The organism is Candidatus Melainabacteria bacterium, assembly GCA_003963305.1.
Classification (GTDB): Bacteria; Cyanobacteriota; Vampirovibrionia; order Obscuribacterales; family Obscuribacteraceae; genus PALSA-1081.
The window spans coordinates 230,686-287,503 of record RXJR01000015.1; the positions used below are offsets into that span (position 1 = coordinate 230,686).

45 protein-coding genes (1 of these 45 cut by a window edge) are annotated in these 56,818 nt (G+C 50.1%); 19 read left to right on the top strand and 26 right to left on the bottom strand.

Going from position 1 to position 56,818, the window contains the following annotated elements; all coding sequences use genetic code 11:
- The 10 genes from EKK48_16075 to EKK48_16120 form a co-directional block, all read right to left on the bottom strand.
- On the bottom strand, window positions 1-729 hold the 5' portion of the coding sequence (locus EKK48_16075; GenBank protein ID RTL40774.1) for a hypothetical protein. Its footprint begins 264 nt before the window's first position; only the first 729 of its 993 coding nucleotides appear in the window; its start codon is at window positions 727-729; its stop codon lies beyond the left edge, outside the window.
- A gap of 138 nt (window positions 730-867) precedes the next feature.
- Complete coding sequence (locus EKK48_16080; protein RTL40775.1) at window positions 868-1,485, bottom strand: Uma2 family endonuclease; 618 nt, start codon at window positions 1,483-1,485, stop codon at window positions 868-870.
- 124 nt (window positions 1,486-1,609) lie between these two features.
- On the bottom strand, window positions 1,610-6,967 hold the full coding sequence (locus EKK48_16085) for a hypothetical protein (GenBank protein RTL40776.1): 5,358 nt from the start codon (window positions 6,965-6,967) through the stop codon (window positions 1,610-1,612).
- Window positions 6,968-7,223: 256 nt separating this feature from the next.
- Window positions 7,224-7,655 (bottom strand): hypothetical protein, encoded by a 432-nt coding sequence (locus EKK48_16090; protein RTL40777.1) that lies wholly within the window; start codon window positions 7,653-7,655, stop codon window positions 7,224-7,226.
- Window positions 7,656-7,754: 99 nt separating this feature from the next.
- Entirely contained in the window at window positions 7,755-8,414 is a 660-nt protein-coding gene (locus tag EKK48_16095; protein RTL40778.1) for a hypothetical protein, read from the bottom strand.
- A 15-nt stretch (window positions 8,415-8,429) separates the two neighbouring features.
- The gene (locus EKK48_16100) at window positions 8,430-9,179 is read right to left on the bottom strand and encodes a hypothetical protein (protein ID RTL40779.1); all 750 of its coding nucleotides are present in this window, start codon (window positions 9,177-9,179) and stop codon (window positions 8,430-8,432) included.
- Window positions 9,180-9,308: 129 nt separating this feature from the next.
- A complete protein-coding gene (locus tag EKK48_16105; GenBank protein RTL40780.1) occupies window positions 9,309-10,298 on the bottom strand; it encodes a hypothetical protein in 990 nt (329 codons plus the stop codon).
- Window positions 10,299-10,365: 67 nt separating this feature from the next.
- Window positions 10,366-11,094 (bottom strand): hypothetical protein, encoded by a 729-nt coding sequence (locus EKK48_16110; protein RTL40781.1) that lies wholly within the window; start codon window positions 11,092-11,094, stop codon window positions 10,366-10,368.
- A 209-nt stretch (window positions 11,095-11,303) separates the two neighbouring features.
- Window positions 11,304-13,238, bottom strand: coding sequence for a tetratricopeptide repeat protein (locus EKK48_16115; GenBank protein RTL40782.1), 1,935 nt, complete (start codon window positions 13,236-13,238; stop codon window positions 11,304-11,306).
- A 307-nt stretch (window positions 13,239-13,545) separates the two neighbouring features.
- On the bottom strand, window positions 13,546-14,199 hold the full coding sequence (locus EKK48_16120) for a tetratricopeptide repeat protein (GenBank protein RTL40783.1): 654 nt from the start codon (window positions 14,197-14,199) through the stop codon (window positions 13,546-13,548).
- A gap of 296 nt (window positions 14,200-14,495) precedes the next feature.
- On the opposite strand from EKK48_16120, the gene EKK48_16125 reads away from it, so the two are divergent.
- Window positions 14,496-16,127 (top strand): hypothetical protein, encoded by a 1,632-nt coding sequence (locus EKK48_16125; protein ID RTL40784.1) that lies wholly within the window; start codon window positions 14,496-14,498, stop codon window positions 16,125-16,127.
- Window positions 16,128-16,163: 36 nt separating this feature from the next.
- On the opposite strand, the gene EKK48_16130 is transcribed toward EKK48_16125, so the two are convergent.
- On the bottom strand, window positions 16,164-17,483 hold the full coding sequence (locus EKK48_16130; protein ID RTL40785.1) for a divalent metal cation transporter: 1,320 nt from the start codon (window positions 17,481-17,483) through the stop codon (window positions 16,164-16,166).
- An 876-nt stretch (window positions 17,484-18,359) separates the two neighbouring features.
- Between EKK48_16130 and EKK48_16135 the strand changes: the two genes are divergently transcribed.
- Complete coding sequence (locus tag EKK48_16135; protein ID RTL40786.1) at window positions 18,360-18,962, top strand: hypothetical protein; 603 nt, start codon at window positions 18,360-18,362, stop codon at window positions 18,960-18,962.
- A gap of 114 nt (window positions 18,963-19,076) precedes the next feature.
- Here the strand turns inward: EKK48_16135 and EKK48_16140 are convergent, their stop codons facing one another.
- Complete coding sequence (locus EKK48_16140) at window positions 19,077-20,351, bottom strand: replication-associated recombination protein A (GenBank protein ID RTL40787.1); 1,275 nt, start codon at window positions 20,349-20,351, stop codon at window positions 19,077-19,079.
- Window positions 20,348-20,701 carry a hypothetical protein gene (locus tag EKK48_16145; GenBank protein ID RTL40788.1) on the bottom strand — a complete coding sequence of 118 codons (354 nt, stop codon included), beginning with the start codon at window positions 20,699-20,701 and terminating at the stop codon, window positions 20,348-20,350. The genes EKK48_16140 and EKK48_16145 overlap by 4 nt, the downstream gene beginning before the upstream one ends.
- A gap of 114 nt (window positions 20,702-20,815) precedes the next feature.
- Between EKK48_16145 and EKK48_16150 the strand changes: the two genes are divergently transcribed.
- From EKK48_16150 to EKK48_16175, 6 genes are all read left to right on the top strand, one after another.
- Complete coding sequence (locus EKK48_16150; protein ID RTL40789.1) at window positions 20,816-22,105, top strand: hypothetical protein; 1,290 nt, start codon at window positions 20,816-20,818, stop codon at window positions 22,103-22,105.
- Between the two features lie 18 nt (window positions 22,106-22,123).
- A complete protein-coding gene (locus EKK48_16155) occupies window positions 22,124-23,362 on the top strand; it encodes a hypothetical protein (GenBank protein ID RTL40790.1) in 1,239 nt (412 codons plus the stop codon).
- Window positions 23,363-23,471: 109 nt separating this feature from the next.
- Window positions 23,472-23,942, top strand: a complete 471-nt coding sequence (locus EKK48_16160; protein RTL40791.1) for a hypothetical protein — start codon at window positions 23,472-23,474, stop codon at window positions 23,940-23,942.
- A gap of 53 nt (window positions 23,943-23,995) precedes the next feature.
- The gene (locus EKK48_16165; GenBank protein RTL40792.1) at window positions 23,996-24,922 is read left to right on the top strand and encodes a D-hexose-6-phosphate mutarotase; all 927 of its coding nucleotides are present in this window, start codon (window positions 23,996-23,998) and stop codon (window positions 24,920-24,922) included.
- 60 nt (window positions 24,923-24,982) lie between these two features.
- Window positions 24,983-27,412, top strand: coding sequence for a serine/threonine protein kinase (locus tag EKK48_16170; GenBank protein ID RTL40793.1), 2,430 nt, complete (start codon window positions 24,983-24,985; stop codon window positions 27,410-27,412).
- Window positions 27,409-29,970 (top strand): serine/threonine protein kinase, encoded by a 2,562-nt coding sequence (locus EKK48_16175; protein ID RTL40794.1) that lies wholly within the window; start codon window positions 27,409-27,411, stop codon window positions 29,968-29,970. The genes EKK48_16170 and EKK48_16175 overlap by 4 nt, the downstream gene beginning before the upstream one ends.
- Before the next feature lie 79 nt (window positions 29,971-30,049).
- Here EKK48_16175 and EKK48_16180 read toward each other — a convergent pair whose 3' ends face one another.
- The 3 genes from EKK48_16180 to radA form a co-directional block, all read right to left on the bottom strand.
- Entirely contained in the window at window positions 30,050-32,431 is a 2,382-nt protein-coding gene (locus EKK48_16180; GenBank protein ID RTL40795.1) for a hypothetical protein, read from the bottom strand.
- A gap of 211 nt (window positions 32,432-32,642) precedes the next feature.
- On the bottom strand, window positions 32,643-34,547 hold the full coding sequence (uvrC, locus tag EKK48_16185; protein ID RTL40796.1) for an excinuclease ABC subunit UvrC: 1,905 nt from the start codon (window positions 34,545-34,547) through the stop codon (window positions 32,643-32,645).
- Between the two features lie 64 nt (window positions 34,548-34,611).
- Window positions 34,612-36,117: a DNA repair protein RadA gene (gene radA / locus EKK48_16190; GenBank protein RTL40797.1), complete on the bottom strand. Its 1,506-nt coding sequence runs from the start codon at window positions 36,115-36,117 to the stop codon at window positions 34,612-34,614.
- A 111-nt stretch (window positions 36,118-36,228) separates the two neighbouring features.
- Here radA and EKK48_16195 point away from each other — a divergent pair, with 111 nt between their 5' ends.
- The 3 genes from EKK48_16195 (at window position 36,229) to EKK48_16205 (ending at window position 38,091) form a co-directional block, all read left to right on the top strand.
- Entirely contained in the window at window positions 36,229-36,522 is a 294-nt protein-coding gene (locus tag EKK48_16195) for a hypothetical protein (GenBank protein RTL40798.1), read from the top strand.
- Between the two features lie 77 nt (window positions 36,523-36,599).
- Window positions 36,600-37,418: a prolipoprotein diacylglyceryl transferase gene (locus EKK48_16200; protein RTL40799.1), complete on the top strand. Its 819-nt coding sequence runs from the start codon at window positions 36,600-36,602 to the stop codon at window positions 37,416-37,418.
- 58 nt (window positions 37,419-37,476) lie between these two features.
- Window positions 37,477-38,091 carry a bifunctional nuclease family protein gene (locus EKK48_16205; protein ID RTL40800.1) on the top strand — a complete coding sequence of 205 codons (615 nt, stop codon included), beginning with the start codon at window positions 37,477-37,479 and terminating at the stop codon, window positions 38,089-38,091.
- Here EKK48_16205 and EKK48_16210 read toward each other — a convergent pair.
- From EKK48_16210 to EKK48_16225, 4 genes are read right to left on the bottom strand one after another with little or no spacing between them, the layout of a single operon-like run.
- Window positions 38,088-39,161 carry an aromatic ring-hydroxylating dioxygenase subunit alpha gene (locus tag EKK48_16210; protein ID RTL40801.1) on the bottom strand — a complete coding sequence of 358 codons (1,074 nt, stop codon included), beginning with the start codon at window positions 39,159-39,161 and terminating at the stop codon, window positions 38,088-38,090. The two genes, EKK48_16205 and EKK48_16210, sit on opposite strands and share 4 nt — an antisense overlap.
- 3 nt (window positions 39,162-39,164) lie before the next feature.
- Entirely contained in the window at window positions 39,165-39,947 is a 783-nt protein-coding gene (locus EKK48_16215) for a hypothetical protein (protein ID RTL40802.1), read from the bottom strand.
- A gap of 36 nt (window positions 39,948-39,983) precedes the next feature.
- Window positions 39,984-42,281, bottom strand: coding sequence for a D-aminoacylase (locus EKK48_16220; protein ID RTL40803.1), 2,298 nt, complete (start codon window positions 42,279-42,281; stop codon window positions 39,984-39,986).
- Window positions 42,282-42,286: 5 nt separating this feature from the next.
- Window positions 42,287-42,865, bottom strand: coding sequence for a hypothetical protein (locus tag EKK48_16225; protein ID RTL40804.1), 579 nt, complete (start codon window positions 42,863-42,865; stop codon window positions 42,287-42,289).
- Window positions 42,866-43,050: 185 nt separating this feature from the next.
- Between EKK48_16225 and EKK48_16230 the strand changes: the two genes are divergently transcribed.
- The 7 genes from EKK48_16230 to EKK48_16260 are packed head-to-tail and all read left to right on the top strand — an operon-like array spanning window position 43,051 to window position 49,905.
- Window positions 43,051-44,439 (top strand): glycosyltransferase family 2 protein, encoded by a 1,389-nt coding sequence (locus EKK48_16230; protein ID RTL40805.1) that lies wholly within the window; start codon window positions 43,051-43,053, stop codon window positions 44,437-44,439.
- Window positions 44,400-45,179 carry a sterol desaturase family protein gene (locus tag EKK48_16235; protein RTL40806.1) on the top strand — a complete coding sequence of 260 codons (780 nt, stop codon included), beginning with the start codon at window positions 44,400-44,402 and terminating at the stop codon, window positions 45,177-45,179. Before EKK48_16230 ends, EKK48_16235 begins: the two co-directional genes overlap by 40 nt.
- Before the next feature lie 36 nt (window positions 45,180-45,215).
- A complete protein-coding gene (locus EKK48_16240) occupies window positions 45,216-46,364 on the top strand; it encodes a P-aminobenzoate N-oxygenase AurF (protein RTL40823.1) in 1,149 nt (382 codons plus the stop codon).
- Between the two features lie 2 nt (window positions 46,365-46,366).
- Complete coding sequence (locus tag EKK48_16245) at window positions 46,367-46,663, top strand: (2Fe-2S)-binding protein (GenBank protein ID RTL40807.1); 297 nt, start codon at window positions 46,367-46,369, stop codon at window positions 46,661-46,663.
- Complete coding sequence (locus EKK48_16250; GenBank protein RTL40808.1) at window positions 46,660-47,697, top strand: aromatic ring-hydroxylating dioxygenase subunit alpha; 1,038 nt, start codon at window positions 46,660-46,662, stop codon at window positions 47,695-47,697. Before EKK48_16245 ends, EKK48_16250 begins: the two co-directional genes overlap by 4 nt.
- A complete protein-coding gene (locus tag EKK48_16255) occupies window positions 47,694-48,302 on the top strand; it encodes an acyl transferase (GenBank protein RTL40809.1) in 609 nt (202 codons plus the stop codon). Before EKK48_16250 ends, EKK48_16255 begins: the two co-directional genes overlap by 4 nt.
- Window positions 48,292-49,905: a hypothetical protein gene (locus EKK48_16260; protein ID RTL40810.1), complete on the top strand. Its 1,614-nt coding sequence runs from the start codon at window positions 48,292-48,294 to the stop codon at window positions 49,903-49,905. The genes EKK48_16255 and EKK48_16260 overlap by 11 nt, the downstream gene beginning before the upstream one ends.
- Here EKK48_16260 and EKK48_16265 read toward each other — a convergent pair.
- From EKK48_16265 to EKK48_16275, 3 genes are read right to left on the bottom strand one after another with little or no spacing between them, the layout of a single operon-like run.
- Window positions 49,796-50,860, bottom strand: a complete 1,065-nt coding sequence (locus tag EKK48_16265) for a ferritin-like domain-containing protein (GenBank protein ID RTL40811.1) — start codon at window positions 50,858-50,860, stop codon at window positions 49,796-49,798. The two genes, EKK48_16260 and EKK48_16265, sit on opposite strands and share 110 nt — an antisense overlap.
- Window positions 50,861-50,864: 4 nt before the next feature.
- Window positions 50,865-51,707 (bottom strand): SDR family oxidoreductase, encoded by an 843-nt coding sequence (locus EKK48_16270; protein ID RTL40812.1) that lies wholly within the window; start codon window positions 51,705-51,707, stop codon window positions 50,865-50,867.
- A 42-nt stretch (window positions 51,708-51,749) separates the two neighbouring features.
- A complete protein-coding gene (locus EKK48_16275; GenBank protein ID RTL40813.1) occupies window positions 51,750-52,175 on the bottom strand; it encodes an aminoacyl-tRNA hydrolase in 426 nt (141 codons plus the stop codon).
- A 443-nt stretch (window positions 52,176-52,618) separates the two neighbouring features.
- Here EKK48_16275 and EKK48_16280 point away from each other — a divergent pair, with 443 nt between their 5' ends.
- Complete coding sequence (locus EKK48_16280) at window positions 52,619-52,804, top strand: hypothetical protein (GenBank protein ID RTL40814.1); 186 nt, start codon at window positions 52,619-52,621, stop codon at window positions 52,802-52,804.
- Window positions 52,805-52,827: 23 nt separating this feature from the next.
- Here EKK48_16280 and EKK48_16285 read toward each other — a convergent pair whose 3' ends face one another.
- From EKK48_16285 to EKK48_16295, 3 genes are all read right to left on the bottom strand, one after another.
- Window positions 52,828-54,405 (bottom strand): serine/threonine protein kinase, encoded by a 1,578-nt coding sequence (locus EKK48_16285; protein RTL40815.1) that lies wholly within the window; start codon window positions 54,403-54,405, stop codon window positions 52,828-52,830.
- Window positions 54,402-55,790, bottom strand: a complete 1,389-nt coding sequence (locus EKK48_16290; protein RTL40816.1) for a serine/threonine protein kinase — start codon at window positions 55,788-55,790, stop codon at window positions 54,402-54,404. Before EKK48_16290 ends, EKK48_16285 begins: the two co-directional genes overlap by 4 nt.
- A gap of 174 nt (window positions 55,791-55,964) precedes the next feature.
- Window positions 55,965-56,579, bottom strand: coding sequence for a hypothetical protein (locus EKK48_16295; protein ID RTL40817.1), 615 nt, complete (start codon window positions 56,577-56,579; stop codon window positions 55,965-55,967).
- Window positions 56,580-56,818 lie beyond the last annotated feature (239 nt).

Below are 56,818 nucleotides of genomic sequence, written 5' to 3' on the forward strand. Positions count from 1 at the left end.
ATACAGAATTAAACGCGCCTCGGGTGCAGAAGCCGCCATCAACTTAGCAAATGTAGGTCCGCCTACCGGGTCGAAAGCTACAGTTGCGCCTTTACCGCCGGTTATCTTCATCACTTCTGCAACGAGGTCCTGCTCTTCCGTCGCAATCACGTGAGCAGCTCCTGCCCGCTTGAGCTGCTCAGCTTTGGCACTGGTTCTTGTCAATGCAACAGACTTCGCACCGACCATATTTGTTATTTGTATTGCGGCAATTCCAACACTACTCGAAGCAGCTGGAATCAACACCGTATCACTCGCTTGCAGCTTCGCCGTGGAGAGCAAGCCATCATATGCGGTGAGATACATCATCCAGATCGAAGTAGCTTGTTCAAATGACAAATTGGAAGGATGCTTAGTAACCGCATAAGTTGGTGCAACAACAAGGTCGCCGTACATTCCATATTCATTCATGGAAAAATTTGGAATTGTGCTGACTGCATCTCCAACCTTGAAATCAGTGACACCATCACCGACTGACTCAACAGTTCCTGAAGCTTCATAGCCCAGAATAGCTGGAAGTTTCGCACGCTCCAGATACTGCCCCATTCGGAACATTGCTTCAGCGCGATTCAATCCGATAGCCTTAACAGCAATGCGAACCTCATTTGCCTTTGGTGCCCGCACCTCGGTGTTGACAATCTTGAGCACCTCAGGACCACCAAATTCGGCAAACTGAACAATTCTCGACATAGTAACCTCTTCACTGCATCAGACGTTGAGCGAAGAAGCCTACAGCAATCGACTGGTTTGATCAACTGCACTGATATCCGCCGAGTCGGTACGCACTCAGACGATACCAATCTACTTATTAGTTACTGGAATTGCCGCCTAATTGACCTGGTAGTTTTCCAAATCGTCGTCGCTTTCTTCGACAAAGCTATCGATCACAACTCCCTCGTATACTGCATCCAAAGACAACTCCAGGGCTGCGGAAAACGAGTCGAAAACAATGCTGTCGCCTCTTCCGAGTGTGGAAATCTCCCAATTGCCGTCTTTGCACTTTCGGTAAGAATCAACTCGATACCTGTTCTGGTGCACAAGCAGATATTGTCGCAAACTTTCCAGTTGCCGATACGCCATCATCTTCTCACGTCGATCGATGTGTCTGGTCGATGGAGACAAAACTTCCATCAGAACGAGCGGAGCTTGTTTAAAGACGCTCTCGCCGTCATAAGGCTCGCAAGTGACCATAATGTCCGGATAGTAGAAACTATTCGCGGCCTCGACTTTTACCTTCATGTCGTTCATAAAAGCGCGGCAGCCTGAACCTCTTAAATGCCCATGCAGCGCCGCAAATACATTGCCGCAAATAATGTTATGAGCCTCGCTTGCACCGGTCATGGCAAAAAGCTGACCGTCAATATATTCGTGCCGCACAGTGGCACGTTGCTCTCGATCGAGGTACTCCTCGACACTCAATCTTGGCATTTTCGAAAAATGTGCCATCTGATGCCCGCAAAAAATATCCTCTTCAAATTATATGAGAAGCCGTTCTGCAGAATAAGCAATCCTCAAATTAAAAGCGCCCGACTTGTCGGACGCTTTTGGTGTTTTGGAGTTTTGCAACGGTCTAGAAGTTACGACCACCCAACAAGCTGCGCACCCAATCATCCATTCCACCAGTAGCGCGCTGGCGCTGCATTTCTGCGGCAAGGTCCGGAGGCAACATGGCTTGTGGTCTCGGATTGTAGTCCTTATTGGTTCGTACAATCTGAACGACTGACGGAGATGGTGTGCCACCATTGGCGACGATCGATTGAGCAGTGTAGACGTCCGGCCTGGAGATGCGGTTGGAGCTCCAACCAGCGTCAATCATCTGTTGAACAACTTGCGTGGTGCCACTGCTGAACTCAGTTGGTCCCATAATGCGAGCGGTAACCGATGCGGTGCCGAGCATGGAAGCATCTTTCTGATAGACGTCGAGAGCAGCTTGAGCAATGCGTGGATCTTGAATCTGATCATCGGTGAAGCCTGCTGCGTGCATGTCCATAATGATTTGCTGAGCGGTGTGGATGTTGTTTCTCATGCCGGCAGCGGTTTGCTGAGCGATTGAGTTGACATCAGCGGCACCATCAGAGTATCCGCCGTTCGACGACTGACCGTAAGCTTCGACGAACTGGTGAGCGGTTACGCTGCCGTCGCTGCCGCCGTTTCCGACAACGCGAACTTCAGGATTGCCCGATGACAGAGTCGAATCGACATTGACGCCAATCGACTGACTGCTGGTTGTAACGCTGTTTGGCGCCTGATCTGCTCTGACATTGACGTCAATGACCTGACGAACTTGCTGATTGCTTGGAGGAAGTGCATTGACTGGCACATTGCCCATCGGAACATTGTTGCCACCAACCAATCGAGCATTGACATCGAGTTCAGTGCGCTGAACTTGTGCAGGACCAGCGCCGTTTCCGACCATGCGAACATCTTGCTGACCGCTTGGAACTCCGGAGACCGGCATATCCATTTGCACACGATTCGTGCCGAAACCGCCACCGTTTGAACGGAAATTGACGTCTGTCTGTTGACGAACTGGAGGATTCATCGAAGGCAGATTGATATTGCCGAGCGATCCCATGCCGCCCATTGCTGAATTGCCGCTGTCGACTGCGTTGATATCGAGCGTGTTCTGCTGAGTCATCGGAGCTGCACCGCCGCCGACCTGGTTGAATGCACCGATGCTGACTGGACCTGCTCCGCCGACATTGTTGCCGCCAGGAGCTTGCATGGTCAGCGTCTGTGCCGAGCCACGGCTTGCACCGCCACCACTGCTACCACCGAGATGACGAACCATTCCACTCAAGCTGCGATAGGCAGAACCGTAATCTTTAGCATGACCACCGGCCACGAGTTGAGCAACTGTCTGAACCATATTGGTATCAGCACAAGCAGCTTCACCCGCTTCAACTGTCGGTGATTCGAGCATGATCGCAAGGCAAGCGCCGACTTCAGCAGCACCGACGTTTGGCGCGACCTTACCGATGAGAGCATCCTTGACCATGGCGTGTGTGTCTGGTCCGACCTGACGACCAACGATCGAGTTGACGTAAGAAGCGACACCGCGGATAGCAGGACCTCTGCCCCATGCTGGTTGCTTCAATACGGCAGTGTTGGAAGCAGCGGCTCTGTATCCGGCAGTGATAGGCATACCGGCTGAGAGCAAGGTGTCTGTAGCTGGACCGACGCGTGGGTTCCATCCTGATTCTGGCGACGTATCGTCGGTCATGATGTGAATACCCCAGGCTTGCTGATCCGGAGTCATTTCGCCGTATCTGCCTTTCAGGTATTCAGTGAAAGCGTTGCCTTCCTGACCATTGACGTATGCTTCTGAACCGAGCACTGCGTGCTTGAGGAGAGATTTCTGGAAGCGCTGCTTAGCGACTGCGGTCTGCTTGAATGAGCCACCGTTGTATGCCATGAATCCGGCTGCGGCGCGCTCGAACATGCCGCGTGGTCCGTCTTCGTTGGCTTGAATTGCGGCTTCTCTGGCTGCATCAAATGCTTCTGAGTCGGTAGCGAATGTTTGAGCATAACCTGCTGCCATGATCTGCATAGCTTTCTGTTCAGGTGTAGCGTTGGCGGCGAAACGAACGTGGTTAACATGTCCCTTGCCGTTACCTACGATGTTTGCCTTACCGTCAGTGGAAGGACCCATTGTTGGACCAGCAGCGGTTCTGATGTCTACTGCCAGACCTCTAGGTGGAACCCAACGGTAGTTCGATTGTCTGAACTTGTCGAATGGGCTGTCGCCTCGAGGAGCAGGATTGACACCGTTTGGAGGAGGTGGTGCGTCGCTGGCTCCTTCTTGCAGTTCAGCAGGAATGTGCGATGTCGATGGATCGATGTGACGTCCCTGATTAACAGCGCTCTGGCTCAGCGACTGGCTGAGGATGTGAGCAGCAGTGCCGGCAACAGCAGCACCGACAGCTGGCACTACGCCGGCTGGACGTACGGTCACTTGTGGTGCTTGACCCTGTTGCAGAGTCGCTTGTGGCTGTTGGGAAACAATGCCCTGTACGGTCTGGTTGCTGCCGGGGCGATTAGCACCTGGCTTGTTGGTGACACGAATCATCACCGGTTTGCCGTTGGCATCGAAGCCCTGAACCATCGTGCCTTCTTGTGGAAGCTCGATTTCACTGACAGGCAAGCTGCCAGGCGCACCAGATCCGGTGCCATGAGCAACGACACCTTTACCATCAGGAGCTACAACCGGAGCTGTAGGATTAGGCTTCTCACCAGGCAATACAGGCTTGCCGCTAACGGCAGTGCCGGTCTTCAAATCATGAGCGACAGTGCTCTTGTCTGTAGATGACGTGGAGCCGGTTGCTGAGCCACTCTTGGTTGTGCCGGTAGCGCCTGTGCCGGTGGCATCTTTCTTCGGTCCAGGTGTAAGACCAGGCAATACAGGTCTGACTGTAACTGGCTGTTTGAGAGTAGGAGAAGCTGTAGTGCCATCACCTTTCTGCTCTTGCTCGTGCTCGTGGTCGGCTCCGCCCATGTTGAGGGTTTGACCGGTTTGAGCACCGCTGGCAGCACCTTTGTTGGCGGCATCTTTCTTAGCTTGATCTTCAGCAGCTTTGCTCTGATCAACAGGTCTGATAGGAGGAATTACCGGCGTTGCGTCACCAGAGCCTGGCTTTTTAGGTCCAGCTTTCGGAGTTTCAGTCTTGAGCGAGGTTTCTGTCTTAGGAGTGCCTGTCGCTGATGATTTGTCACCAGTGGTGCCGGCATTGCCAGCTCCTTTCATTGTGGAAGCGGCTACGGCTCCGCCCATAAGAGCAGCCTGAGCTTGAGCCAGAGCTTTCTTCTTCTTCTCTTCTTCGCTCAAATCTTTGTCAGATGAAGGTGGTTTCGGCTGATTCTGTGTCTGAGCTGTGCGCTGCGCATTGAGCATAGCTTCAGCTTGCTTGCGAGCTTCTTCTTTCTTGCTTGCTTCATCAGACTGGTCGTGGCTGTCGCGTTGCTGAGCAGCAGCGCCGAGGGCAGACATCGCTGCGGCAGTACCAGCGACAGCAGCAGTGGCTTTAGCAGCGGTAGCGAGACGATCTTTCGCGGTAGCACCACCGGTGCCTGCATTCAAACTCTTATCAGCGGCAGTGGCTGTGGCACCATCCATTGCAGGAGTAGCTTTACCACTGCCAGGCTTTTTAGGACCAGGCTTGGCGCCATTTTGAGCAGCGGCAGCAGCAGCGGCTGCGTCTTTCTTCTGCTGATCTGTTGTCAGCTTCTTGCCGTCGGCACCAATCGGGTTGCCGTCGTTGTCTTTCAGTTGCTCACCAGGTTTGCCTGGAGGTTTCGGACCAGTTCTTGGTCCACCTGGAGGCACAATCGGCTGACCGTTAGGACCCAGTGGAGGTCCATTCTTGCCGCCATTGGCTGGGTCTTGCAAGTTCTTCGACAACTGTGGGTTGCTCGATTGACTTGGCAGTCTGTCCAGACCGACTTTCTGTGATTGTTCAAGACCGCGAGCAGCAAATTTGTCTGAAGTCGCATATTTGAAAAGTTGAGCAGTTCTTGTCTGCGCCATGTTGCCCAGGGCGCCAAAGCCTTTCATCAAACCACCAGTGATCAATCCGGCAGAGATGAAGTCTGACATCGGGCTGATTTGAGCGCGAGCCATGAACGATGGGGTTTGAATCATCAATTGCAGTACACCCACTGCAAGAACGATTTTGCCCCAGGGGTTGAAATCGGAGAACAAGATGATAACCATGATCTTGAGCAATCCGACCCAGACGAATGTCCACAAGCTGACTTCGACGAATGATCTGACGAAACCGGCGCAAACACTTTCTGTATCGGGAGTAGCGAAGAAGACGATGAAGATTGGAGCGAACATGTACTGCGCGGTCAAAAGAGCAGTTTGAATCGCTTTCAAGACGAGAATGTAGACGAGCTCGGCGATAAGGATGCCACCGAGAACGAGATAGATGATCAAACCGGCGAATGCGACGATGCCGCCAACCGTTCCCAGAACGAAGCCGCCAGCACCACCTCCGACGATACCACCGGCAACCGAGCCGAGCACTGGAGCGAATGTGTTGGCGAGAAGACCGACACCAGCTACCAAACCGCCTTTGACTGCTGCAGCCATAGCAGCGTCGAGCATGATTACCTGGTCGGCGGAGTTGAAATAGATAGCTTTGATCATTTCATTCGAGATTTGGATTTCGAATGCGTAGATTGTCGGCCAGGCAAGGAGCAAACCAGCGGTGAAGATAAGTCTGCCGACTGCGCCCATCAGACCTGTGCCGCCGCGCCATGCAGCTTCAGCCCAGTACTTCCAGATGCAGAGAATGAAGAGGAGGAGAAGCAGGTCAACTGCGATTCCGTACATCGTGTCAGCACCCTGACGAATGTAGGGAGAGATATCGTCGTTACGTCCGCTGCCGTTAGCGCCGTTAGGGTTTTGATTCAAACCGTTGACTGCGATGTTCGGGTTAAGAACGAAAGTACGGAGGAAAGCTGTGAGGAATTGAACTGTGTCGGACACCCATCCGTTAATCAATTCAGTGATCCATCGACCAATTACTTGACCGATGTTGGCGAAGAAATTGCTGATCATGTCATCGCCCCAGAAGGCTTTCATACCAGCATATGTGTCGTTGTACTGAGCCAGCTCGCTGCCTTGCAGCAACTGGTTGTTTGTGTTGGTGATTGCGCTTTGAGTATTCTGTTCGGCAGCTTGCTGAACGAGAGTTGTCTGCCCCCTGGCGTCAACGTAAGGATTGTTCGGTACCGTGCTCTGTGTCTGTGCTGCGCCCGTGGACAATTGCTGACCACCGCCGTTATCGATGCCGAGGTCGGCTCCGGGAGGTGGAGGTTGCGTTTGCGCCAGAACAGCGACATTAAACAAAAATGGCGCGAGCAGCATAACGAGTGCTACGAGCGCCTTGTTTATTCTTTTTGATTTAGAGCTGGACTTTATCACAGCGGTTACCGATTGATTCAGGGGGGTGTCTTGAATAACAAGATATTAGACTCTACTCATGGGGCTGTCAGTGGTGGAATTCCCATTTTCGTCGACGAGCCGGCATCTTTTTATAAAGACGCCGGCCCGCTTCGAGTTTTTGTTATTGCCGGACCTGGGTTCGAGTGTCTTGGGGTCTAGCCCCTGGTCAGCCTATGCAGCAGCAGTTAGCTGCTCGGCATAGCCGCGACTCTCGACAGTTCGGGAGTTGGTCTTTTTAGAGACCGCCGCCCAGTCCACCGAAGTTGTTGATTGCGAATGTACCGATAAGGTGAACAGCGGTTGGAGCGCCGAATCCGATACCGAGACCTTTGGCTACGTTCATGGCGGATTCACCACCATCACGCTGACCGAATGCAATCTTCATTCCTGCCATTGAGGATGGAACTGTAGATAGTGCTGTTACAACACGGGAGATGTCTCTTGCGGTGTCGTAACCGAAGTCAGCCATCTGACCTACTTCGTTCGACTGACCGTATCTTGGGTCAACCGGTGCTCCAACTAGACCCTGGGCATGTACGGCTTGGTCATATACGCCGAATGCCATCAGAACCAGCTGTGGAGCAAGGAGGAAGCTCAAGCGGGAAGCGACTTTGAATGAACGTGATGCAACAATCTTTTTACCGAAAGATTTGATTGTGGAAACCATGAGGAACCTCCTAGGGTTTGGGTGAGAATCGATAAACTTTTGTCAACGATTATGAGAGTGAGACGCGGACTGTGATTGGGTTTGGGTGGGTGGGATAACTTAGCGGTGATTCCAGAGTGTTGCCCTTACGCTGGTCGTTGCGCCGTTTCCAGATGAACCGGAGGATGGCACCATTGGACCGGGTGTGAAGCCGAGGCTTCCGTAGTTGGCCACTGCTGGAACAGGAGCCGGGCGGTGTTGAGCAGTTAAGAGTTTTGCTGTGCCGTTTGTAGAGCGGCTAAGTGTCCGGTGAATCGGACGGGCTGAAACATGTTGTCCTGCCGATGGCGCTGCTGCTACTGGAATTGGAGGCAACGATTGCGGAGCAGAGGCAATCATCGGAGTTGGAGCAGCTGAAATTGGTTTGCCGAAAGCTTTCTGGAAAGCTTCAAGTGGGCTCGATGGTTTGATTGGCACTGCTGCAACAGATGTGGTGTTGCGTACCAGTGGAGCCGGCATTGGAGCTGGAGCTTTAGCGAGATAAGTAGGGTCGAGTCCAAGTACGTTTCTGCTAGGCACAGCACCGGCGCGTACGGCGGCTGGAGCTGGAGCATTGTAACCGCGAGGCATCGGGATGGTTTCTTTCTTCCATACGTTTGGAGCGAAATCCCAGCGAGCAGATGGACGGCGTTGTTCCGCTTCTTGAGCTTGTGCTGGAGCAGAAGCTGCGACGGCTGCGGCGACCGAGATGATTGAGAGAGTTAGTGCCTTGATGTTCATTTGCTGCAATCCTGATTAGAACCTGGAGAGACCGTTTCTGAGTGCGTAGTTAGCCATTCCGAGACCGAAGAGACCAGTTGAGTACATTGCGGCAGGGTTTCTGCTCATTGCGGCACCGACGAGTACACCGGAACCGAGCATTGTTGCCAGTCCTACTCCGTGGCTCAACTTAGCGAGTTTGGAGGGTCTGCCGATTTCGGGATTTTTGACACCACCCGAGAGTGTTTGTGACTGCGTACCGCCTGTTGATTGTCCCGACATTCCGGATGGTGTGAGCCCCGGTGTAACCCAGGCTGATTGTCCGGTTTGCCCTGACAGCGGTTGTGTCATTCCTGGAGCCTGACCCATTTGAGCTTGCATCATTTGCAAGTTAGGGTTGACTGGAGGAGCGGCTGGTGTGACAGGTTGACCCATCAACGAGTTGAATGCCGCCTGGCGGAAGTCCTGAGCTGATTGACCGGTTGAGAGTGGCAATCCTGCTGGGACGTTGTTGCTGCCACCGTTCGATACGAGTCCTGGTGCGGATTGTGTATCGATGCTGTCACCCATGGCGCGGGTTGCGGCTTGGGATTGAGTCATCTTGGTTGCTACTTGCGGATCAAGTGGCACCACTTCTGGTGGCAACAGGGATTCCTGGTCTGGTCCCATTCCCTGCGCTCCGGCGGCTGGCATATTGGCTGCGAACATTCCGAGAACAAGGGTCAGGGACAAGGCTGCATTTGCCATTGCTCTCTGGTTGTTCTTGGTGGTGTCCTTGGCGTTCATGTCGTTTAGCTTTCTTTGCGGAAGGAGTGGTTCGTTCGATGTAGAGAATATTACGTTTACGGTTTGCGATTTGAAAGCGGGGGGATTACGAACCGCATGGGATTTTCCCCCCTCTTTATTCTTATATGGCTAGAAGTTTGTCTCGACAGCCTTTGGAAGCAGCAACTGGCCGGTCTTCTGCTGGGTTACGTTAGCTGGATTGAACTGGGTGTAGTTGAAACCGAAGTCAGTTGTGCGGCTGCTGTACTGCGGGATGCGTCTCCAGCCCTGACCGAACTCTGTAGCCTGCTGGGCTGTCAAGGCAGCGATGCCGTTGTTACGTGTGTCGCTGAGACCGAAGTCCTGGATTGACGAGCCAGTCGAGATACGTTGTCCGCCTATCTTCAAGCGCTGTCCACCGCCCAGGTCAATCGAGCTGTTGCGGAGCTCAGTGCCTGCCGATGTGCCTTTGTCGAAACCGTTACCGGTCGGTACGCCAAATGGGAGACCGAAGCCAGCCAGTGGGCCTACACGGGTTACTTCGTCCTGGATGCCGCCGGCAGCTCCGCTACCAGCGCCGAATGCCATGTGCCGACCACGCAGTTCGTACTGGTGGGTGGTCTGACCGCTGCGGCGGGTCTGTGGGATGGAGGTGCCGTAGCCGCCTGTGCCTGGCAGTCCGCCGCCGCCCATGATGTTGGTCTCAAGGGCTGGATTGAAGGTGTTGGCGTAAGGCGCGATGTTCAACATGCCCGGGTCTGCGCCGGGTGTCGATGGAGGTGCAGGAATCAGACCTGTCAACGCTGGTCCAAGTACTCCGGGAGGAGAGACGATAGCCGGTGCAACGGGCAAGCTGATACCCGAGCTGCCCTGGTCAATCTGGTTAGCTGGAACGGCTGGAATCCACGGCAGGAGGGTCGATGGTCCGGTCATACCGGGGTTGACGCCCGCAGGTGTTGCGCCGTCACCAATTGCCGGCGGCGCGCCTTCAGCGGCCGGCATGCCCACGCCCGTACTCTGCGCCCCAGGAATCAACGGCGTTCGCAGGGTGGTCGTACCCTGAGCGAACGACGGAGTGCTCAGAACTGCGCCCAGCGCCAGTGACGCGAGGGTTGCCTTTAAAATCTTAACGTTCAACATGGGTGTGGCCTCCTGAGCCTTTTTTGATTGGAGTCGCAGTGAGCTGCGGACGAGGGTGGGCGAAAACTTAGTGGTCTGCGATCGTGGCGCGTGCGCGTAATTGAGAACCTTTAAAGAGAGTGCGATTACCGTAAAGACTTTGTGTGGTCTGAGCATTGGGTAGATTGGCGCTGCGTGAGCCGCCGGCCATGCCCTGATTACTCTGTACAGAGCGGGGTCCATCTTCGGAACATTGAGGAGCCATCTTCAGCCCTGGCTTTTGTAGCAATGGCTCACCGAAGTCAGTGAGACTGGAGCCGTATTTTTTCAAGCCGAAATCGCGGCTTGTCTGGCGTCCACTTCTGGTTTGTGGTGCGAAGTCTCCAGGCATACCACCGCCGGGGTTGATGTTGACCTCCACTCCAGCTTGAGAATTGCCGTTCATAGAATAAGGCAGCATGCCGGGATCGGCACCAGGCGTGGAAGGTGGTGGCGTCAGATATGGTGCCACCATAGAGTTGACTCCGCCGCCTGAGCCCCGATCGAGCGGACTCATTGGCGGAAGCGGAACATCAGAAGGTGGCGGCAGGTTCGGCATTCCCATCATTCCAGGCGTGACGCCCATCGGCGCATATCCGCTTCCCACAGGCGGCGGTGCACCTTCAGGCGCAGATTCGCCGGCTGCGGCGCTCGGAGCGCCAGGAATCAGCGGGGTACGCAAACTCTGGGCTTGAACAGCAATCGCAAAGCCGTTGAAAAACACTGCTGCAACGAGTGCAAACAGCGCTGATTTGAGGCTAAAGGAAATACTGGACATATTCACTCTTTATTGTCGGGACCGAAACAGCTCAGATCTGCTGTAGCGTGACAATAAAGTAGCTTTTGCGCGGTCGAATGTCTTGGGTGAGACTACGCACACCCATGGGATTTCTCCCACTTTGATCCAACTACCATATGGAGAGCCCGCGTCCCGGGCACCAATCGTCAATTACAAACATGGAGCGCCCGCGTCCCGCGGGCACCAATCTAATCGTCGCTAAGTCGCTCGTTGTAACGGTAAAGCTCGTGACCCTCAGGCACGCTGACGGCCTTCCAACTTCCTGTAACTGTGCCTGTCGCCATGACGTCCATACGTTTAAGTTCCTGATAACGTCTCAAACTTTGCAGCAAGCGAGCATAGTTCTGTTGCATACGCACCGTGGTTGGGTGCTGCTCTCCCAGTTGACGCTTGCAGATGTTCAGCGCTTCTACATAATAAGGTTCGGCCTGCTCGAACTTATTCTGCATGTGATACAGCGTTGCCATATTTTGAAGCGCGCAGGCGACATCGGGATGATCGGGCGGGAAATTTGCCTTATATAAGGATAGATATCGACTGGCAAAATTTTCGGCTTCATCATATTTGCCCTGGAAATAATTGACCTTGGCGAGATTATTGACAGTAGATGCGATATGCAAACTAGTCGGAGGCAACACACGGGTTTTGATGATCAAAGCATCGCTATAGAGAGATTCAGCGCGATCGATATGACCCAGACGGCAATAGACATCAGCAAGACGTTCGATTGAGCCGACGAAACGCTGACTTTCACGACCGAATTTTTCAGCTTTTCGAATCACGTCAATCCACTGTCGTTCAGCATCTGAAAAACGTCCATCTTGAAAGGATTGCTCAGCCAGAACCCGTGCCGCTTCCCAATCTGCATCGGCACTGGCGATAGCTGGAGGTTTGGCGGGTTCAGCCATCAGGTCACGCTGCGTCCAGTTCAGCTCTTTCATTGCTTGCGTGACGTTGATCTGTTTCTTCCGCGCATAGTCAAACAGGATGAAGGCATGCTCGGCGGTCATGCGCCCTGCTTCCATCATGGCATTGCAGCCTGCCGCAAGATGCAAGAAGTTGGCGTCGCATACATCAGTCATGAGAAGCATCTGCAGCATCATCTGGGAATTCTCGCGCCCCAGCTGCAAAGCTTTTTCAATGTCGTTATCGGTGATCAGACCAAGCAACTTCAAAAACTCAGTGAATGAAACACGCTTCGTGTTGCCGAGTTCGTTCATTCGAACTTTTTGAATTGCTTGTTCGATCCTCAAACCTTCTCTGTCCATCAGGAACATTACTCGAATCGCGTCCTGTTGCGAGCACTGATTAGAGATGATCATCTCCTGCAACTGCAACGCATTTTCAAGAAGGCTCTGCGTACAGTAATGCGAATCGACAAGAACCTGTCCAAGCAACTTCCCAGTGCTGACGCTGACTTCAATGGCATTACTGAGCTGCGGTTTCGTTATCGTACCGGCGGCAATCAGCAGTTCTCCCAGAAGCACCGTGCGTCGGTCGGGCAAACCATAGAAATCCCGCTCAACAGGCGTCTGAGCACCACTTGAAATATTGCGGCGGGAGCTTGACCGAAGAGATTTGATCGCTTGTTCACGAGTGACGCGCCCATTTCGCAACAACGACTGAGCATTTAAAGTGGCGGTCAGACCGGCTTCTGAAATCATTCCAGACAACACCAGCGAACGGCCAAAAGGAAGTCCGGTCTCTTCGCTCTGCCTCAAGGCAGTATCCAACTGAGCTTGCGAGATCAATCCTGATTCGATAAGCAATTCGCCCAGCTTGTTTGCCGAGGAATCATCAGGCTTTTCATAGCCAATTGTGGAAAGAGCACTCTCGAGAGTCGGGTGCTCTCCTGCGGCGACAGCCTGCAAAGCCCGCCGCGCCGTTGCCGGATCGACACTGTTGGTTTTCAACATCGTCTGACAATGAATAGCCGCATCGAGCAAAGGTTCTTTGATATATTGCGACAGCACCAGCACTCGACCAAGAGCCAGGCCAGTCTGGTCGACAATCTGCAACGCCGCTTCCAGCTTCTTCCGCTCAACCAGTCCAAATTCGACTAACAGCTCGCCAAGCCGTAAATCCTCGCTAATAGCTGGTGCGTCAGGATTGCCTTCTGGCATTTTTCCTCTAATTGCGGGCAGCGGGCATGGACTGGATAACGTCAGTCAAATTGACGTAACCAATTCAAACATATCATTCCCGTTTATGTGCCGCCTATTCGCCGCTCAGACGGTTCAGCTTTGTTCGATAATCCACAATTCAAGCGGTAAATCTGGACTTTAATGTCTTTGAGGGCTCTATCTGTGGACTTTTGGCTGTTTGTGCCACTCGCGGAAGTCTTCGTAAGGATTTCCTCGTTGAAGGAATCTTTATCCTCAAACTTCAGACGCTGTTTCTCCAAAGACACCATCAATCGGCCTAATCCGCTTAGCGTCTATTAGCAGGGTTGGATTCAAGTGTCCGCAATGCAGACATGCCTCTTTGTGTACAACGCAAACACTGAAGCCCTTTATACGGTCGATGGCAAACCTCACAGAGTGCGGCCGGCAGCCGTGCTCCGGTAGTCGTTTGATCAAGCGTGGTGTTGATCGTGGCACTGTCCATCACTTTGCTCATTTCCACAGCTTCAGGCGTGCGGCCCTGCTCACGCAGCAACTTGACCAGATGCCTTGCGCTCCATTGCGCTTCCGGAACACCGAGCCCAAGCGTGTCTTGAAAAATCATCAAAGCCTGTCGCAAAGAGTGCTCAGCTTCTTCGACTTTTCCATATTTGTACAGAGCGAACGCTAAGTTATTGTACGCCCGCCCCACAACGGGATGATTCTCTCCGAGAGCGCCCACTTTCTTATGCAGAGATTCGCGGTAAAGCGGCTCAGCATCTTGATGACGCCCCTGCTTGGCAAACAAGTCGCCAAGTCCATCGAGGCACATGCACACCATTTGGGCAGACTGTGCATCTTCGGCCTGACGGATTGCCAGCCACCAGTTTTCCTCAGACTCTTCGAAAAGTCTTTTCTCAGCGGCTTGTTCCGCTAAGAGCTTATAGTGAGCCCACTTTTCCCTGCAAACTTGAGCATCCATGATCGTTACGGGCACCAAATATGGTGAACAGGCGGACAAAGTCCTCAATTATGGCGTCTTTTGTATGTTTCCGACAATCGCCAAATCATCCTGAATCCAGTCCTCCTTCATACATTATAGAGATTCCGATTGACATCCGGTAGGGTTACGCCAGAGTGTCAGCAGCCGATTCTGCATTCGGTCGGCAGCATTTTTACTGGACTGTATAGGGGCTTATTGGGTATATTGCAGTCGGGTGAGCCTCCGGCAAACCTCATTCGGAAGATCTGAGAGTTTCTGGGACTATCAGTCGAAAAATGCAAGATCGCGAAAACTCTACACCTGAAGGTGCGGACGAGTCTGGTTTAATCAAGCCAGAGCATGAATCCGAGCATGGGGACACGCCGTCTTCCGACTCTGAGCAACCCGAAAAAGTCTACGACTTCTACCATCAGCATTTCGGCGTCGCCCTGGCAGCAGGAAGTCAGGAAATACGTAACGCCGAAGCCAATGGTCGAGCCGCGTATGCAGCTCGAACCGAAGTTGCTGATAAAGTTAGCGCCCCCAAGAGTGAGTCTTGGAATGCCCTGAAGAGTCTAATCCGCTACCAGACTTCCTCAACGCCGGCGCCCGCCAGCCAAACCGCTAGTGATACCACTTCTGGAGACAGCTTCGAAGCTCAATGGTTTGGTAAGAACTCAGAAGACTCACCTGATGGAGTTGAGCCCCAAGAACAAGAAGGAGTTCGCCTCAAATGGACCCCGATTGTCGACAATGTGCCAGACGCTGAAATCGAAACGGAGCTTGTAGACAATGTCCCAACTTCAGAAATAGAAGCTATCGCAGCAATCGACGATGTGGTAGCTGCAGAAATAGAGACTTTGCCGGCCGACGATGTGTCAGATGCAGAAGCACAGACTTTTGCAGCCAACAGTGTCTCAGATGCACCGCCGATCCAACAAGAGATGACAGCAGAAAATCATCGGACAATTGCTGATTCATCGAATCAGTCATCGACTGCAGAGTCAATCCTCCCGCCGCCGAAAAAATTTGTCGGAATGCCATCGAGAATGGTTCGTCGCCCACAGTTGAAACAACCATCCACTGCCTATAAAAATGAGCAAGACGCTCCGGCATCGACAGATCGATCAAAAAACCAAAATGAAACTGCAGACGAATCTACGTTGCGTCTCTCCACAGACGAGTCCACGTTGCGTCTCTCCACAGACGAGTCCACGTTACGCCTCCCCAACATAGACGAGTCCACCCTGCATCTCCCCGTTACAGACGCGCCTAATTCAGACTTTGACCAATCGAGTCAGGAGCAGGGTACGAGAACTGAACCAATTGCTGAAGAAGATGATGCCAGCGAAATTAAAGCGGCCGAAGTGCGCAACAAATTTGGCAGTATGAACGCATTTGCCAAGTTACAACAACGCACGAAAGAAATAGTCGAAACAAAAGAAGAACAATCAATCACGGGCGACATCCCCGAAGAAGTGCGGGAAGAAGTGCGGGCAGAAGTACAGTCGGGCGAATGGGAAACTATTTCTCTTCCGGAGGACGCGAAGTCTGAAGGCGCGACCGTCATGAACCAGTGGTGTTCAACGAGCACCGGAGATTCGCACCCGAAAATTTCGCTAGCTGAACTGGACAGCATTCCGACACCGAGTGTGATGAAGGACATGCCGCAGAATAAGCCTTTCTCGCTCTCGACCCCTAAACCAGCAACGCCGATGGAGACAAGTCAGCCGACACCAGATTCGGTGCATCAAACGGCGCGTGCCTCATGGCTAAAAGCGGCTTCTGAATACTCGACATCAGTGATTAAGGCTGTAACTGAGCAAATGAAGATGCTCAGTGCCAAACCGAAAAAAGTGACACCCGAAAGTCCCGAATTCAGAACTGCTGAGCCACCCGAGTCAGAAGCAGACGATTCATCAACGTAGTACAAAAGTCTGCCACCGGCAAAATAGCACCAGCTGTCATTTTCCCCAGGTAAAGAACAGAGCAACAGCGGCCGCGGTCATCGCAGCTGTAGATGCCCATCCCATAACGTTCGTCATGACGCTGTTGGTCTTATCGCCCATGATCTCTTTGTTGTTAACAACCATCATGATCAAAAATAGCAGTGGCGGCGCAACCAGCCCGTTAATAACTGCCGACCAGAACAAGGCGGCAATGGCGTTCATCCCAAAGAAGTTCATCGCCATACCAACCACTGTCGAAACGGCAATCACTGCATAGAACTGTTTTGCACGGTAGGGCTTCTCATCCAACCCATAGCGCCACCCAAACGCTTCCGAAAGAGCATAAGCTGCTGACCCGGTCAGAATTGGGATGGCCAGTAAACCAGTACCAATCAGTCCAATAGCAAGCAGCAACTCGGAGAATTTCCCGGCCACAGGTGCAAGAGCTTTGGCAGCGTCAGTGGCAGTTGCGATATGAGTCTGCCCGTGCGCATGAAGTGTGGCCGCACAAGTAAAGATAATGAAATACATGACTGAGTTGGAGAGCACCATGCCGGCGTTAACATCCATTGCCGCCACTTTCAACTCTTCGTCGGAAGCACCTCGCCGCTGCCACAGCGCTCGCTTACCCTCGCTGCGATCTTCTTCGACTTGCTGACTTGCCTGCCAGAAGAACAGATAAGGAGAGATGGTCGTACCAAGAATAGCAACGAGGGTAGACACGAATTCCGCTGTTGGCTGAAACGTAGGAATGAACGTAGCCTTCAAAACTTCAACCACATTTACATGCACAAAGAAGGCAGTAGCGATGTAGGCGAACAAAACCACGGTAAGCCATTTGAAAACATTGGCAATAAGCTTGTACGAGCCCAAAAATTGAACAACCAGGATTGAAACCGAAACCAGTAGGATAGTCGGCATAATCGGCACCGGATGCAGAAGCTGAATCGCAGCAGCGATAGCTCCTATATCGGCACCAACATTTAGCGTATTCGCGACGAAAAGAGCAGCTACAGCAAGATATAGAAGTGGCTTCGGATAATTCTTTTTCAAAACACCGGCCAATCCCTGACCGGTCACCATGCCAATCTTGGCACAACTGTATTGCACTGCCGCCATCATAGGTAGTGTCACCAGAGCCAGCCAGAGCGTTGAAAAGCCGAGCGAGGCACCGGCTACCGAGTAAGTACCAATACCAGAGGGGTCGTCGTCGGACGCCCCTGTGATCAGCCCTGGACCAAGGACCAGAAAAAAGCGCTTGATCGGATTTTTCTCGTCTATTGCCTTCTGGCGAGGGGTCAGGTCATCGCTGTTCGGACTGGCGGTGGCGTTCATGGTTTTTCCTTCGGTATCCGGGTATTCGGGTATGCCTGAAGGGCCCCGGCAGTTGCGGAGTTCGCTTCAGGCTAAGCTTGCGAGTATTGACAGAATCTTGATGAAACCAGACTGAAAGAAAACCGGAAAGGTTCCCCGGCAGTGCAATCTAGCGAATTCTACGTCCACGCGCCCCCCGGTAGCCCCTAACAGAGTGCTTGCGCCCCGGCTCCATATATAGGAATGCCTAACATCGGATCCGCAAAACACTTACACCATTTCGTTAACGCGCAAAGGTCATTACCCGGTCAGACCGAAACCGATAGTATTTAAATACAGCCAACGGGTTGGGCGAAATGAGCGAGATAAACAAGGCAGCGGTTCGGCAGGAAGCCGAGCGCGCCTGACTGCGTGCTCCGGTTGACCACTTCAAGTTTAAAAGGAAGAACAGAACATGAGAAACCGTAATCAAAAGGGCGAAATGAGCGATATCGGACTGGCGGTCTTATCAATGGTCGCAACGTTCGGATTTTTCACGGTAGCCCTTTTGGGCGGTTCCTCAGCCTTACTGAGATGCATGGTCGGATATTAGAGCTGCGCCGGCACCTATATGTTTTCGTGGCACCAGATGGAGTGCCGAAAGTGCAAGTGAGAAACTTATAACTTCATCACTTGGCGTCAGTCGGCTCACCATAACTGGTGCCCTATAATTTTAATGAAAACGATCGTATGCCGCACTGAATATGGTGCGGCACCAGTTTACAAGAAGAAATTACCGGTGTCATTTCAGGGCAAAAAAGTTCCAAACTGAATCGCCCTTACAGGTGGTGGCACAAAATTAGATTGCAAAAACCCCAAATTTCTCGCTATCATGTTTTCGAGAAAGGGGGGGACACCGTGGGCAATTCAGAAGCTATAAACAACGACTTACTAATTTCGGCGTCTCAACATAACGATGCTCTTGATACAGAAGGGCTCGAACATATATTCCGCTGGGCATCAGACATGGTGGCGGACGGTGAAGATGCTCGCGTAAAACTTGCCAGAGAAAGAAGAGTTCGCAGGCAGGTTCTTGAAGTTGTCCAGAAAGCCCGCGAACAAAAAGTTCTCAAAGAGGCTAATGACGAGCTGGCCTATTTGCAACGCCGAGTAATCGCCCTTTTGCAAAAAATGCAGGAAGTGACAGAGGAAAACTCTTTGCTTCGCCAGATAACGATTAGCCAGTACTATGCGCTCGATCGTATTCCGGTGCTGGAAGGAGAAATCAAAAAACTTCGCGGCATGGACTACGAACGCGAAGCCGCCGTAGCCGAACGCAGATATCTCATGGATGCATTGGCAAAGTTAAAAGCAGATCGAGATTTCCTCGACGAGTTATTAACCGCCGCCGAAGAAGAGAACGCTCGGGTGGCTCGACTTCTTTCTGAAGCTCGTGCAGAAATTGCCGAACTGAAAGAGCGCAAATGGTGGCACGGCTTCTACAGAATTTTTAGACCTTAACTGACGAGCACTTGCTAGTTCAGAAACCTAACCGATAGAAGGACGCTTGTGAAAGCGTCCTTCTATTTTGCTGAGCGCAGACGTCGCACAGTAGCGGAGATCTCGATTACCCGACTACTCGCGGTCGCGAATTTTGCCTTCGAAACCACGACCGGTCGGCTCGTAGTAGGTGGTGCCTTCCAACTCAGACGGAAGACACTTCATATCGGCCTTACCCTCATCATAATCGTGAGCATACTTGTAGCCCTTCGAATATCCCAGCTCCTTCATCAGCTTTGTGGGAGCGTTCCTCAGATGCATAGGAACAGGATGCTGACTCATATTCAAAGCATCGCGGGCAGCCAGGTTGTAAGCCTTGTAAACCGCATTGGATTTGGGAGCACTAGCCATGTATACAACGACCTGTGCAAGAGCAATTTTGCACTCAGGCATGCCCACCAGTTCAACTGCTTGCATGGCCGCTACCGCTTGAGTCAAGGCAGCGGGAGCGGAAAGCCCGATATCTTCAGAGGCAAATCTGACCAGCCGCCGCGCCACATAAAGAGGCTCTTCTCCAGCCTCAAGCATGCGAGCCAACCAGTACAAACTGGCATCGACATCTGAATTACGCATCGATTTATGCAAGGCAGAGATGAGATTGTAGTGGTGCTCACCATTCTTATCGTATTTAAGTACCGCCTGTTGAATCGCTGTTCTTATCATCGATTCGGTCAAAGACTTTGCTCCTTTTCGCTTTGACAGAAGCACGGCTAATTCAAGTGTATTGAGAGCGGTTCTGGCATCACCAGAGGAGTAAACAGAAATCATATTCAATTGGTCGTCGGTTACTTCTATCTGCTCATTGCCTAACCCGCGCTCGCGGTCGGAGAGAGCATTGCGCATAATTTTTTGCAGATCACCGGCACCGAGCTCTTCTAACACGAAGACCTTCAAACGAGAGAGCAAGGCGCTGTTGATCTCGAAAGATGGATTCTCTGTGGTAGCACCCACCAGCGTTATAGTGCCATTCTCGACATAAGGCAGAAAAGCATCCTGCTGCGCCTTATTGAACCGATGTATTTCATCGACAAAGAGCACGGTGCGACGATGTTCGAGGTTCATAAATGCCTCTGCCTCAGCCATCACACTTTTGATCTCTTTTATGCCTGACGTGACAGCTGAGAAAGATGTCCACCGACTGTCTGTTTGATTGGCGATTATGCGCGCGAGTGTAGTTTTTCCGACTCCCGGAGGTCCCCATAGAATGAATGACGTAATCTGGTCGAGCTCGACCATCTGCTTCAAAACACCGTCTTCAGCAATCAGTTTCTCCTGACCAACAAATTCGTCCAAACTGCGTGGACGCATACGATCAGCCAGCGGTATCTTCTGATTTAACGAAACGCTCATTCAGCCTCGTTGAGCTTGTCAAGATCTTGCGGCTTTACAGTAAATCTTGAGTTGAAGGCTTTCAGCTTTTTGCGATATTCCTGACCCAGTTTATCCATTACCTCTTGATTTTTGATGGCATCAGCTTTCCGCTTTTCACGCAATGCCTCTCTAAAGTCTGTCCGGGAGCTAATTTCAGCGCGAAACGCCTCTGCCTCTTCGATCGCTTTTTCAGCGCGCACAACTTCGGCCTGCTTAGACTGCTCTTTCGACCTGGCGCGTTCGAGTTCACGCGCCCTTAAAGTTGCGAGATATCTCTCTTTCTCGGCTTCCCGCATAGCTGCCTGGTTTTCCGTGTCACTATTCTTCATCGCCCGTCCGCCAAAGTTACTCTCGACACTTACATTATGACAATTATGAAAGCTACCCGTATGATAATTCAAAGGAAAGGCCGAGCTTCTTAGTGCGGGACGTCAAGTGCGGAATTGACAGAAAATAAAACAGATCTTCGCATCGGACAACTATTGATCGAAGCTCAGATTTTGCGAGCTCGTGATCTCAACGATGCAATCAAGATAGCCAAAATTACGTCTTTGCCAATCGGACGAATTTTAATCATGTCAAGCTACGTTGGCGAGCGCGAATTTAAAGCTGCCGTGCAAGCTCAGTCGTTGATTCGTGATTCTGTTCTGCCGTTTTCTGCGGCCATTGAAGCACTGTGTTTGATGGCCCGCAATGAGATGACATTTGAAGAGTGCTTGAACGAAATCGGCTGGGCTCGCGCCAAAGATGCCACCACAAATAAACTCGGCGAGATGCTCCTCGATGCTCAAATCATCACTAAAGAGCAGATGGAAAGCGCCATCAGAACAAGTGAATCGACCGGTTTGCCCCTTGGTCGGGTGCTGGTTTCTCTTGGTGCATTAACTGACGAAACGTTGGCCACAGCGTTGAATGCGCAGGTTATGGTGCGCGACGGAAAAATAGACAGAGACCAGGCCATTCGCGGTCTCAATGCCGCTTACTCGCGACGGCAAGACCTTGAGGTTGCGCTTGCAGAAAGCGGTTTTTATCGAGGTCCGCTTAAAACATCTGTGCGACTTGGCGAAATGCTCGTCATGGCAAAGTTAGTTTCTGCCGTAGACATTATGAATGCGCTGGAAGTCGGGTTGATGGAGTTGAAACCACTGGGTAAAACCCTCGTCGATCTGAAGCTGATTTCAGAAGCCACGCTAGATGCGGCTCTGGAATTGCAAGAGATGGTTTCGAACAAAACACTCGACGAGTTGAACGCAATAGCAACCCTCAGGCAGTGCGTTGACACAGGCACACCAATCATAGAACTCCTCTCTCAACTTGACGTACCGCAGGATAATTTCAGAACCAACGTACGCCTGCACGATTTACTGCGAGTGGCAGGTCTTCTGCAGCATAGCGATATCGAACTTTCCGACATTCCTAATACCGCCGAAGCAAGCTCAGCAGATGCAAAGGCATCAGCAGGAAGGCTCCTGAAAAACGGATTCATCGACCAGCGTACTTATTTCGGCGGTCTGCGCTGCTACTTTCTGGTAGCCACCGGCTGGATGAACATTCAACAGGCAATCATCGCCCTCAATTACTTATCCAATCAGAAGGAATCATCGTTTGACGACGTCCTGTTTGAATTAAACTGGACGATCAAGAGCCGTCCGCGCTTTGCAAGCGACAAAAGGCGAAAGGGAATAGTAACTAGTGAAGGCAGCCTTAGTCGGCTAAAATTGGATGATATTTAATTCGAAAAGAAGGATCGAATGAGTCTCGACAAAAACGAACTGCGCATCGGCGAATTACTGACTCAAGCCGAAATTCTCACCCAGAAAGATCTGGACGAGGCTATGAAAACTGCGCGGTCAACTGGTCTGCCGATTGGACGAGTCTTAATTATGGCTGGATTCCTGACGGAGACGGAGTTTCAAGCCGCAGTGCAGGCCCAGTCACTGGTGCGCGACAACATCTTGCCGCTTGAAACGGCGATCAAAGCTCTTTCCTATCTAGCAGACAACGAAGTCTCATTTGACGAAAGCCTTTCAGCAATAGGATGGAGCAGCACACTCGACAAAGAATCGAACAAACTTGGAGAACTTTTGCTCGATTCACATATCGTGCCAAGAGAGCAGCTGGAAACGGCAATGAAGACAAGCCAGGCGACAGGCTTGCCGCTCGGTCGTTTACTGATTTCACTGGGTACTCTCTCAGATGAATTATTGGCAACGGCCTTGAACGCCCAATCATTGATTCGCGCCGGCGCGATCACCAGAGCAGAGGCGACCAACGGTTTAGTGGCAGCCCACCGCAGGCAAGCGCCACTTGATCAGCAAAATAATGAACCATTGAGAATACGAGGTCCACACCGTAAGTCTGTACGGTTAGGAGAATTGCTTGTAGGTGCGGGCATATTGACACATCTGGAAGTCGGACAGGCACTAAAAGCTGGTCTGATTGAACAAAAGTGGATCGGCGAAGCGCTGATTGAAGCGGGTCGCCTCAGCGAGAAATTATTGTCTGATGCGCTTTCTATTCAAGAAATGGTGGCCAACGAAACGCTAACCACGCAGCAAGCGCAGAATTGCTTGCGCGAGTTGCAGCAGTCCGGACAAAAGTTGGAACAAGTTATCGCCCGACTAGAAATTGCGGAAACTGAATTCAAATCGCAGGTGCGCTATCACGAACTGATGCGGGTTGCCGGCATTATAGGTCAACCAGAAATTGACCTGGTGCAACTAGAAATTGATAAAGAAAACGCACCAAGCTTTCGCGATGCATTCAACATCGCGCAGGTGCTGCTCGACAAAGGAATAATAGACGAGCGCACCTATTATGGCTCGTTGCGGTGTTTCTTTTTGCTTGCCATTGGCTGGCTGAACATGCAACAAGGTATTATCGCACTGAACTTGTTTCACCACCGGCAGTGCACTTTCGATGAAGTGCTGCAGGAATTGAACTGGACCGTACGCACACATGTGCGAGTCGCCGGACAACTGGCGAGCTAATAATTAAGTTTGCGTCGCCAATTGAGCTGGCAACAAATTAGCGTGTTTTTTCGGTACCCGAGTTCTGTTCATGGGTAAAGATTCAATAGAGCACACGCTGGAGGCAGTCATGGCAAACTCCAACAAAACAACGAAGCGAGCTTTGAGGTTCCAGCATGACGCAGACTGGCGCACAGCCTTACTTGAATTAAACGCCGCCATCGAAGAAGACCCACAATATTGGCATGGATATTGGGTCAGAGGTATGGTGCACGCGTCCATGGAGAATTACCTGGAGGCAATCTCAGACTTCACGAAGGTTTTGCAACAACCAAACCGCCTCAACAGCCGCAATAAAATCGAATTGCTCAAGCGCATCGCGGCGTTTGCCACCAAGTTGGCGGATCAGCAGAAGGCAGAGCGCGACCGCACACAGCCAGGCAAATGTGTGGTCACACTGATTCCTTCTAAAGCCGGCAGAATTTCACAAATCGGTCGATTCTTGTTCGACTCACAAGATATCGCCAAACTTAATCAACTGGTTGCAAAAGGAGCAGTCAGCGGCTCCACCGTGAGAGAATTGAGCACCCGCAAAGAGTGACCTGGAACTCAATTACAACGGCTGAGACCTGCTTCAGAGCTCTATTTAAGCTAATGCATAAACAAACCTTGCAACATCTCACCGAGCACTTCGGCATAGAAAGAATGCTGGAGTTCAGTGAAAACGAACACGGGGCAATCAAAGCAACCGTTACCACTGCCACTTGCACCGCAGAAATATACATGCAGGGAGCGCATGTGGCGCAGTGGCAGCCGGTGAAGGCAGAACACCCCGGTCTGTTTTTAAGCGAACGATCGGCCTTCGAGCCCGGCAAGGCAATCCGTGGGGGCGTTCCGCTGATTTTTCCATGGTTTGGTACACACAAGGACGCAGGCAAGTCATCCATTAAATTTCCCGCGCATGGATTCGCCAGAACTTCCAACGATTGGCTTCTTGTTGCAGCAGGTCGCAGCAAAGATGACTTCATGCTGACGTTCGAACTTACGGGCAACGAACAATCGCGCCAGGTCGGTTATGACAATTTCAAACTGATATATAAGGTTGCAGTCGGAGATGAATTAGATTTGGAACTCTGCTTTCAAAATCACTCCACGAACACAGTTGAAATCGAAGAAGCTTTCCACACTTATCTTGCTGTGAGTGATGCCGAACAAATTGCGCTGAGTGGATTGCAAGACACCGAATATCTCGATAAGACGGACGGATTCAAGCGAAAAACGCAAACTGAAAAGACTTTGCAGTTGACGGGCGAAACAGATCGACCTTACCTGAACACAGAAACACATGTAGAAATTGAAGATCCAATTTGGAAGCGCAAGATCGAAATATACAAAATGAACTCGAGGTCGACGGTGATCTGGAATCCATGGTCTGAACAAACATCCAAGTTGACCGATATGACGCCGGACGGGTGGAAAAATATGATCTGCGTCGAAACAGCAAATTTGGGCGAAAACGCAATTGCGGTGCCGCCGGGGACCCATCACACGATGCACGCATGCGTACGGATGCACACTTGACATCCATCCAGCGAAGTCTATACTGATCTCGTCGATTTCATAGAGATCTGACTTACTAACATGAAACAATTCAACCGGTCGTGTCGCAAATTCATCAAGCGACACGGCGAAGCGATCTTCATCGTCGCGTTTCTTCTAGCCGACTGTTTTCTATCGGGTTGGGTGCTTACTGCTGGAACAGTAGCGGCAATCTTATATGTCATCGCACCTGCCATCCGCTCTCTGGTGTCTCTCGATCCCAAAGCGCAAACAACCTACATCAAGGCTTTTGTAAAAACGCAAAAATTCCAACGACTGATTGTCTTACTCTTCTGGATTTACTCGATCAGGTATCTTATCTCCGCTGCGATGACGGCTGCGCTGTTCAGACTGAGCCCTGACCAAGCGCCGTCATTGACAAATGCTTTCATAATGGGCGCTCGAAACTTTGAGCAAATTTCGTTCTTAGCCAGCCCAATTCCGATTTTTGTGGGAGCCTGTGCGGCAGTAATCTTCTACCGGTCGCGTCTCAAAACTACCAAAGACGATCCTGACTTGATCAAACAGCGTCAGCGATGGTCTGGCTTTGCACAAGGCACCTTTTTCCTTAGCTATCTCGCCAGCATTTTATCCATTAGCATGAACCCGCAAGGACCAGCGCTGATGATCTCAAACTGGCTGCTCGCATCTGCGAAAGACGCGAATTTCTTCAGCTCGCCTGGTGAGGCCCTTAGTCACTATGCATTTTTCCCGCAAAGCAGGATGCTGATAGTTGATACGACAAACCAATTTTCCAATTTGAACTTCATCCCATTCTTTGACGGCTTCGTGATTACAACATTCACCGCCGCTGTTTTCCTGCTTCTATATCAGCCAATGCTGCGACTTAGCTCGTTGCTGACTTCATTCTGCTGGCGAGTCATTTCTCCGGGCTCACTGCAAAACATAATTGAAGCCTTTCTCGAAGCACTGCGACTAAAAGAACGAGTACTATCGTTCAATGAAAAACGTAAATTCTGGGGAAACGCATTGCGATCGACGGCATGGTTAGCAATTTGCTACGCTGTACTGTTCTGGTTATTTGGATTCTGCGAGGGTCCCGTGGGATTCGCGATTCAAAGCTGGATGATCGCCTCTGGTGCCGATGCAGGGTTTACAGGACAGGGCGGCGCCGACAAATTTCTTTTCACTCAGAACTACCGAGTATTCCTGGGAGCAGTCATTGCATTGTACGGAACTGTTCCGCTCGCAGTTTCGGCTTCTGTATTTCTGCCCTACGCTAGAGCCCGAAAAATAAATCTGAATGCCGATGGCATCTCCTTTTACCAGGGTCCATATCTCAGTTTGCTGGGTCGTCAAACCAGACTATGGAGCGACCTGCAAGCATTGGACAATATCAAATCAGACATATCCAAGCCGGATCAGCCAACTTCCTTTGAACTGAAATTTAAATCAGGCGGGAAAGTCAAATTCTCCACCGCTCAAATTCCAGCGCAAGATTTGCGAGTGCTTCTAGATGCGATCGACGAGCACGCCGTAAATTGCACAGTCGATCCAGAAATTTTTGTTGTCTGCCAGGCAATGGAAGATCGCGCCAAAGAAGAAGCGACATCAGATGGAATTGATGATGCTGCAATCAAATCAATTTCAAAACAAGAATTCAAATCAACTGTTTTTGTGCCATTGAGTCCGGGCGAATTTATACCAGGCACGAAAACCAGAATCATCAAGCAACTGGCAAGCAAACCATTATGCGCAGTCTATATGGCAAGGGACGCGCAGGGCAACATGCAGACTGTCAAGCAATTCTATCTTGCTGACGAGACGGAAGAGACCAGAGCATTCGCCAAAATACTTCATCGAGAGTATGAGTTGCTGTCAAAACTAGATCATCCCGGAATTGCCAAAGTAGCAACTGCATTTTCTGTCGAAAAATCAACGTTTCTCATTGTCGAACATAGACCCGGGTCTGATTTACGAGCCGTCGTAGCTGAGCACGGACCGCGTTCTGAAGGTTTGACCATAAGTTGGGCTCAGCAAATCTGCGAGATAATGAACTATCTGCACAGCCGCGAGCCGGTTATTCTTCATCGAGATTTAGCTCCAGACAATATTATTGTCGGAGACGACGGGCAACTAAGGTTGATCGATTTCGGCGCCGCCCGTGAATTTCTGGAAGGCATTACCGGCACGATGATTGGAAAGCAATGCTTCGTGGCGCCAGAGCAATTACGAGGCGAAGCGATCGTGCAGAGCGACATATTCAGCTTTGGCTGCACGCTGTACTTTCTTCTCACTGGTAAAGAGCCGAGAGCATTGTCGCAATCGTCTCCGGCGAAAGATATCGATTGTTCAGACGAACTGGATCAGCTGATTCGAGACTGCACCAACTTCGATGCCTCTGAACGTCCTGCATCCTTTGACGAAGTGTTGCAGCGCCTGAAGAAACTCGACAAAGGGTTCCACCTTAAGCTATCGACGCCCGCGGCCAAAATCAAGGTGCCGGCATGAGCAAAGAACGTGCACTCAAGAAACGCACACGGACGCAAACGAAGGCGTCTGAACCGGCTTCGATTAAACTGGTTCGAAGCGCTGTCATTTCAGACACGGAAGTTAGAACCGCTTGCGCTGCTGACGCACGTCCTGATGTCCCTGACACTGCAGGCTCTACTAAGGAATCTGCTGTTACTGAACTGGTCGCCGAGACGAACAAGAGTGTCACGGATTCAGCGGACACGTCTTCTGCCGCTAACACGACGGAGCCAGCGGACACGTCTTCTGCCGTCAACACGACGGATTCAGCGGACAATTATTTTGCCGCCAACACGACGGATCTAGCGGACTCGCCTTCAGCCGCCAACCCGACGGAAACAGCTATGGCTAAACCAACCGCACTGGCCGGAAGTGCATATTTCACAAACTACTTATACAAAGATGCTCTCAGCCTGGCGAAATACGCCTGGTCTTTGCGGGCACCACTTTTTCTGCTTGCAGCAGTCGCGGTGGCGCCAAAAACCATTCTTTTATGGATTGCAGTCGTTCTGCTTAAGCCGCTGTGCATGTTAGTTTACTCAAGGCTGCCGAAAGACACTCAACTAAAGATCACGCAGAGTATTCCAGCTTATCTAAGAAACTCAGCCCTACTGAGAGATTACGGCGAAGGAGCAAACCAGTGTCTGCCCTTCATATTGTTTTGGATTTATCTGAGCTGCGCACCGATTGCAGTGCTATGGATCGCAGGTCACTATATTCGTGGCTTATTCCCGCAAAGGATTCCGCATCTCGAGAACGGATTAGTATTCGCGCAAAACAAGAAAAGTGAACTCTCTCAGCCAGAGAATAACTTCTATTATTCGCGAGCTTTTGCAGTTACCACAGTTGCAATTTTTGCTCTCGGAATTCCAGCCATTTTCAGTTATTCAATTTACAAAAATCTGGGCGTAGGCAATGAAGCCCAGAAAAGTTCAACAATTCCGCCTTTCGTTGTTACTCCCAGTTATTTTCCGGCCGCCAAAAAAACTACATTTGTCGGACAGTATCCACGTAAACCGCGCATACATAACGATCCCTACATGGCCCCGAGATACGTAGCGGGCTACAATGGCTACTGGCCAATGCTCGACGGATTTTCAGCGAAGAATAGCGAATTCAATTTCTTCTTTGTCCACTTCTACCTGGTCAGCCTTGCATGTGCGATGTCAGTACTATTCTTTAGAGCCTGGTTCTTCTTTCCGCTCAACTTTCTTTCTGACCAGCACGAGCTATATCTGAACTCTACAGGGATCAGGAGAAGCACACTGAAAAACTGGTTTTTGAATGTATTAACCGTCAATCGATGGGCTATTGGCGGCGGACCGGATTCGCTTAGCTGGACTGAAATCAAATCACTGCGACACCTTGAAGAAGGGTTCACTAAACTCTCGCCGCTGCCGGAAACGGCATTCAAAAAAGAATCATTGACTTACAAGCTGCTCAACAAACTTGCAGCATTTATAGACGGGCTCTCCAATCGAGTCAATACCGGAAACTATCTTATATTCAGTACCAGCGAGAAAGACGGTGATTTCGGGCGAAACATCAAAATCAATATCAATGAGTTAAACCGCGAGCAACGCGCCAAACTGTTCTACTCGGTAAAAAACTGGGCACCACATGTAGTGATACGTCAGGATGCGCAAGAGTCTCTGACCGGTTCGGTCGTCTTACAGGACGTAAAATACACACAACTATGGTTCGACTTGCTCACATCAAAAACCAGAGTAAAGAGACAATCAGTTTTAGAACCAGGAGAAACGCTGCACGAGAGCAAGTATACGATTGAGGAACGGCTCTCGGCAGGTGGTCAAGCAACGGCTTACCTGGCCAGAACAGCAGAGAATAGACAAGTAGTTCTTAAAGAATTCATTCTTGCAATCGCTTCAACCCCTGGTGCGTTACTTGAATCAGCGAGAGAATTCGAAACTGAAGTCTCCTTGCTATCTCAGCTCAACCACCCAGGGATTGTCAAACTCGAAGATTTCTTTAGTGAAGACGGGCGAGTTTACGTGGTTCTAGAATACATACAGGGACAAACTGTGCGACAAAAGGTGCAACAGGACGGTCCACTCAGCGAAACCGAAGCTATAAAAATTACAGGCGCAGTTTGTGATGTACTTGAATATATGCACAAGTTGGATCCCCCAATCGTACATCGCGACATCACGCCAGAAAATATTCTCGTTCTTCCTGATGGTTCAATCAAACTGATCGACTTCAGTCTCGCCGTCAAATCGAACGGCACCAGAACAACGGATTCTTGCGGCAAGCAAGCCTTTACTCCTCCCGAGCAATTTCGCGATGAAGTCTGTCCGGCAAGCGATATTTACGGGCTTGGAGCAACTATCTATTTCATGTTGACCGGATTGCCACCAAAACCGATAACAGTCTCCTCACCAAAACAAAGAGCGTCAAATGTTTCCGACGAAATGAACCAGATCGTCGAGAGAGCAACACAACTCGACCTCAATCAACGTTACGACTCCATCCACTGGTTAAAACTGGATCTGGCTCGATGTAAATCAGTTCCTTGAGAGCTCTGAATAAGAGCTGCATGCGAACTGTCTGGAGTCATTCAAATATTGTTTCTCCATATAATGACAGGAATGGTCTTCACCAGCTCGGATTTGTCTTGACAAAACGGCTCAGCAACATAAATGCGGCAGTCGTCACCGCGACAAAAAACAAAATCAATCCAACGAACCAGGAAATAGGACGATAACGAAACACGATTCGATGCTCACCAGGCGTTAGCATTACAGCCCTTAGCACCCCGTCAGCCAGAAAAATATTGGTCGGCTTGCCATTATCAAAAGCTTCCCAGCCCGGATAGAATCCATCAGTCAAAACCAACGCCGCAGATGTCGCAGTATTGGCATTGATCTTGATGTACTCATTCTGATCGACTTCGACTTCTGCATAGCTGCTCAAATTCTTTGCCGGTGCATTCTCAGTTGCCTCTGGTGCGGTACCAACCAGAAGCACTTCACGAGTCGGATCATACTCGTTGCTATCGGAGCGATTGATGTATTTTAACGCGGCATCACGTGTGGGCAAAAATTTCAAATCTCGTATTATCGATACTCGCGGACGAATGTGGACAATGGAGTACAGCCTGATGTTAAGCGAAGGATCTTCCTTGAGAATTTCGAAGAAGCGATTATCCAGGAGCGGCACTGGAGACCAGGTACCATCTTCGTTTTGAGTTTCACGCATAGTCTCGACATAGGCGGTGCTGGTTGCCTGACAGTAGCGATACAACGGCAGATCAGATTTACCAAGCGGATGTTCGACTTTCGTCAGGTTCGAACGAGGCAATAAACCAGTATCTATGAACAGTGAATTCCAGGTCGGTACGACACTGATACCATTGGCGGTTTGGATATGCGCATCAATTGCCGTATTCGGTCTGAGAATCTGTCTGCAATAAGCGGAAAACTTTTCTTCTATATTGTCGGAACTATTTGCAAGCGTTCGCGGAATCGCCAGGGAATTATCAATAAGCGAGAGCAAGCGAAAGTTCTGAGATCCCAACTGGCAATGACTGGTAATCAAATCGGCGATACTAGACTTCTGCTCGAAGTACTGTCGCGATGCAAGCGGCGCTAACGCAACCCGATCATTTAGAACGAATGTAGACGTTATGATAGCTAACAAGATAACTTCTGTACTTCGATTTCTCAGAAGCAACAAAAGAGTAGTTATTACGCCGCCTACCGCTGCCAGCATGAAACCATGTACTAACGTGTGTTGACTTTCGGTGAGCAACTGCACATTGGCATTCACAAGTGCTGTAGCGACTAAAATCATGAGCCAGAAAACTGTCACGCGGAACACATTCGATCGAGTACATTGACCAACAAAAATGGCTCTCCACCCATTCGTTGCCATGACCAGCAAGCCTAACAATGCAAATACAGCAAGCTTGATCGGATAGCGCAAGATGTTCTGCTTATCTATCAACTCTCCAACCGGACCGAATTGACCGAGAGCGACAAGCACTGATACAGCGACCAGTATCAACCATGGTAAATTTTGGCGCCAATTTCTAGGCAGTGACAGCACTGAGAGAGTCAGTACAGGTGCACCAAGAAAGAGTGAGGTGACATAGGGCAAGGCGCCTGGATAGGTGACAATATCACCCGTGCTGTTCATGTCCAGGTGTCCGAAAGGTTGAGTGATAAGCAGTGTCAACCAGTCGGCGATACCGGCGCTCCAGAAGCTGCTTTTAAACACACTGAACTGCAAGGCGGCAGGACTGTTCATTACCAACTCAGCCAGCGGCACGTAGCCGAATGCGGCATAGCCCGCACCGATCGCAAATGCAGCTAACACCATTAGCGGTGCGCGCGGGCGCAGCGAGCCCAGATCACTCAAGAAATATACAAAGTACATTATCGAAGCAGCAACTGAAATTTCGGGGCGGCCGGCACTGAACTGCAATCCAAGCAGCAATGACAGAACTCCGCAATGCCACCACTTAGGTGATGAACAGATCAAGTCGAGCAACAACAAAGTAAACGGAATCCAGGCCACACTTGCCATCAACAGTAGATTGATAGGGCAACCAAACATATATCCACAGAGCATGAAGCCCATGCCGAAAAAGACAGCGGCCATGAAGTTAGAGGGTTCAAATCGAAATGACTTCAGCTGCCACAAAAATCCGCCGATTCCAGCCAACAAAAGATGGAAAAGCATGAACAAGCCGCTGCCCAGGCCAAAAGGCAATCCTAAACCGATCGCGGCAGGGAAATATAACATCGGCCACGTCACAGCAATCTGAGGCACACCATTCAGAACCCATGGATTCCAGAGCGGGAACTTATTGTTGCGCTGCCAAAATTCGTTGATAAAAGTGGCAGCAGGCTCGTTGTTGTAAGTAATATCCGCGAGAAACGGAGTTTTGCCGGAAAACAAAAGAGGGCTCAAAAGCCCAATTGCAATCGCGCAGTAGAAGATGACAACTAACGCAATAGCGCGGCGCTGATTCACGAAAAGCCGTCTTTATTTGCTAAACATATACATAAACTGCGGCAGTAGCGAAAGCAGAAATGACCCGATCATCAAAATGACCAGCACCTTCACAAACACCTTGTTATGTTTTCGGAAAAATTCCATGCCCTGTAACCTCGTTCAGATTATTCTCGCACCGTTGCGTCCATGGGTCTACTGTGATGTACGCTACTGGTTTCGATTATAGACATTACTCACTGCTAATCGCATCCCCTGCAGGTGAGTCATTCTCGGACGGCGCCAGCTCGGGATGGAGCCTGTAATAGATGCTTCCTGCGACGCTCTTGGGAAGCTTCGGCACAGCCGTCATCTCTTCTAGACTGGCAGCCTTAATCTTATCGAAAGAGCCGAAATAATCCAGTAAAAGTTTGCGACGAGCTGGTCCGATACCGGGCAAAATATCAAGATTAGAGGAGATGGTGCGCTTCGCTCTCAACTGGCGATGATATGTGACGGCAAAACGGTGCGCCTCATCCCGAACCCGCTGCAGCAAGTGCAACGCTTCGCTGCGACGAGGAAGCAAAAAAGGCTGGGAGTTGTTTGGTTTATAAACTTCTTCCTGTTTCTTTGCCAGACCGATTATGTCGATTGGCGGCACTTCCGCTTCGGCGAGAGCTTCACAGGCAGCGCCAAGCTGCCCTTTGCCACCATCTATGATGATCAAATCAGGCAGTGGTTTTCCTTCCTGCACTAGTTTCGAATACCGCCGCCCGACAGCTTCTTTCATCGAGGCAAAATCATTGGCTTCACCAATTCCTTCGACAGTGCGGATTTTGAAACGACGGTAGTCTGATTTCTTGGCCAGGGCATTTTCGAAAACCACCATGCTGGCAACGTTATCAGTGCCCTGAATATTGGAGATGTCAAAGCATTCTATTCGTCGGGGCGGTTTGGATAAACCAAGATGTTCCTGCAGCGTAGACATCGTCAAGGCAAGCCTTGCATCTTCTTCCGAAGCCACTTGCAACTCGGTCTCGAGCGATAAGCGAGCATTCTTCTGAGCCATCTCAATCGATGACTGCTTACTTCCGCGCTGTGGCACAAGAATCTTCACAGCTGTGCGCGATTTCGCATTCAACAACTCAAGCAAGGCATTTTGCCCATCTAAGGGCTGCTGCAAAATCACTTCACTTGGCACAGCGATGTCTTCGCAGGTAGCGTAATACTGATCGATAAAGCTCTCAAAAGCTTCATCAGCACTCGTTTTCTCTATTAGCGGAAGACACACAGTTTCAGCCGAAATCAATTTGCCTTCACGCACACGCATCAAACAAATGGCTATAAATCTATTCGTATGTGCTTCAGCAATTACATCTTGACTGACTTTCTGGTTCTGGAAAAACACCTGCTGCTTCTCGACGATGCGCTCGAGAGACTGCAAGCGATTGCGAATTTTCGCAGCCTGCTCGAACTCCAGGCGCTCGGCAAACGCTTCCATTTCTGAGCGAAGCATAGAAATAACTTCGCCCTGCCGACCAGCCAAAAACATCTCCACTTGCGTAACCATATTGTTGTAAGTCGTCTCATCCACAAGTTTTTGACAGGGGCCGAGGCACAATCCAATATGGAAATTCATGCATGGTCGATCTTTAAACAGCGGCTTTTTGCGTTGTCGCATCGGGAAGACCTTTCGCAACATCCGCACCGTATCCCACATCACACCTGTCTCTACATATGGTCCGAAAACACGAGCTCGGGGATGCTCTTTTCTGTAGCGAGCAGGGTCGCGCACCATTACCAGGCGCGGATATTCGACATCATAGGTGATGGCAAGCCAGGGGTACTTTTTGTCGTCTTTGAGGGCGACATTGTAGCGCGGCATGTGCTGACGCACGAGCGTTGCTTCCAGCAAAAGTGCTTCCTTTTCCGAATTGGTCAAAATGGTATCGATTGAAACCACTTTTGGTATCATGACGGCCAGCTTTGGTCGCTCTCGCCAGGAAGTTTCATTCCAATAGGAACGCACTCTGTTGCGCAAACTTACGGCTTTTCCAATGTAAATAATTTCGCCATGCACGTCTTTGAAGACATACACACCTGAGGTGTCAGGCATGCCACTGAGTTGCCGGGTTAAGTCTTCTGAGATAGTCTTCATCGTGAGATCGTGTTATCGATAACGCGCACAGGTAATAGCTTCAATCAAATTCAACAACCAAATTCTAACGTGCAGTTCCGGTTTCAGCGGGCGACACTGGCGGTTTGGCTTCACGCGAAGATGGCTTGATGCCAAGCTCGGCACCTGGTATCGAAATAGTCAGTGCCTCCAGCAGAGAGTCAACGCCAATCACATCCATATTTTCGATTTTGTTTTCGAGAGGTAAGTTGGCTTTGGGAACAAGCGCCTTTCGGAACCCCATCTTTGCGGCCTCTTTCAAGCGTTGCTCAAGAGAGACGACAGCACGAATTTCTCCGGTCAGTCCCAATTCGCCAACACACAGAAGCCCCGGGTCGATCGAACGATCCAGGAATGAAGTAGCAACGGCAACGCTTATACCAAGGTCACCAGAAGGGTCGTTGAAATCTAAACCGCCGACGATGTTCACATAAACATCGTATCTCGAAACTGCCAATCCAACCTTCTTTTCGAGCACCGCCAGAACTTGCAAAAGTCGATTGTAATCCCAACCGTTCACAACTCTGCGCGGGCTTGGATAATGGGTGTTGCCGACCAGCGCTTGCACTTCTAAAAGCAAAGAGCGGCTGCCTTCGCCTCCCGCAATCACCGCTGTTCCCGATGGCGCTTGCATGCGACCGAGTTTGCTCAGTCTGTCACCAAGCAGCAATGCGCTCGGATTGTCTATCTCAGCCAGACCAGTCGTGGTCATCGTGTATATAGCAATCTCCTGCGTTGAACCGAAACGATTCTTCGCTGCTTTCAGAATTCGCAGCTGTCGAGCTCGATCGCCTTCGAATTGCAAAACGACGTCAACCATATGCTCGAGCACTCGCGGACCAGCAATAGAGCCCTCTTTAGTGACATGACCGACCAGAATCGTGGCTATATTTTGCGACTTAGCAGAGGAGACAACAAACTGCGCCCCCTCGCGAACCTGACTAACAGAGCCCGGAGCGCTTCCGATCTGCGGATGGTACATAGCCTGAATGCTGTCGATAATCGCCACTTTGACATCGGCAGAGAGCATTCTGTCGCGGATCTTACTCACATCTTGTTCTGAGTCGACGAGGATGTTCGGATGCTTAATGCCCAGGCGAGAAGCCCTGAGCTTGACTTGTGATGCGGACTCTTCACCTGACACATAGAGGACTTTTTGCCTGGCAGCAACATAATTTGCTACTTGCAAAAGCAGGGTCGACTTACCGATACCGGGGTCACCAGCCAGTAAGATGACGGAGCCTGGCACCAACCCGCCGCCTAAAACTTCGTCCAGACCACTGAGTCCGGTGCTCAACCGGGACGCATCAAGGGTTTCATTGTTTATCTCTATTTCATGCAGACCGACTGGTCCAGTCGAATCTGCCGGAGAAACGCCCCCGAAGCCTGTGTTCAAGCGAGTGGCAAACCCCTTCTTGGCGGAAGCAGATTCTTCCTCGTAAAGCTCCTCCACCATTGAGTTCCAGGTGCCGCATTCACTGCACTTCCCAAGCTGCTTGGAAGTGGAATAGCCGCATTCTTGACAAACCCATTTCGCCCTGATTCGTCCCATATCGCCCCGCTAGTTCTTCTGTTGAAACCACCTCATTTTAACGTGCTTATCAGACAGTTCCGCTATACTCTTCGCGGATGCATGTGTGCACTTCTCAAACGGAGAGCGTCTATGTCAAGTATGATTCTCGTTTTGGCTACAGCCGTGGCTTGCGCGCCGGCGTCAGCAGGATTTTCACTCAACAAAATTCAAATCAAACCGTCGATTGCTCAAATCATGCAGTCACAGGTATTGATTGCTCAGAAATATGTCGGCGCAGACCCGCACGGCGACGACCCGCACGGCGGCGACCCGCACGATGAGCAGCACGACGACAAACTGCCGGCCAACGAAGACAGAAGCGTCGGCAAGGCGCCCAAAGATGTCTACGGCGGCACTGTTCCGAACGGACAGCAACCGTATTAAATCAAAATATCTCAAATTTCATGGTTTCCGCCTAAGCTAAGCGCTGAAGGGCGGGGCGGCGGCTTACAATTGCAACCATGATTTTTAGTTCGCCCACTCTTACAGGCATACTCCTTTCACTCGGTCCCGTGACGATTCGGTACTACGGGCTGATGATTGCCATGGGCGCCCTCGCAGCGATCACCACGGCGACAGCCATGGCGGCCAAAAGGGGGCTGGACGACCAGAAGCTCGTCAATTGCGCACTGAGCAGTTTTGTCGGTTCAATCATCGGCGCCCGCCTCTATTACGTAGCCTTGCAATGGCAGAACTATGTCAACAACCTTCCCGACATCGTGGCGACGTGGCATGGCGGCATGTCATTACACGGCGGCATCATTGGGGCATTCATCGGTTGTATCATCTACTGCAAGCTGACTAAATCCAAATTCTGGCCATTCTGCGACGTGATTACGACCTCGGTTCCGCTCGCACAATCGATCGGCCGATGGGGAAATTTCTTCAACTCAGAAGCATTCGGAAAGCCTGTGGGTCCTGACTTTCCGCTAAAACTGTACATTCCTCCGGACCGACGACCTTCACAGTTTCATCAAGACAGTTATTTCCATCCGACTTTCTTGTATGAAGCAGTTTGGGATCTGGCTCTATTTTTGTTGCTTTATTTCGTCCTCGCCGAACAACTTAAGAAATACGACGGCATGGCGTTTTCGGTCTACATTACGATCTACTCAATCGGCAGGCTTTTGATAGAGCCGATCAGGTCAGACAGTATCATGGCCGGTACCATCCCGTTCCCCATGATCGCCAGCGCCGTTGGGCTGGCTATAGGCGTGGTCGGAATAATCATTTCGTACATGAAAGGCAGAAAGAACGAGGGCGCACAGGCTGAATCTTAACGAGAACTTTCGTTTTGAAACATCAACTTTTTGTCAGCGTCGATAGTAGTTGGATACGATGAAAGTTGGAGCAGCAGTTGGCAAATTTGCCGCTCCACCGCCAGGCACTAAGCCACGGGTCACCAAGGGAGACAAAAAGATGATTGAAATGAGTGTAGCTGGAATTGCCATAGATGCCCGCAACGCCCAGCCGATTGTTGTCCTCAAAGAAAATGACACGATGCGTACTCTGCCTATTTGGATTGGCATGGCTGAGGCAAAAGCCATCTCGTTTGCCCTGGAAAAAGCAAAGTCGGAGCGTCCGCTTACACACGAGCTCTTGCTGACCACTATCGAACAACTGAATTACGCCTTAGATCAAATTGAAATCAACAAGTTGGACGAACAGACTTATTCGGCAATTTTGAAATTGACGCCGAAAGAAGCCGGAAAGGAACCGATGATGATCGATGCTCGACCTTCCGACGCGATAGCACTTGCCCTTTCGGCAAAAGCGCCGATCTTTGTTTCGCCGGAAATAACCATCAATGCAGTCATGGCTCCTGATGAGGAAACGGCGGAATTCAAGCAATTCGTAAGCAAATTGAAGGCATCCGACTTCAAGTTACCGGGAGTAAGTTCTGTAACGCCGCTTGAAGAAGATCCGGAAAATACTGAAGGCGAATCAGCCTAAGCATTTGAGCTGGAACATTCGAATGGCGTCTGTTTTTCAAGATGCTGAATGAAGGCAAGCACGGCATGGTCGGCAGCGATCGGAGTTTTGAAATCAAACTTGATCGTGTTGAAAATGCGCGTATCGCCTTGCGCAAAGTAAAGTCCTGCCAACTTGGTCAGCAGAATCAAAAGTGGATTTATCAACAGGTTCACTAACGCATTCGAAGATTTCCTCGTGAATGCGATCGCATAACCCTCCGTATTTCCAGATGCAGAGAGTCTCAAGGCGAACATGAGATATAAATGCATAAAATCGGGACCGAGCGTTACCGTGCCGGTTGAGCCATACCAATAGTCAAGCTTGTAGGTCAATTCACGGGCATAAAACTTCGCTATCAGCTTGCCAATCACGTTGGTGGCAGGCACGATGCCTGTATTTTTGAACTGAATATGGCTTGATGTGAGACGGCGCGGCTCCATATTCAAAACATCGCCGGGCAAATTGTGCACAGTATGAAAGTGCTGCTCGTCTATGGCGTTGATCATGACTACATTGGGGTGACAATTTTTGATGAAGAAGTTGCCTAACGAGTATTGATACGACTTTCCATTCAACTCAGGATGAATAGGAATGTCTTCAGCCGGTGCTTCATCACCCAACCAGATCCAGATCAGACCGTACCGTTCACGCACCACCCAGGCTCTGGTTGAAACCACCCGCGGTGCCTTGGCTTTCTGGCACGGAATATCGGTGCAATTACCGTTGCCGTCAAAACACCAGTTATGAAAGAAGCAACGCAGTTGCTCACCATCGACTTTACCTTCTGCCAGATGAGCACCCATATGAGGGCAGTATGCATCAAGCGCAGCAACTTCACCGCTGCTAGTCCGAAAGACAGCTAATTCACGACCGGCAATGCTGGCCGGAATAACCTTATTACGCCTCAACGCATGCGAGGGCATCAACCAGTACCATCCGATTGCCACGCAATCAGTACGAGTAAATAAGTTGTACTGCTCTCTGGTCAAAGCCTTATGCTGGCCCGAGCGACTGACGAAAATACGACCGACTACACTGTTTGCCTGCATTTTCTACGAAGCCTTCTGATTGATATCTGTAATGCCAGCATGCGAAACAGCTGCTGAACGCACACGCCCAGAGTGTAGCCTTCCCGCTTCGAACCATTGCCGCGCCAATCGCGTCAAATTATCGGCACTCAATTCACACACACACAGAAGCTCATCTCCTTCGTAATACTTCGGATTACGCGAAAGGAAATACTGCACATCCAGTCGACCGGAATCTTTGTCGGGAATGGACGCCAGATCGGCGCTCAAGTAACTGCGGCAACCAGAGAATTTGACAAGACCAGCGGTGGCATCGTACTGATCGCCGAATTTCCGCATCGCCAGATAATTCATCAACGACTGCATCTCGATAGGAGTCTCGACATCATGTCGGGGATAGTAGTCATTGCTGAATAGAGACAGATATCTATAGGTTCTATGACCTTTCACAATCAACAACCAGTAGAGAGGCGTGTCAGGGGCTTCTTGCTTGATAGAGCCTGCCAACTCGAGCCAGGCTTTAGACATCTGATTTTGCCCCCAGTAGGCTGGCTCAATAATGGTGTCACCGGAATACAAAACTCTTACAGGCTTGCCTGCGAAATTCTCATCGTAGACAACAACAGTAGAGAATCCTCTGATAATGGCACTTTCATCACGCAGAACAACTGCACAGTTCTTCGCGTCGAGATCGCGATAAAAGACAGACGGTTCGCCACCGTCATAATTTCTGCGATAGAGGTTGAACATGGTCGCTCTATCTACCTCAGTCAAAGTCGAAATTTCTACGATTGATGTTTGCAGCATGAAATGTTATTCGCCTATAGAGGTATCGACCACGGACTAATAAAACCCCCTTGCCAGTGTTATTTGCGCCCGCGTCAACTCCGCGGAGTATCGCCCAAGCAGCACATTGAAAAACATAAGATGAAGACTTACAAACGCACGCCAGGAAAAAACCGTATCGCGCTGATCGATTGGAGTTGGCTCAAATAACCAGTGTCCCAACAATCCGACAGCCTGCGAAAGGGGCATGAATAGAAACAGCCAATAGTTGTGTTGCAAGAGTGCAAGGGCTGCGATTGAATACATCAACACAAATGCAAAGCAATGCATCGCGACATTTGCAGGAGCTTGATGCTTCAAGAGAAAAACAGGCCAGTACTGTTCGATCGAAAAGACAAATTGTTGAATCAAATTCCTGTCGGAAGAGCCGCTAAAACCCAAATGAACGCCTGAAGAAGAAATCGGAGAAATTTTGCCGGGTATATCATAAGAACTAATTCTGTTACGGTATCTCTCTAAAGCCTCATTTTCTGTACTTGTACGATTCAACTGCACGAGCACTTCACCATGGCTCTGCTGATTCAAAACCGGCAACGGTTTTCCATCTTGGGCAACTTCTACACCACGGAGAAAGACGGTGTGCACCGCACCACTATCGTCGCGCTTGACCATCCGGGCTGCCCCGTTGAAAGCGGGCTCACTTATCGTGGATGGTGGGGGTATTGGTGTCTTCAGCTTGTCAGGATCGAGCACAGCAAAATCGGCTTTGCCACCCACTCTTATGCGACCAGCGTCCAGATTGAACCAATTCGCCGGCTCGGATGTAACTCGCGATACGGCACGATAAAACGGTAAGAAGTTAGATGTTGCTGCTTGCCTTAGAACAGAAAGGGAATTGTCGAAAAAAGCGAGGTTACGACTATGAGCACCAGCGTCGCTGAATCCTGGCAAAATGTCTCGGTGCGACATCAATTTATGCCGTACCCCTGCGCGCTGATTAGCGTTGCAGGCATACCATCGCAGATCCTCATCATACAGTTCCAGAAGATTCATGAAGTAAGTCAGGGGGTCGACTCCAGATTCGGCCGCAGCCTGACCAATCGACTTACCGACTAGAGAGCGATCAGGTGCAGCCTCGATAAACATCAGCTCAAAATTTCGATGAAAGGCTCGAGGTAAATGGCTCAACCATGACTCTCGAAATTCCCGTTTGAACTGATCCTGCATCCAGAGTGCCTTTCGTTCCGAGCGTGTGGCACAGTTGTTCAACTTCACACCAGCCGAAAACTCCTCGAAAAACGGCGTCAGGCATCCGTCAGCATGAATAACAAATGGTTCTGCCAGAGTCTGAAAGCGAATATTGCAACCAAGCAGCTGATTGCAAACGAATAGCAGAAGCGGGTAAACCCTCCACAAATGTGGTGCCGTGCCCATATCCAGCGCAGCGAGAATTGTGCAGCGCAGCGGTGCGCGCCAAACACCAGGGCACATGCGCAAGATATCTATAAGAGACCAGGGGTTTCGCGGATTAGGGGTGACTTGAAAAACAGCATCATACTGACGGCACAGATCGGCAAGCATTTTGTATTCAGCGTAACTAGCATGATGAGAGGGCAGCGCCTGGCCGGCAAACGGTCCACTGACTTTGTGCCAGTGCACCATGTCAACAGATATTCCGATGCATCCCGCATCAAGCGCAGACTTCGCCAAAACGCGCATTTGTTCGAGCTCAGTCGCGGTAGCATGCTCGGAGATACTACGCTCGAGCCCCATTACGTGCACCCTCAACGCGCTATGTCCCAACATGCAGGCAACATTCGGTCCCAACTTCAGGGTGCGTAGATGATTAAAATATTGATCGGGAGATTGCCAGGCGTGCGCATTCTCCAACCATGCAGAAATCAGTGGTGCCGGCAATGTTTCCACGCGAGAAAAGATATATGAAAGATCAACGGGTGCACCAAAGGTGGTGGAAAGGCTGCACCCACCCATGACGACCGTAGTGACACCATGTCGCACCGATTCAGGGAGCCCTGGCGCCAGTTCTACCTCGAGATCGTAGTGCGTATGTATATCGACCAGGCCAGGAACTATCCACAGTCCGCCGGCATTGATCTGTCTGGCTGCGCTGGCATTCAAATTCTTTCCTATTGCAATGACACGACCGGCCAGAACAGCAATGTCAAGCTGTCTACCTTCGTTTACACCATCAAAAACAAGACCGTTGCGCAGAATGAGGTCGCATACTAACGGCTCACCCTGCGCAGACTCGCCCCGGGCAGACTCGCTTCGCGAAACCTCGCGCCTCACCGGGTCAGGCAAGGTCGCGTTGCTCGACAGCGAAGTCTTGTGCATTTGTACTAAGCCTTCTTGCGCATCATAGAGGCTCCGAGTGCACCAATGACAATACCGACCAGCGCACCCGCGAGGACTGCGATAATGACAAATTTTTGAATATCATCTTTAATTGTGGTGACAACAGGATTGTCGAGAATGTTTGCAGAGAAAATAATTCTCGAAACCTTCCAAACGTCACCTTCTTTGACAACAACGGCGCTCCAACGTTCAGGCATGACCCTTACTTCACCGCTCTTGAAGTAATAACTGTCGTTAGAGGTGCCATGGCAGATACCGACACTGTCCGAAAGAAACTCTGTCGGTCCATCTGCAACCGGTTTGACTTCAATCTTATCGATACCGAAAGCTTTGTTCTCGAAAAGCTTTGTCCAGTAATCGCGGAATGCATTCAATGAAACAAACTTTTGTCCGTCGACTGTGATCACTGTCAAATTATCGTTGACCAGAAATGGCTTCAAAGCCTCGAAATCACGAGTATTAATCGCCTTCTCCGTAACTTCCCGTAACTTGGTCAGCTCAGCATGATCTTTTGCATGCGCGTCACCTGTTTCAACCTGGACCTTCGGGGATTCCACTGCCATTGCAGTACTAGCTGCGAGTGACATGAACAAACTCACAACCAGGGGCATTATTGAACGCATTATTTTCTCGCTTGTGTAAGACAGTCGGCGGCTATACTATACAGCAAGCTAGACAAGCAGCCCAGCAAAAACGGCATGAACAGCGGATATACAAATATATCGGATGATACCACGGGTGGAGTAGCGTGACGGATCAAGTGTCTATCGCAAAGAGCGATCCGACTACCAAAATGAAAAAAATGCAACCCCCATCTGGAGGCGCTCAGCCGCCAGAACGGTGGCTGACACTTGCTCTTATAGGTATCACCTTTACCGGAACTGTGCTTATCGATATCTGCTCACCACCTGTCACCACATTCACGCTATCCCTCGTATATATAGTTATATTCTCAGTCCTGAAGCTATATGCAAGAGAGCACGACAGCGTCGATCGAGAAGCAACAAAACCGAGAGAGTCTGAATTTACTCAGCCTATGGTCTCAATTGTGGTACCAGCTCATAATGAAGAGTTGCTGCTTGCCACCACAATAAAATCTATATTGAACCTGGACTATCCCGACTTCGAATTGCTTGTCGTCAACGACCGCAGTACAGACCAGACAGAAGCAGTGCTCCAGAGCATCAAGGCTGCTGGTGACCCAAGATTCAGATTTATCACACGCAACAGTGAAAACAGACCTGGTAAAGCCGCTTGTATAAATGATGCGCTCAAGCACACGAGCGGCAAACTGATAGCAGTCTTCGACGCCGATACCCAGGTCGCACCAGACTTTCTTACCTCAGCAGTGACCTACTTTGCCAATCCACTGGTCGGCGCGGTGCAAGGCAAAAAATCGTTAATCAACGGCGACAAAAACCTGATCACGAGATGCCAGAAAAACGAATACTTCATGGACCACCACTTCCAGAGCACACGTGACAACATTCGTTGCGCTGTTGAACTGAGAGGCAACGGCATGGTGCTCCGACGAACCGCAGTGGAAGAACTTGGTGGCTTAAACGAGAACAGCCTCGCCGAAGATCTTGATCTGTCCACGAGGATGCACATTACAGGATGGGATATCAGATTTGCTCAAGACGCCATATTAGCGGAAGAAGCTCCGGAATCATTAAAAGCACTTTTTAAACAACGCCTGCGGTGGACCGAAGGGTGCATCGTTCGTTACCTCGAGAATGCGCGCAAAATTTTGCCCCACAAAAAGCTTTCGCTGAGAACAAAACTCGATGCATCGCTCTTCATTCTGGAATTTATCGGACCATTCTGGCTGCTTATAGAGAATGCAGTGCTCGTGATTCGCTGGTTGAGTGGCAACTGGGTGCCACAGCCGCTTCTAGTGGCGGCACCGGCTATGACGATTTTGTGCTTGTATTTCATTTACGCAAGTTTCGCAGGCATTTACAGAGCCGAGAACGGAAACCTCGGGAAAGCGATTCAGGGCACGATCATGGTCTACTGCTACCTGTCACTGCTCTTTGTTCCTCTCGTCTTTCTGCTGATGTTCAAGTTCCTCAAAAATCCGTCACGAGATCTGGCATGGTTCAAACCGCCACGTTATGGAGCGGCATTCAAATGAGTCCATGGACGCTGTGCGCGGCACTGCCTGTGATCACCTTTGTGAGCCTGGTGCTTGCGGAAAAGCGCTCGCCGGAGACCACCACTCAACCAGCAAAATATTCCGCGGCGGACTGGTTTCTGAATCTTTCCGGGTTCTTTATGCAAGGTCTTGTGATACCAGCCGCTGGCCTGGCGCTCGCACTATTTGTCTTTCCCACAATTTTTCCAGGACTGCATCAATGTCTCAAGATTGGCTTTGCAGGAGCATTTTTCTTGAACTTTGTCGTGGTTGATCTTCTGTACTACTTTCAGCATCGCGCCTTTCATGAAGTACCAATGCTCTGGAAGTTTCATGCGCCGCATCACTATTCACCAACAGTAAATGTATGGGCGACATCGAGAAATGCTCTGATGACACATTTCCTCTTCGTCTACATGCTGGTAAGTCCCATTCTCGCTTACCTCTGTGATGTAACGGAAGGCTTTTTCGCCGGGGCGATGTTAACGGCATCACTAGATCTGTTTCGCCATGCACGGCTGCACGTGCATATCCCCCTCGCCGAGGGCATACTCGTAACGCCGGGCGAACATCACCGCCATCACGACGCTGACAAACCCGAAGCGAACTATGGTGCCAACTTCATTTTCTGGGACAAGCTTTTCGGTACATTCTCGCCAGGAGAGTACTTCCCCGCTCAATATGCCGGTCAGGGACAACCATCCTTTCGGAACCAACTTCTTTCCCCCTGGAGAACTTGATTGCATCCACATCTCGCTCAAAGAAATACCAAATCACTGCTTGACGATCGCCCCACTTATAAGAAGCTGGAGCTGAATCAAAAGCGCAATCATGAGCAAGATCATTCGGCCATGATGGACGAAGCGACACGTTTATTCGTCTACGAAGACTGCAAAAACGAATACTGGAACCCAGAAGAGTTTTCTCTGTTGTACGGCACTCCACTCTGGTATGAGGCATCTCCAACACAACGGCTCATTCTCAATCAACTTTTCTGGGTCGCCTACTATGCCCAGATCATATCTGCAGAAATTGCCACCATTTATCTCAATCAAGTCTCAGCCGCCGGTCTTTACACTCACGAAGATTTCCGCATAGTCTGCGATTCACTCGATCTTGAAACCAAACAAGAAAGAGCCCACATCAATGCCTTCAAGACAATTGGAGAAGACGTTGAATGGCGGCTTTTTGGCGAGAGGCTATTCACGTATCCGATGCGAAGTTTGTTCGAACAAACGATGATCTTTGCTGATTCAAACGCAGGAAAAGATTTCTGGAGAAAAATGCAGATAAAAGCATTCACGCTCCTATCTGCCAGCAATGCCTTTCTAGCCAGCCAGTATCTGCTCGTGCGCGGCTTGCGAACATTGAACGGCAAACTAATACAGCACAAACTCTCGATGTATTACATGAATCATCCCGACAAAGAAAATGCGCCCATACCTTCCAAAATCAGCTACTACCATTTCATGGACGAAAGTTTCCACTTCAACACATCAAAGCTGATTGGTCATGAAATTCCGCACAGTCTCGACGAACCCACAGCCTTCGAAAAATTCGTGATGAATAGGGGCATTGCAGGCTGCCAGAAAGACCACTTCAATTTCTCTGCCACCATCAAGGGAATCTTCTGGTATGAACCATCTCTGTTTCCAGTCATATACAAACTTTTTCGCTCACCGCACTTTAGCATGAATGAAGCTGAAGCACGAAACATGATCGATCGATGCTTTTGCAAGGAAAACGATGCCATCAACCAGGCTTTCGATTTACATCAAACCGCTTACGAGTCCTACAAGGTCTATGTAGAACCAATCAAATATCTAGACGAACAGAATCGCAATATGAACATCATGGGGAACAACTCCATTGAAAAATATCTGAGTGTCAATGCCAATGCGTTGCGCAATTTTCGAGGTTCTTAGCGATGTCGTTCTGCATTGAATTTCCGCATACAAGCCACAAACCAGTTTGTTTACCGGAAGGAGCAAACCTTTCGGAAGAACTGAGCGTGGTCAATTCACCTGTTCTTTTTGGTTGTAGAACAGGCATTTGCGGCACCTGCCTCGTGCAAATTCAATCCGGACATCAAGCACTGAAACCAGCTGAAGAGTCCGAGCAAGAAGCTCTGGAAGTTTACGCTCCGGGTATCGATAACGCAAGACTGGCGTGTCAGATCGCTTTGACAGCGAATATCGCATTGATCAAGATTGAGGGCGGATGATGTCTAAATCACTTCTACCCCAGTACTGGTATGTCGTAGCTGATGCAAGTGAAGTGACGCAGCATGCGGTGCTATCGCGCACAGTTCTGGACGAGTCTCTAGCCTGCTACCGAGATGCTGAAGGGAGAGCAATCGTTGCCCAAGACCGCTGCATACATCGCAGCGCTCGTCTTTCGTCGGGCACCGTCAGAGATGGCAAGCTAAGTTGTCGCTACCATGGTTGGGTCTATGGCGAAAGCGGCAGTATTATCTCGATTCCATGTGAAGGTGGTGCCGAGTTTGCACGCAAATGCGGTATGAAAGCAAAGACTTTCACTACCGCAGAGCAAGATGGATACATTTACGTCTGCCTCACACCCGGCGAGCATACACCTCCGCGCCCCCTGACACTGAGAGAACTAGGCTCGGTCTGGAAAGGACGAGTGCGCTTGCAGAGCCGCTTTCATAATTCCCTGTCGAATTGCGTAGAAAACTACATTGATGTGCCTCACACGGCATACGTGCATCACGGCATATTCAGAAAGCCAAATGGCGAACCTTTGCGCACCACAGTGACACGCTGCGAAGGACGAATCGACATTACCTACCATGGTGAGCGCTTGAATCTCGGCACGTTCAGCGCATTTTTAAACCCCAGTGGTGCGGAGATAGAACATTCAGATCACTTCTTCGCTCCAAACGTCACAAGCGTGCATTACAAAATGCCCGGTGGATACAGATATTCGATCAGCTCGCAGTCAATTCCCGTGACCGCCATGGAAACGCTGGTTTACACGGACATCAGCTACGATTTTGGCATCTGGACTGCTATTTCAAAAGCGATGGTAAAACGACAGGCACAAGAAGTGCTGAAGCAGGACATAGATATTCTCAATGAACAGGGACGGAACATCGAAAAATACGGTGAACGTTTCTACACGACTTCCGCGGATCTCATCCACACGCTCACAAGCGAAGTGATCTCCGGACTGCGCAATGGTAAATCTCCGGCAGAACTTTCTGCTGAACAAAAGGAGATAACTTTCTGCGTATGACGATACTCGGACATCTGGCAGCAATATTTCCAATCTTGCACCTGTGTGCAATCGCCAGCGCACTCGTATGGTGCATTCAGACCCCTAATCTTGCAAGCGCCGCAACTCTGTTTTTTGCCACTTACTTTTTGCCACCCCTGACTTTCCGACTCTATTCGCTCAAATATCCAGCCCGCTCCGGTCGCTGGGTAATCAGCAACGGACTGCGATGCGACTGGTGGGTAGCGCATCAATTGCAAATGGTTTACGCCGCCATTCCAGCCCTGGAAGCATTTCTGAGATTCATTCCGGGAGCCTACAGCGCCTGGCTGCGGCTATGGGGAAGCAAGGTCGGTAAAAACGTTTACTGGACGCCTCTAGTCGAAATCATCGACAGACACATGCTTCGCATCGGAGACAACGTTGTTTTTGGACACAAAGTTATTTGCACATCGCATGTGGTTTCAAAAAAGGACAATGGTGAATTCGTCCTTCTCTTGAGACCCGTGCGCATTGGTTCTGGCACCTTCATCGGTGCACTCTCAAGGCTTGGTCCCGGCGTGAAAGTGCCGGAAAGATCAGCCGTCCCGTACGACACTGAATACAGGTTCTCATATGCAGAATAAACTTATCGCTCGAACAGCCATCAAACTACTTCGCGCAGCGTGTTTTCCAGTCAGCCTCAAATTCAATAAAAGCCTGGAAGATCCAAAGATCGCCCAGCAAGATACCTATTGGAAAATCATGGCTGACTTTGCTCAAACAGACTACGCCAGAAGCTTTGGTATCACAGGTGATGAAAATTACAAAGAGTTTGCTGCCAAAGTTCCCATTCAGACTTACGAGGAGTTAGAACCCTGGATTGAACGACAGCTGAAGTTCCCAACTTCGAAAGTGCTGACTCCGCACAAAGTAATCCACATTGAGCCAACCTCAGGAAGCTCCGGCAGCAGAAAACAGATTCCTTACACTGCGAAGTTAATAAACTCGTTTACGAATCTGTTCGCCATCTGGGCGCAAGACCTTTTGCAAAGCGGCTTGAAATTGGAGTCTGGTCGCATTTTCATCAGCGTCTCTCCGAAGCCTGACCAGAACAAAGGTTTCCACAGCGACAAAGAGTACTTGAAAGAGCCCCTGAAATCTCTGGTCTCACAGTTCCTCCTTTCTGCGCCGACGACTTCAGACCCAGTGCAATTTCAGCACGAGCTAGCCATGACTTTACTGTCGGAAGAGCAGCTGGAAATCATTTCGATCTGGAGCCCAACTTACCTTCTGTCACTGATGGAGTACATCGAGCAGAACAAAATGACGCTCCTCAAGTCAGTCATCCTCAGATCTCTGCCATTTACAGAGGAGGCGCCGATTGACTGGCAAAAGGTTTGGCCGAAACTGAAATTGATCTCTTGCTGGGACGATGCGTCTGCAGAACTGGCGGCGAATCAATTGAAGAAGTGTTTCCCGGGTATCCGCATTCAAGGCAAAGGACTGCTCTCTACAGAAGCACCATTTACGGTGCCTCTCAGTGATGCTGAAGGCTGCTTGCCGCTGCTCAACGATGTCTTTCTTGAATTCGAAAACAGCGATGGTGAGATCAAGCGCTTGCACGAACTTATCGACTCCGAGAAATATCAGATCATAGTCACACAGAACTCGGGTTTGACGCGATACCGAATCAACGACACCGTTCAGGTGCGTGGTTTCTATCGCAACACAGCGATGCTCGAGTTCGTCGGACGCGCTAACTCAGTTTGCGATCTGGCGGGCGAAAAGTTGCATGAGGAATTTGTGCAGACAGCTTTAACTCCGCTTTTCCCTGCTGATGCATTCGCGCTGGTCCCGAATTGCGAGCAGGATCTCGGCTATACGCTGCTTGTAGACTCGCGCACTCAATCAAACCACGGCGAAATTGTTGAGAGAGCGGAAGAAGCGTTGTGTGCAGCTCACCATTACAAACTAGCGCGCACGCAATCACAAATCTCGAAACTGCAGCTCGAACTGGTCGAAAACCTGGCGACTCGACTGCAGGAATTCCATCAGAGCGAAGGAATGCAACTGGGCGACATCAAAGATACAGTCTTTATCAATGACCCAGAAAAAGCGGGACGCTTGCTGACTTTCCTCAAAGAGCGGAGAGATAGCAGTCAGCCGCTTCGGGTAAGCTTGTTGGAAGAAAGCAGTGCTCCACTTCAAGTGTCTGCACAAGCGACTCGACTTGAGGTTGGCTCATAAGCTTGCGAAGCAACTCTAATTTGCGCGGCGTTTCTTCCTCGTGTCGAAGCGCCGCCAGGACGTTCTGCAACTCATTGTGGTTCAATCCACCCGCGACCTTATCAACAATAGCGAGCGCACCTTGCGGACCGACACGAACCATCATCGTGTAGTTTTGAAGCGCATCTTCGATCAGGGAATAGTCACGCGGAGAAAGAATGGCTGAGGAAAACAGAACTGCACCACTACGATGATGCAGGGCTTCCTCCTTGCAAATGACGCCAAGAATTCTGGACAAATTTGTATGCGTGCAAGCTTTTGCAAGCCGCATGTAATGATCGAGTCCCCAGCCTTCGAGAATTACCTGTACAAGATAAACGAGCAAGCGAGGCGGATACTCTTCAATCAAGCTAGATAAAAAAGAGAGAAAATGTCCCTGCGGAAGCTGCTTGCACTGAGCCGGCAAATACGGCTCAATCCACGCCAGATGCCTGGCTTCATCGGCACCTATCAATGCAAACAACTGTGCCTCATCAGTACCTTCGGCAGTCAAAATCATTTTGGCACTATACGCCAGGCCAGATTTCTCAATGAAGTATGCCTCTGTAAGAAGTGATTGGTTGCACTTACTGAGAATTTCAACTTGCTGTTGGTCAGACAGCTTCATGAAAACTGCTGAACCATCCAGCCCCCACCATTGAGCAGACCAGAGCGAGCTGTAGTCCAGGAGGCGAACATCCGGAAGCTCTTTATCTGAGCCAGTCTTACTGGCGATGATTCGGTACAAAGGCGAATCTTTTCCCGCATGAGGAGCATCGAGTTTGTTCCGCACATCTACCTTGTTCCGCAAGGCAAGACTAATATTGGCACCTTCCTTGTTCCGCGAGTCGAGACTAATGCTGGCATCGACCTTGTCGCGCAAATGGAGCTTGCTGCTGGGAACTTCTAGACTTTTCGGAGCCGGATTTTCACTCATTACTTCAACGAGCCTCCATGAGCTTCTTACTGGCGCTGTGAAAAATGAAATCAGCAACTTTCTGCGGCATAGACCGGCGCATATAGTAAAGCGCCTGAGTATCAGAACCGATACGCAATCGAAGCGGCATACTCGACTTGCTGCTCAGCTCAAAAACTGCATCCGCCACTTTGTTTGGGTTACCTCCCGGTCCTTCCATCTTTTTACGCAGGAACGCTCGATAGCCCTGCATTTGCCGGGTGTAAATGCCATTCTTACTGCTGTCGGCATCGCTTCGGGCCCAGTCGATATTCTGCACAAATTTCGTGCGAAAACCACCCGGCTCTACGATGCACACGTCAATTCCGTGAAGGGACAGTTCATAAGAAAGCGATTCGCTCAGCCCTTCCAGCGCAAACTTACTCGCGACATAAAGACTCTGCAGCGGCATGCCGACAAACCCAAGCACCGAGGAAATGTTGATTACTTTGCCGCGAGATTGACGCAATGACGGCAACAGATCTCTAGTCAATAAAAGTGGTGCAAAGAAGTTGACTTCGAATTGCTGGCGTATCTGGTCCTCGCTCAAAGTTTCGAGCGGACCAGCCAGTGCGTAACCGGCGTTGTTGATCAAGCAATCGAGACCCTTGTCACATGAACTGCTAACGATTTCAACCACTGTTTGTCGCTCTGACGGAGAAGCAACATTAGCGGGAATAACAACCAGATTTTCGCTCTCGATATCAGCCAGGTGATCAGGATTTCTAGTAGTAGCAAAAACTTTCCACTGCGCAGAACGCAAATACCGTTCGGTTATAAGACGACCGAAGCCTGAGGAGCAACCAGTTATCAAAACCGTTTTTAGCATGTGCTTAATCGCTGCCCCTCAAATTATCTAGTCGCGTACTGTTTAGTAATCATCGACAAATCGACGCTGCTGTTTCTTCTTACCGACTTCGCGCTTCGCCTCAGTGCGCTTCAATTTCACAGCTTTCGGGACCTTTGTCGGCTTGCGCACCACCGGTGGGTGCAACACAGACTCAAGCATCTCTCGTAATTTTTCCAGACACTCATCAACATTGGTAATCTGATCACGATGTTGCTGGCTACTTAGAACAAGCACTCCCTCTGCGGTGAGGCGCGATCCATACCTGGTAATAAATCTGTTCTTCATGGGTACAGAAAGGCTGGGACTGTTTGTAACATCCCAGTGCAAAATGGCTTTGCTGTTCACCTTATTGACGTTCTGTCCACCGGGACCGCCACTGCGAGCAAAACTGAATTCAAATTCCGTTTCTGGAATTTCTCGACCTGAGCTTAGTACTAAATTAGCCATATTAATAGATTACTGCACCATTTGCGGTGTCGCAAGAGAAGAGACAAAGCAAAGAATATCGATGTGGAGAACAATAGATATAAAACGTGGTCCAAGTGAACAACATTCACACGCCTGTAAGATAGTTTAATCGAAGGAACTTTAATGTTCAGGGAAACGTCACCCTCCCATCGACGCAAATAGTCCATCTGTCGGCTCGAAATTCCAATTAGCAGGAGGCACTACATTTAGTGGCACCACCATAAGTGCTTTGCAACTTCTTGCAATTGAACAGCTTGCCAACAACAAACGTTTGTAGTACAAAAGGCAACATACAACATTGATTGGATTCGATTCACTTTCAGTGACGCGCAGTATGGAACTGAGCTGACCAGGTACCTGACGATTATTCGGACTTGAGTCGTATGAGCCAAATTAGCCGCTTAACTTAAAAGGATTGGTCAATGAAAACAAAAGAAACATCATCAACGCAAGACTCGCAAAATTTCAACCTGCAATTGATCCAGAGTATCTGGACAATAGAACAAGACGGGTTCATTTGGTACGAATTTGAAGAGACAGAAGAGCAAGCAGCGCGACACACATTAGCAGAGCTAGAAACCAGTCAGGAAAGCGTGCATCTTTTATGATCTGAATGCACGTTTGACAGCCCTTAAACGCTCTCCATATTGTCTGAGAGAGAGGCAGAAACTTGCGGCAGAGACAATCGCTTACTTTCATCAATAGCTGTACAACTGGCAATCATTTCGTCGATCTGACTAGATAAAGTAGATACGGACTCTTTTGGGTGGGATACAGAAATTGCTTCTGGTTCCTTTCCTGTCAAAAGGAACGCCAAAGTCGCACCGAAAGAATAGACATCGCTGGCAACGGTTGATTTGCCCCTGAACTGCTCCGGAGCCATATATAGATGCTTTCCAACCACTGAACCAGTGATGTTGATTTCAATCTGTTGTGCAACTGAAAAGTCGATCAAATAGACTTTGTTTTCATCTGAGAGCATCAGATTATCGGGCGTGAAGTCACGGTGCACGACAGGCGGGTTAAGTCCGTGCAAATATTGCAGAATGCCGCACATTTGTCGAGCCAGAGCAATTACATCGCTCTCCTTCATCGCGCCGGCCTCATCCACAAGGCGCTTCAATGTTTTACCGGTGATGCGTTCCATTACTAGATACGCACGATGGTCTTCGACAAATACATCGTAAAGTTTGACGATTTGCGGATGGTCGATGCGACTCAACATCTCAGCTTCGGCCTGGAACTTCTCTGCAACCGACTTTCTTACTCGCGCATCAGGGAAAACAGGCATGACAAACTCTTTTAGAGCCACCGTCTCGAGGGTACCAAGGGCTCTGTCAGCTCGCGTAGCCAGGTAAACAGTGCCCTGACCGCCGGTGCCCAATTTTCTGGTGATTGTATATTGGCCCTCTTGCAGCATCATCCCCGGTGTCAACGGTGTTAGCTTTTCCCGTTTTGAAGGCGCGGTCAGCTCGTTGAGCCAGAGTTCGGTAAAACCTTCGGTAGACTTAGCAGCCTTAAACACCGAGAACAGTTCGTCCGGGGTCGAGGTACCGTAAGCTTTTTCAGGAACTCCTATCTTTAACGCTTGCAAAAACACTTCTCGCTCGGCAGGAACGAGCAAGTCACCATATCTGACACTAGCGCCCTGACCGACGGAGATACCTTCGATTTTTATTTTGTAGTCCCCGACAGACTTAGTGCCCTTAGGTCTAATGACAGAAATGGATGAAATTTGAGACCAGGGTATCGATTGCGTAATCCAATAGCTAACATTCCCATTCTTTTGTTGCTGAGCGAATACAAGACCACCCTGAGTTATTCCTATGTGACTCGGCATGTCAGCGCGAAGAAAAGTCATACCAGCGATGTAGAGTCCTATCGCACCGGAGCCAAAAATAGACACCTGATTAATAAAGGTGATCAAGCCGGAAATGACAGGGCTAGATGGTGATTGAAGAAATGGCTTAAGTGGCACCAACAGGACGCGCGCAAGAAAGTGAACGATTGGGTCGAGTAAATTGAAATGTCCGAAGATGCCGATTATGAAGACACAAATGCAGAGCAAATACGGTAACTTAGCCGCAATTGGTTGCCAAATGCGTTCAAAATCTGCGTTTGGACAATACCGAATGGCAAACTCGTCAGGGATATTGACCATTCGGTCACGCAGAGGTATTTGAAAACAACTGAGATTAAGTGTTGTCACGCCGGTACCTTCTCTAATTGTCTCAGCGTGTTTGCAACAGTCTCAGCTGAAGCAGGTCGCTCGTTCGCCTCAAGAGCTGTACATTGTTCAATCAGAGCATCCAATTTTGGGTTTATGGTTGCGATGGAGCTTGAAGGTTTCGACACAGTCAGAGCTTCCGGGTCGTTTCCTGTCAACAAATAGTTGAGAGTGCAGCCTAACCCGTACAGATCGCTTCTCGTCGTTGCCTTGCCTCTCAATTGTTCGGCAGACATATATGCTTGCTTACCGATCATGGTACCAGTAGCGGTGCCAAGAAAAAGATTCGATGCTCCAAAATCGATCAGATGAATTAAGCCATGTTCGTCGACAATCAAATTGTCAGGGCTGATATCTCGATGGATAATGGGAATCGGCTGATTGTGAAGGTAGGCAATGATTTCAGCGATCTGTAGTCCCCATGACACAACCTGATTCTCAGGTACAGCACCATGTTGTCGCACGTACTTGCGAAGATCTTGACCTTGAATGTACTCGAGCACAAGGTAATGGCGCCCATGGTCAACGAAGTTGTCCATAACTTTCGCGATTTGCGGATGGTCCAACTTGGCCAGCAATTCAGCTTCACGATCGAACAAACGAATCGCTTCAGAACGCATGGCAGTCTCCGCATCCTCAGGAATTACTGCTTCCTTCAAAACAAATTGTTTGTTTCCGGGATCACGCACCAGGTAAATTGCAGAAAAACCACCGAAAGCAAGTTGGCGCTCAACTGTAAATCTACCGCCAGCCACGACTGCTTCTGGTTCCAGCGGAATGAAATTGGTAGCACCGAACCGCCGCGTCAACTCTTCTTCCCACATTTCTGTATAGCCGTGCTTATCGTCGACTCCAGCGATAAGATGCATTTCCGACTTAGCCGCTTCCAGCTCGGGAAACTTAGCGCTGCCACCAGACCAGACATCTAGAGCCACGAGTAATTGTTGCGCCTCAGCGGGAGTAAGCTTAGAGAAGGCAATATTAGTGGGCAAGCTTCTTTCGAAGACGAGAGTCAGAGAATTGTTGTGATACCGTATCGCACGAACCTTCGACCATTCGTGGTGAGAACGAAAACCAAAAGCAGGGCAGAGCCAAACTGGCAAAGAGATGCCTTGTCTGTTCATAAAAATCGTTCTGTCCGAAAACAAGAAAGCGCCAATAGCCATGGCCGCAATAATCAACACTTGCCCGAACACAAGCACGAGAGTCGGACCGACTTGAATCGAACCGTTCGCAACAGCCATGATAATGACGACCCAGGACCAGACTGCAAAAACCAGGGCGATGGGAAGGCTAGCGGTCAGAGCAATGCACGAGGCTTTGACTGGCAAACTTCTGTAATTCAGGGTTACTTCGGCTTCTGCCACTGTAGGTACCGATTACTGGTAGTTATGTGCCACAAATTGGCTAATTTCATTCTTAAAGAGACCTGGAATTAAATGATTATTGGTGCGATTGATCGGAAGAGTAATCGCTCGACTGGTCAGTTTAGAGTTGTGAGAAATGATTGGTCAGAAGAGTAATGCGCTCGACTGGTCATTTTAGTGGTGCGATTGATTAGCCAGAAGCGATCCACGCTGCAGAGAAGCGGGAGATTGAAGCTTTGCGGAGACAGCAGTCTTGGCGTTCAAGGTGCTCATACCAGAACCAAAACCGGATGGCTCGCTCTTATACGTCATGACACCAGGAGCGTTCGAAACTGGTACCGCTTTTGGTGCGCCGCTGTTCGCTAGTGGTCTGCTGGCAGATGGGGCAGAATGCTGGTTCAACATTCTTCCAGCCAGCATATTCGTCGACGTTCCACTGGGAAGACTTCTTGCCATGCGTGCCATGTTACCTGGATTGATAGCACTCTGAAAACCGGCGTCTGACAGCCCGTTGTGCAAAATGGTCACGCCCGGTGATTGACTCATACCTGGACGAATCATCAGCGGAGGAGGCGCTGGTTGGCTCTGCTGAGGGGCTTCGATAATGATGGTCTGAGGCACATTGCCCTGGCGGCGCAAGTCATTGAACAGATAACTTTCATCGATCAATTGCACTTCCTTTCTGCCATGAAACATGTGCTGATCGATGTTCGGATTACCCGCGAAGCATGGAGCGGAGGGAATCATCAGAGCAACAACGGCTGCAAAAAGTAAACGATTTCCTTTCATTCGATATTTCCTCACACACGATACTTCGCGCACGCGCATTCAAAGGAGGGACCGCAGATATGCTCTGCGGTCTTTTTTCTCGTGAATGCCTACTAAAGCTGAATTCCCAACAGCCGTATTTTGGATCTTACGCGGCACAAAATATACGGGGTAAACCCTAGATTCGGCATAGGGGGAGCCCTCGCGGGCTCCGCCCTGCCACACCACCGTACAAGCGGGTCCGCATACGGCGGTTCGGT

Bases quoted from the DNA above. Each gene is read 5' to 3' on its own strand.
- EKK48_16110 (RTL40781.1), bottom strand. From the start codon at position 11,094: ATGTCCAGTATTTCCTTTAGCCTCAAATCAGCGCTGTTTGCACTCGTT.
- EKK48_16115 (RTL40782.1), bottom strand. From the start codon at position 13,238: ATGCCAGAAGGCAATCCTGACGCACCAGCTATTAGCGAGGATTTACGG.
- EKK48_16160 (RTL40791.1), top strand. From the start codon at position 23,472: ATGGCAAACTCCAACAAAACAACGAAGCGAGCTTTGAGGTTCCAGCAT.
- EKK48_16220 (RTL40803.1), bottom strand. From the start codon at position 42,281: ATGCACAAGACTTCGCTGTCGAGCAACGCGACCTTGCCTGACCCGGTG.
- uvrC (RTL40796.1), bottom strand. From the start codon at position 34,547: ATGAAGACTATCTCAGAAGACTTAACCCGGCAACTCAGTGGCATGCCT.
- EKK48_16095 (RTL40778.1), bottom strand. From the start codon at position 8,414: ATGAACATCAAGGCACTAACTCTCTCAATCATCTCGGTCGCCGCAGCC.
- EKK48_16195 (RTL40798.1), top strand. From the start codon at position 36,229: ATGTCAAGTATGATTCTCGTTTTGGCTACAGCCGTGGCTTGCGCGCCG.
- EKK48_16215 (RTL40802.1), bottom strand. From the start codon at position 39,947: ATGCTGCAAACATCAATCGTAGAAATTTCGACTTTGACTGAGGTAGAT.
- EKK48_16090 (RTL40777.1), bottom strand. From the start codon at position 7,655: ATGGTTTCCACAATCAAATCTTTCGGTAAAAAGATTGTTGCATCACGT.
- EKK48_16210 (RTL40801.1), bottom strand. From the start codon at position 39,161: ATGCAGGCAAACAGTGTAGTCGGTCGTATTTTCGTCAGTCGCTCGGGC.
- EKK48_16295 (RTL40817.1), bottom strand. From the start codon at position 56,579: ATGAAAGGAAATCGTTTACTTTTTGCAGCCGTTGTTGCTCTGATGATT.
- EKK48_16165 (RTL40792.1), top strand. From the start codon at position 23,996: ATGCATAAACAAACCTTGCAACATCTCACCGAGCACTTCGGCATAGAA.
- EKK48_16245 (RTL40807.1), top strand. From the start codon at position 46,367: ATGTCGTTCTGCATTGAATTTCCGCATACAAGCCACAAACCAGTTTGT.
- EKK48_16170 (RTL40793.1), top strand. From the start codon at position 24,983: ATGAAACAATTCAACCGGTCGTGTCGCAAATTCATCAAGCGACACGGC.
- EKK48_16125 (RTL40784.1), top strand. From the start codon at position 14,496: ATGCAAGATCGCGAAAACTCTACACCTGAAGGTGCGGACGAGTCTGGT.
- EKK48_16140 (RTL40787.1), bottom strand. From the start codon at position 20,351: ATGAGCGTTTCGTTAAATCAGAAGATACCGCTGGCTGATCGTATGCGT.
- EKK48_16280 (RTL40814.1), top strand. From the start codon at position 52,619: ATGAAAACAAAAGAAACATCATCAACGCAAGACTCGCAAAATTTCAAC.
- EKK48_16255 (RTL40809.1), top strand. From the start codon at position 47,694: ATGACGATACTCGGACATCTGGCAGCAATATTTCCAATCTTGCACCTG.
- EKK48_16100 (RTL40779.1), bottom strand. From the start codon at position 9,179: ATGAACGCCAAGGACACCACCAAGAACAACCAGAGAGCAATGGCAAAT.
- radA (RTL40797.1), bottom strand. From the start codon at position 36,117: ATGGGACGAATCAGGGCGAAATGGGTTTGTCAAGAATGCGGCTATTCC.
- EKK48_16265 (RTL40811.1), bottom strand. From the start codon at position 50,860: ATGAGTGAAAATCCGGCTCCGAAAAGTCTAGAAGTTCCCAGCAGCAAG.
- EKK48_16130 (RTL40785.1), bottom strand. From the start codon at position 17,483: ATGAACGCCACCGCCAGTCCGAACAGCGATGACCTGACCCCTCGCCAG.
- EKK48_16205 (RTL40800.1), top strand. From the start codon at position 37,477: ATGAAAGTTGGAGCAGCAGTTGGCAAATTTGCCGCTCCACCGCCAGGC.
- EKK48_16175 (RTL40794.1), top strand. From the start codon at position 27,409: ATGAGCAAAGAACGTGCACTCAAGAAACGCACACGGACGCAAACGAAG.
- EKK48_16120 (RTL40783.1), bottom strand. From the start codon at position 14,199: ATGGATGCTCAAGTTTGCAGGGAAAAGTGGGCTCACTATAAGCTCTTA.
- EKK48_16155 (RTL40790.1), top strand. From the start codon at position 22,124: ATGAGTCTCGACAAAAACGAACTGCGCATCGGCGAATTACTGACTCAA.
- EKK48_16250 (RTL40808.1), top strand. From the start codon at position 46,660: ATGATGTCTAAATCACTTCTACCCCAGTACTGGTATGTCGTAGCTGAT.
- EKK48_16200 (RTL40799.1), top strand. From the start codon at position 36,600: ATGATTTTTAGTTCGCCCACTCTTACAGGCATACTCCTTTCACTCGGT.
- EKK48_16270 (RTL40812.1), bottom strand. From the start codon at position 51,707: ATGCTAAAAACGGTTTTGATAACTGGTTGCTCCTCAGGCTTCGGTCGT.
- EKK48_16225 (RTL40804.1), bottom strand. From the start codon at position 42,865: ATGGCAGTGGAATCCCCGAAGGTCCAGGTTGAAACAGGTGACGCGCAT.
- EKK48_16275 (RTL40813.1), bottom strand. From the start codon at position 52,175: ATGGCTAATTTAGTACTAAGCTCAGGTCGAGAAATTCCAGAAACGGAA.
- EKK48_16080 (RTL40775.1), bottom strand. From the start codon at position 1,485: ATGGCACATTTTTCGAAAATGCCAAGATTGAGTGTCGAGGAGTACCTC.
- EKK48_16145 (RTL40788.1), bottom strand. From the start codon at position 20,701: ATGAAGAATAGTGACACGGAAAACCAGGCAGCTATGCGGGAAGCCGAG.
- EKK48_16105 (RTL40780.1), bottom strand. From the start codon at position 10,298: ATGTTGAACGTTAAGATTTTAAAGGCAACCCTCGCGTCACTGGCGCTG.
- EKK48_16235 (RTL40806.1), top strand. From the start codon at position 44,400: ATGGTTCAAACCGCCACGTTATGGAGCGGCATTCAAATGAGTCCATGG.
- EKK48_16260 (RTL40810.1), top strand. From the start codon at position 48,292: ATGCAGAATAAACTTATCGCTCGAACAGCCATCAAACTACTTCGCGCA.